General features: G+C 70.6%; 52 protein-coding genes (1 of these 52 cut by a window edge). 23 read left to right on the top strand and 29 right to left on the bottom strand.

Features of this window, described 5'->3' with window-relative positions; translation table 11 throughout:
- The 4 genes from ACGFJ7_RS40825 to ACGFJ7_RS40810 form a co-directional block, all read left to right on the top strand.
- On the top strand, positions 1–1,119 hold the final stretch of the coding sequence (locus ACGFJ7_RS40825; RefSeq protein WP_392647362.1) for a BTAD domain-containing putative transcriptional regulator. It extends 1,644 nt beyond the left edge of the window; 1,119 of the gene's 2,763 nt are visible here — the last part of the coding sequence; its start codon lies beyond the left edge, outside the window; its stop codon occupies positions 1,117–1,119.
- Between the two features lie 162 nt (positions 1,120–1,281).
- The gene (locus ACGFJ7_RS40820) at positions 1,282–2,268 is read left to right on the top strand and encodes a S66 peptidase family protein (RefSeq protein ID WP_360256871.1); all 987 of its coding nucleotides are present in this window, start codon (positions 1,282–1,284) and stop codon (positions 2,266–2,268) included.
- A 75-nt stretch (positions 2,269–2,343) separates the two neighbouring features.
- The gene (locus tag ACGFJ7_RS40815) at positions 2,344–3,954 is read left to right on the top strand and encodes an AAA family ATPase (RefSeq protein ID WP_392647360.1); all 1,611 of its coding nucleotides are present in this window, start codon (positions 2,344–2,346) and stop codon (positions 3,952–3,954) included.
- Entirely contained in the window at positions 3,932–5,257 is a 1,326-nt protein-coding gene (locus ACGFJ7_RS40810; protein ID WP_392647358.1) for an AAA family ATPase, read from the top strand. Before ACGFJ7_RS40815 ends, ACGFJ7_RS40810 begins: the two co-directional genes overlap by 23 nt.
- A gap of 276 nt (positions 5,258–5,533) precedes the next feature.
- Here ACGFJ7_RS40810 and ACGFJ7_RS40805 read toward each other — a convergent pair whose 3' ends face one another.
- Together ACGFJ7_RS40805 and ACGFJ7_RS40800 are read right to left on the bottom strand one after the other, a co-directional pair.
- Positions 5,534–6,022: a sigma-70 family RNA polymerase sigma factor gene (locus ACGFJ7_RS40805; protein ID WP_360256878.1), complete on the bottom strand. Its 489-nt coding sequence runs from the start codon at positions 6,020–6,022 to the stop codon at positions 5,534–5,536.
- A gap of 312 nt (positions 6,023–6,334) precedes the next feature.
- Entirely contained in the window at positions 6,335–7,015 is a 681-nt protein-coding gene (locus tag ACGFJ7_RS40800) for a DUF4232 domain-containing protein (protein ID WP_392647355.1), read from the bottom strand.
- Between the two features lie 328 nt (positions 7,016–7,343).
- Between ACGFJ7_RS40800 and ACGFJ7_RS40795 the strand changes: the two genes are divergently transcribed.
- Entirely contained in the window at positions 7,344–7,754 is a 411-nt protein-coding gene (locus tag ACGFJ7_RS40795; RefSeq protein ID WP_360256883.1) for a hypothetical protein, read from the top strand.
- Between the two features lie 27 nt (positions 7,755–7,781).
- Here ACGFJ7_RS40795 and ACGFJ7_RS40790 read toward each other — a convergent pair whose 3' ends face one another.
- Positions 7,782–8,243, bottom strand: a complete 462-nt coding sequence (locus ACGFJ7_RS40790; RefSeq protein ID WP_360256885.1) for a cupin domain-containing protein — start codon at positions 8,241–8,243, stop codon at positions 7,782–7,784.
- A gap of 169 nt (positions 8,244–8,412) precedes the next feature.
- Between ACGFJ7_RS40790 and ACGFJ7_RS40785 the strand changes: the two genes are divergently transcribed.
- The gene (locus ACGFJ7_RS40785; RefSeq protein WP_360256887.1) at positions 8,413–9,189 is read left to right on the top strand and encodes a GNAT family N-acetyltransferase; all 777 of its coding nucleotides are present in this window, start codon (positions 8,413–8,415) and stop codon (positions 9,187–9,189) included.
- Positions 9,190–9,277: 88 nt separating this feature from the next.
- Here the strand turns inward: ACGFJ7_RS40785 and ACGFJ7_RS40780 are convergent, their stop codons facing one another.
- The 4 genes from ACGFJ7_RS40780 to ACGFJ7_RS40765 form a co-directional block, all read right to left on the bottom strand.
- Positions 9,278–10,123 (bottom strand): glucose 1-dehydrogenase, encoded by an 846-nt coding sequence (locus ACGFJ7_RS40780; RefSeq protein WP_360256889.1) that lies wholly within the window; start codon positions 10,121–10,123, stop codon positions 9,278–9,280.
- 131 nt (positions 10,124–10,254) lie between these two features.
- Positions 10,255–11,073, bottom strand: a complete 819-nt coding sequence (locus ACGFJ7_RS40775) for a cytochrome P450 (RefSeq protein ID WP_392647352.1) — start codon at positions 11,071–11,073, stop codon at positions 10,255–10,257.
- 189 nt (positions 11,074–11,262) lie between these two features.
- The gene (locus tag ACGFJ7_RS40770; protein WP_392647350.1) at positions 11,263–12,591 is read right to left on the bottom strand and encodes an FAD-dependent oxidoreductase; all 1,329 of its coding nucleotides are present in this window, start codon (positions 12,589–12,591) and stop codon (positions 11,263–11,265) included.
- A gap of 96 nt (positions 12,592–12,687) precedes the next feature.
- On the bottom strand, positions 12,688–12,993 hold the full coding sequence (locus ACGFJ7_RS40765) for a hypothetical protein (protein WP_392647349.1): 306 nt from the start codon (positions 12,991–12,993) through the stop codon (positions 12,688–12,690).
- Positions 12,994–13,056: 63 nt separating this feature from the next.
- On the opposite strand from ACGFJ7_RS40765, the gene ACGFJ7_RS40760 reads away from it, so the two are divergent.
- Positions 13,057–13,224: a hypothetical protein gene (locus ACGFJ7_RS40760; RefSeq protein ID WP_392647346.1), complete on the top strand. Its 168-nt coding sequence runs from the start codon at positions 13,057–13,059 to the stop codon at positions 13,222–13,224.
- 350 nt (positions 13,225–13,574) lie between these two features.
- Positions 13,575–14,633, top strand: a complete 1,059-nt coding sequence (locus tag ACGFJ7_RS40755; protein ID WP_392647491.1) for an AraC family transcriptional regulator ligand-binding domain-containing protein — start codon at positions 13,575–13,577, stop codon at positions 14,631–14,633.
- A 3-nt stretch (positions 14,634–14,636) separates the two neighbouring features.
- On the opposite strand, the gene ACGFJ7_RS40750 is transcribed toward ACGFJ7_RS40755, so the two are convergent.
- The 4 genes from ACGFJ7_RS40750 to ACGFJ7_RS40735 all read right to left on the bottom strand — a co-directional run bounded on the left by ACGFJ7_RS40750 (position 14,637) and on the right by ACGFJ7_RS40735 (position 20,273).
- Entirely contained in the window at positions 14,637–16,412 is a 1,776-nt protein-coding gene (locus ACGFJ7_RS40750) for a BTAD domain-containing putative transcriptional regulator (RefSeq protein WP_360256898.1), read from the bottom strand.
- 58 nt (positions 16,413–16,470) lie between these two features.
- On the bottom strand, positions 16,471–17,901 hold the full coding sequence (locus ACGFJ7_RS40745; protein ID WP_392647343.1) for an FAD-binding oxidoreductase: 1,431 nt from the start codon (positions 17,899–17,901) through the stop codon (positions 16,471–16,473).
- Positions 17,902–17,981: 80 nt separating this feature from the next.
- Positions 17,982–18,737, bottom strand: a complete 756-nt coding sequence (locus ACGFJ7_RS40740; RefSeq protein WP_392647341.1) for a GNAT family N-acetyltransferase — start codon at positions 18,735–18,737, stop codon at positions 17,982–17,984.
- A gap of 93 nt (positions 18,738–18,830) precedes the next feature.
- Positions 18,831–20,273 (bottom strand): MFS transporter, encoded by a 1,443-nt coding sequence (locus ACGFJ7_RS40735; protein ID WP_392647340.1) that lies wholly within the window; start codon positions 20,271–20,273, stop codon positions 18,831–18,833.
- A 101-nt stretch (positions 20,274–20,374) separates the two neighbouring features.
- Here ACGFJ7_RS40735 and ACGFJ7_RS40730 point away from each other — a divergent pair, with 101 nt between their 5' ends.
- Positions 20,375–21,220 carry a helix-turn-helix transcriptional regulator gene (locus tag ACGFJ7_RS40730; protein WP_392647339.1) on the top strand — a complete coding sequence of 282 codons (846 nt, stop codon included), beginning with the start codon at positions 20,375–20,377 and terminating at the stop codon, positions 21,218–21,220.
- A gap of 78 nt (positions 21,221–21,298) precedes the next feature.
- Here the strand turns inward: ACGFJ7_RS40730 and ACGFJ7_RS40725 are convergent, their stop codons facing one another.
- Together ACGFJ7_RS40725 and ACGFJ7_RS40720 are read right to left on the bottom strand one after the other, a co-directional pair.
- On the bottom strand, positions 21,299–22,117 hold the full coding sequence (locus ACGFJ7_RS40725; RefSeq protein WP_392647336.1) for an MBL fold metallo-hydrolase: 819 nt from the start codon (positions 22,115–22,117) through the stop codon (positions 21,299–21,301).
- 86 nt (positions 22,118–22,203) lie between these two features.
- Positions 22,204–23,112, bottom strand: coding sequence for a LysR family transcriptional regulator (locus ACGFJ7_RS40720; RefSeq protein WP_392647334.1), 909 nt, complete (start codon positions 23,110–23,112; stop codon positions 22,204–22,206).
- A gap of 108 nt (positions 23,113–23,220) precedes the next feature.
- Between ACGFJ7_RS40720 and ACGFJ7_RS40715 the strand changes: the two genes are divergently transcribed.
- Both ACGFJ7_RS40715 and ACGFJ7_RS40710 read left to right on the top strand, forming a co-directional pair.
- Positions 23,221–24,153: an NAD-dependent epimerase/dehydratase family protein gene (locus tag ACGFJ7_RS40715; protein ID WP_392647332.1), complete on the top strand. Its 933-nt coding sequence runs from the start codon at positions 23,221–23,223 to the stop codon at positions 24,151–24,153.
- A 148-nt stretch (positions 24,154–24,301) separates the two neighbouring features.
- Positions 24,302–24,790, top strand: a complete 489-nt coding sequence (locus ACGFJ7_RS40710; protein ID WP_392647331.1) for a nuclear transport factor 2 family protein — start codon at positions 24,302–24,304, stop codon at positions 24,788–24,790.
- A 115-nt stretch (positions 24,791–24,905) separates the two neighbouring features.
- Here the strand turns inward: ACGFJ7_RS40710 and ACGFJ7_RS40705 are convergent, their stop codons facing one another.
- Both ACGFJ7_RS40705 and ACGFJ7_RS40700 read right to left on the bottom strand, forming a co-directional pair.
- Entirely contained in the window at positions 24,906–25,955 is a 1,050-nt protein-coding gene (locus ACGFJ7_RS40705; RefSeq protein ID WP_392647329.1) for a flavin-containing monooxygenase, read from the bottom strand.
- Between the two features lie 41 nt (positions 25,956–25,996).
- The gene (locus ACGFJ7_RS40700) at positions 25,997–27,187 is read right to left on the bottom strand and encodes an MFS transporter (RefSeq protein WP_392647327.1); all 1,191 of its coding nucleotides are present in this window, start codon (positions 27,185–27,187) and stop codon (positions 25,997–25,999) included.
- Between the two features lie 225 nt (positions 27,188–27,412).
- On the opposite strand from ACGFJ7_RS40700, the gene ACGFJ7_RS40695 reads away from it, so the two are divergent.
- The 3 genes from ACGFJ7_RS40695 (at position 27,413) to ACGFJ7_RS40685 (ending at position 31,866) form a co-directional block, all read left to right on the top strand.
- On the top strand, positions 27,413–28,408 hold the full coding sequence (locus tag ACGFJ7_RS40695) for a hypothetical protein (RefSeq protein ID WP_360256923.1): 996 nt from the start codon (positions 27,413–27,415) through the stop codon (positions 28,406–28,408).
- A gap of 75 nt (positions 28,409–28,483) precedes the next feature.
- Positions 28,484–31,531 (top strand): glycoside hydrolase family 9 protein, encoded by a 3,048-nt coding sequence (locus ACGFJ7_RS40690; RefSeq protein ID WP_392647325.1) that lies wholly within the window; start codon positions 28,484–28,486, stop codon positions 31,529–31,531.
- Positions 31,532–31,662: 131 nt separating this feature from the next.
- Positions 31,663–31,866 (top strand): hypothetical protein, encoded by a 204-nt coding sequence (locus ACGFJ7_RS40685; RefSeq protein WP_392647324.1) that lies wholly within the window; start codon positions 31,663–31,665, stop codon positions 31,864–31,866.
- Positions 31,867–31,918: 52 nt separating this feature from the next.
- On the opposite strand, the gene ACGFJ7_RS40680 is transcribed toward ACGFJ7_RS40685, so the two are convergent.
- Together ACGFJ7_RS40680 and ACGFJ7_RS40675 are read right to left on the bottom strand one after the other, a co-directional pair.
- Positions 31,919–32,530, bottom strand: coding sequence for a dihydrofolate reductase family protein (locus tag ACGFJ7_RS40680; RefSeq protein WP_360256929.1), 612 nt, complete (start codon positions 32,528–32,530; stop codon positions 31,919–31,921).
- 105 nt (positions 32,531–32,635) lie between these two features.
- The gene (locus ACGFJ7_RS40675; protein WP_360256932.1) at positions 32,636–32,938 is read right to left on the bottom strand and encodes a hypothetical protein; all 303 of its coding nucleotides are present in this window, start codon (positions 32,936–32,938) and stop codon (positions 32,636–32,638) included.
- A 95-nt stretch (positions 32,939–33,033) separates the two neighbouring features.
- Here ACGFJ7_RS40675 and ACGFJ7_RS40670 point away from each other — a divergent pair, with 95 nt between their 5' ends.
- Positions 33,034–35,745: a BTAD domain-containing putative transcriptional regulator gene (locus tag ACGFJ7_RS40670; protein ID WP_392647322.1), complete on the top strand. Its 2,712-nt coding sequence runs from the start codon at positions 33,034–33,036 to the stop codon at positions 35,743–35,745.
- A gap of 48 nt (positions 35,746–35,793) precedes the next feature.
- Positions 35,794–36,216: a peptidase inhibitor family I36 protein gene (locus ACGFJ7_RS40665; RefSeq protein WP_392647319.1), complete on the top strand. Its 423-nt coding sequence runs from the start codon at positions 35,794–35,796 to the stop codon at positions 36,214–36,216.
- A 67-nt stretch (positions 36,217–36,283) separates the two neighbouring features.
- Here ACGFJ7_RS40665 and ACGFJ7_RS40660 read toward each other — a convergent pair whose 3' ends face one another.
- The 3 genes from ACGFJ7_RS40660 to ACGFJ7_RS40650 form a co-directional block, all read right to left on the bottom strand.
- Entirely contained in the window at positions 36,284–37,789 is a 1,506-nt protein-coding gene (locus tag ACGFJ7_RS40660; protein WP_392647489.1) for a glycoside hydrolase family 27 protein, read from the bottom strand.
- A 288-nt stretch (positions 37,790–38,077) separates the two neighbouring features.
- Positions 38,078–38,233 carry a hypothetical protein gene (locus ACGFJ7_RS40655; RefSeq protein ID WP_392647317.1) on the bottom strand — a complete coding sequence of 52 codons (156 nt, stop codon included), beginning with the start codon at positions 38,231–38,233 and terminating at the stop codon, positions 38,078–38,080.
- A 398-nt stretch (positions 38,234–38,631) separates the two neighbouring features.
- Positions 38,632–39,798, bottom strand: coding sequence for a macro domain-containing protein (locus ACGFJ7_RS40650; RefSeq protein WP_392647314.1), 1,167 nt, complete (start codon positions 39,796–39,798; stop codon positions 38,632–38,634).
- A gap of 326 nt (positions 39,799–40,124) precedes the next feature.
- On the opposite strand from ACGFJ7_RS40650, the gene ACGFJ7_RS40645 reads away from it, so the two are divergent.
- The 3 genes from ACGFJ7_RS40645 to ACGFJ7_RS40635 are packed head-to-tail and all read left to right on the top strand — an operon-like array spanning position 40,125 to position 43,071.
- Positions 40,125–40,643 (top strand): hypothetical protein, encoded by a 519-nt coding sequence (locus ACGFJ7_RS40645; protein WP_392647311.1) that lies wholly within the window; start codon positions 40,125–40,127, stop codon positions 40,641–40,643.
- Entirely contained in the window at positions 40,640–42,385 is a 1,746-nt protein-coding gene (locus ACGFJ7_RS40640) for a hypothetical protein (RefSeq protein WP_392647309.1), read from the top strand. The genes ACGFJ7_RS40645 and ACGFJ7_RS40640 overlap by 4 nt, the downstream gene beginning before the upstream one ends.
- Positions 42,382–43,071, top strand: coding sequence for a TIR domain-containing protein (locus tag ACGFJ7_RS40635; protein WP_360256949.1), 690 nt, complete (start codon positions 42,382–42,384; stop codon positions 43,069–43,071). The genes ACGFJ7_RS40640 and ACGFJ7_RS40635 overlap by 4 nt, the downstream gene beginning before the upstream one ends.
- Here ACGFJ7_RS40635 and ACGFJ7_RS40630 read toward each other — a convergent pair.
- A complete protein-coding gene (locus tag ACGFJ7_RS40630) occupies positions 43,068–43,457 on the bottom strand; it encodes a hypothetical protein (RefSeq protein WP_360256951.1) in 390 nt (129 codons plus the stop codon). The genes ACGFJ7_RS40635 and ACGFJ7_RS40630 overlap by 4 nt on opposite strands.
- A gap of 14 nt (positions 43,458–43,471) precedes the next feature.
- The gene (locus ACGFJ7_RS40625; protein WP_392647305.1) at positions 43,472–44,428 is read right to left on the bottom strand and encodes a helix-turn-helix domain-containing protein; all 957 of its coding nucleotides are present in this window, start codon (positions 44,426–44,428) and stop codon (positions 43,472–43,474) included.
- A 270-nt stretch (positions 44,429–44,698) separates the two neighbouring features.
- Between ACGFJ7_RS40625 and ACGFJ7_RS40620 the strand changes: the two genes are divergently transcribed.
- Positions 44,699–45,529: a DUF4142 domain-containing protein gene (locus ACGFJ7_RS40620; protein ID WP_392647303.1), complete on the top strand. Its 831-nt coding sequence runs from the start codon at positions 44,699–44,701 to the stop codon at positions 45,527–45,529.
- On the opposite strand, the gene ACGFJ7_RS40615 is transcribed toward ACGFJ7_RS40620, so the two are convergent.
- The 7 genes from ACGFJ7_RS40615 to ACGFJ7_RS40585 are packed head-to-tail and all read right to left on the bottom strand — an operon-like array spanning position 45,471 to position 53,527.
- Positions 45,471–46,745, bottom strand: a complete 1,275-nt coding sequence (locus tag ACGFJ7_RS40615; RefSeq protein WP_392647301.1) for an iron-containing alcohol dehydrogenase — start codon at positions 46,743–46,745, stop codon at positions 45,471–45,473. The genes ACGFJ7_RS40620 and ACGFJ7_RS40615 overlap by 59 nt on opposite strands.
- Before the next feature lie 14 nt (positions 46,746–46,759).
- The gene (locus ACGFJ7_RS40610; protein WP_392647298.1) at positions 46,760–48,196 is read right to left on the bottom strand and encodes an NAD-dependent succinate-semialdehyde dehydrogenase; all 1,437 of its coding nucleotides are present in this window, start codon (positions 48,194–48,196) and stop codon (positions 46,760–46,762) included.
- Between the two features lie 4 nt (positions 48,197–48,200).
- A complete protein-coding gene (locus ACGFJ7_RS40605) occupies positions 48,201–49,277 on the bottom strand; it encodes an ABC transporter ATP-binding protein (RefSeq protein WP_392647295.1) in 1,077 nt (358 codons plus the stop codon).
- The gene (locus ACGFJ7_RS40600) at positions 49,277–50,344 is read right to left on the bottom strand and encodes an ABC transporter ATP-binding protein (protein WP_392647293.1); all 1,068 of its coding nucleotides are present in this window, start codon (positions 50,342–50,344) and stop codon (positions 49,277–49,279) included. Before ACGFJ7_RS40600 ends, ACGFJ7_RS40605 begins: the two co-directional genes overlap by 1 nt.
- Positions 50,344–51,177 carry a carbohydrate ABC transporter permease gene (locus tag ACGFJ7_RS40595; RefSeq protein WP_360256968.1) on the bottom strand — a complete coding sequence of 278 codons (834 nt, stop codon included), beginning with the start codon at positions 51,175–51,177 and terminating at the stop codon, positions 50,344–50,346. The genes ACGFJ7_RS40600 and ACGFJ7_RS40595 overlap by 1 nt, the downstream gene beginning before the upstream one ends.
- Positions 51,177–52,106 (bottom strand): carbohydrate ABC transporter permease, encoded by a 930-nt coding sequence (locus tag ACGFJ7_RS40590; RefSeq protein WP_392647291.1) that lies wholly within the window; start codon positions 52,104–52,106, stop codon positions 51,177–51,179. The genes ACGFJ7_RS40595 and ACGFJ7_RS40590 overlap by 1 nt, the downstream gene beginning before the upstream one ends.
- Positions 52,107–52,123: 17 nt before the next feature.
- Complete coding sequence (locus ACGFJ7_RS40585; protein ID WP_360256972.1) at positions 52,124–53,527, bottom strand: extracellular solute-binding protein; 1,404 nt, start codon at positions 53,525–53,527, stop codon at positions 52,124–52,126.
- 255 nt (positions 53,528–53,782) lie between these two features.
- On the opposite strand from ACGFJ7_RS40585, the gene ACGFJ7_RS40580 reads away from it, so the two are divergent.
- The 3 genes from ACGFJ7_RS40580 to ACGFJ7_RS40570 all read left to right on the top strand — a co-directional run bounded on the left by ACGFJ7_RS40580 (position 53,783) and on the right by ACGFJ7_RS40570 (position 55,965).
- Positions 53,783–54,508, top strand: a complete 726-nt coding sequence (locus tag ACGFJ7_RS40580) for a GntR family transcriptional regulator (RefSeq protein WP_360256974.1) — start codon at positions 53,783–53,785, stop codon at positions 54,506–54,508.
- Positions 54,509–54,595: 87 nt separating this feature from the next.
- Positions 54,596–55,159, top strand: coding sequence for a DJ-1/PfpI family protein (locus tag ACGFJ7_RS40575; RefSeq protein WP_360256977.1), 564 nt, complete (start codon positions 54,596–54,598; stop codon positions 55,157–55,159).
- Positions 55,156–55,965 (top strand): alpha/beta hydrolase, encoded by an 810-nt coding sequence (locus ACGFJ7_RS40570; protein WP_360256980.1) that lies wholly within the window; start codon positions 55,156–55,158, stop codon positions 55,963–55,965. The genes ACGFJ7_RS40575 and ACGFJ7_RS40570 overlap by 4 nt, the downstream gene beginning before the upstream one ends.
- Positions 55,966–56,056 lie beyond the last annotated feature (91 nt).

Genomic DNA, 56,056 nt, shown 5'->3' with positions numbered 1-56,056 from the left:
GCCGCCCTGGCAGATCTCGGCCCGGCCGAGGCCCGCACGTTGCTGGGCGAACTGATTCGAACCCGGTTGGTCATCCAGCATCGGCTCCACCGGTACCGGCTTCATGTGCTGGTCCGCACGTACGCCACCGAGTTGGCGGCGGCGACGGACAGCCGAGCGGAACAGACGACGGCGGCCCACCGTCTGCACGACTTCTACGTCCGCGCCGCCGAGGCGGCGAACCGCACCGCCGAGGGGCCGGGCGGCTCGGACGCCGAAGTCGCCCAAGCCATGGAATGGTTCATCACCGAACACGAGGTGGTGCGCTCCATCGTCGAGGACGCCGCCGGCCGGGGCGATTCCGCCACGGCCGGGCGAATGGTGGTCTCGTCTCAGTTCTTCTATCACCGGTACGGCTGGTGGAACGAGTGGCGCGACGTGGCTCAGCTGGCCGTGGAGGCGGCCGAACGGGCCGGTGATCCGCTCGGTCAGGCCCGGATGGAGCGGTCCCTGGCCGGTGCCCTGTACTTGCAGAATTACTACGAGGAATCGTTGACCCGCTTGCGAGTGGCCCAGCGGCTGTTCGAACAGGCGGGAGAGGATTCCGAGCGTGCACGGGTGCTGACGAACATCACCCGAGTGCTGCTCAGCGAGGGACGATATGCCGAGGCGCTGCGACACCACCGCCAGGCGCTTCTGATTCTGCGCACTCATAGTCTGCCCCAGGCCGAGGCGGCCGCCCTGCAGGTGATGGGTAACCACTTGGCCGCCGAGCGGCCCCGCGTGGCGGAATCCCTGGCCCGGAGGGCGGCCGATCTGTGCGCCGCGATGAACGACACGCAGGGCCTGGCCATCTGCGACGAATTACTCGCGCGATGCGCGTTGGCCCAAGGCCGGCCGGTCGAGGCGCTGGAGTATTCCGACCGTGGCATCAAGCGACTGACGGGCACCCATTTCCGGCTCGTGCGTTCCGAGGCGCTCACCACCCGGGGAGACATCCTCGTCAGCATGGGACGAACCGACGCCGCCCGCGAGGCTTGGCGCGAGGCTCTGACGCACTTCGACGATCGCCGGGTTCGCTACGCGATCGCCCTGCAGGAGCGGTTACGGCAGGTGACGCCGGATCAGGAGCCGGCCTGACGGCGGCGACACAAGATTCACGTCGCGGACATTGAACCCGCACCTGCCGGGGCCGTCCCCTTGGTGCCGTCACTTTCCGCTGCGCCGACTCTTGAGAAATCTGGTTACGACATGTCCGCTCTCCGCTTTCCCGCGTCCCTGCGACCTGGTGACCGTATCGGCGTGACAGCGCCGTCCGGCGGCGTCAACGCGGCCCTACGGCCCCGGATGGACTTCGCCGTGGCGACGCTGGAGAAGCGTGGCTACGACGTCATCGTCGGCGATCGCGTGAACGGCGACGGTCACGTCAGCGCTCCGCGCGCCGAACGAAGCGCGGAGTTGACCCGGATGCTGCTCGAACCGCGGATCCGGGCCGTCGTTCCGCCCAGAGGCGGCAGCGTCGCCATCGACCTCCTCGACACGATCGACTGGGACGCCGTACGGGGCGCGGAGCCCACCTGGCTGTGCGGATACTCCGACATCTCGACGATCCTGCTTCCGCTCACCCTGCTCACCGGCATCGCCACGGTCCACGGCTCGAACCTGCTGGACACCCCGTACGAACCCGCACCCGGTCTCCGGAGCTGGCTGGACGTCGCCGAGCTTCCGGCCGGGGCCACCTTCACCCAAACCTCGCCCGGCCGCTACCACAACGGCGGCGGACCGGCCGAGTGGTCGGCGCGCCCCGAAGCCACGACGATCGGTTACGAATCGGCCGGTTCCTGGCGGCTCCTCAACGGCCACGCCGACGACATCCGCCTGGCCGGCCGGCTCATCGGGGGCTGCGTCGAGACACTGGGCAATCTGGCCGGAACCGCATACGGGGACACCAGCGCCTTCGCCGGCCGCTACGCCCCCGAAGGCCTGCTGATCTACGTCGAGGTGGCCGGCGCCGAGGCCGACGAGGCTTGCCGGACCCTGCACGGCATGCGGCTGGCCGGCTTCTTCGAGCGCGCCACCGGCATCCTCATCGGGCGAACCGCCGCCCCGTCGATCCCCACCTTGACCCAGGACGAGGCCGTGCTGGACGCGCTCGGAGCGTTGGGCGTACCGATCGTCGCGGACGTCGAGTGTGGGCACGTCCCACCCACCATGCCGTTCGTCAACGGGGCGAAGGCCACTGCCGTTGTCGCCGGCGGCGTCGGCCGCATCACCCAGACCCTGTCCTGAGCTTTGATCGCCTCTCTCGCCCCGCCGGACAACCAACCATCCGCCTTGCACGTATGAGCACATCAGTAGGGGGAAATGACGGTGGACCCGAAGGAGATACGCCCTCCCCTGCTGAACCCGGTGGCCGGATCCGGTGGTATCGCCGCGACGGCCCCCGCTCCGGCCGTCTTCGCCACACTCGTCGGCCGCGAGAAGGAGTGCCGGCGGCTGCGCGACGCGGCTGCCGCGCTGGCCGGCCACACCGGTCGCAGCATTCGCGTCCAGGGCACCGCCGGTATGGGCAAATCCGCGTTCCTGAGCGCGGCGCTGCGCGATGTGGTCCCGGCCGGTGGCCGGGTCGGCTGGGCCGCGGGGAGCGAACTCGCCCAGCGAATACCGTTTCGCGTCCTGCTCGAATGCCTCGAGACGGCATTGCCCGACGACAACCGCTGCGAAGCGCTCCGGCGGCTCTCCGACGAAGTGACCGACGGCGCGACTCTGGCCGGGGCCGCCGGCCGGGCGGCCGGCCTGATCCGCGGTGCTGCCGCCGATGGGCCACTGATCCTGGTCGCCGACGACCTGCAATGGGCCGACGCCGGCACCGTGCGGGTATGGGATCTCCTCCGGGACAGCACGCGCGAGATGCCCTTGCTGTTGATCGGGGCGACCCGCCCGGGCGAGGCCCAGCCGCCGGGCGCCGATGAGGTGATCGAACTGACACCGCTGCCGGCAGCCCACGCGAGCCAACTCGTCCGGACCGTGATGGGCCGGGAGCCGGATCGCCGGCTCATCCGCGAGATCGTCGTCGAGGCCGCCGGTAACCCGTGCTATCTGCGACTTCTGGCCGCGAAAGGCTCCGTCCGGATCACTCCGGAACTCACCTTCGCCATCGCCGGGCACCTGGAGCATTACGCCGGCGCCACCCGGCGGGCGCTGAACGCCGTCGCGCACCTGGTGGCCGGGGACGAAAGCGTCGACGTCGCCGGTTGTGAACGCGGCGACCTGGCCGTCGTCACCGGCCGCGGCAGTGAGGACCTGCTTCGCGACCTGGCGCCGGCGGTTCGCGGCGGTGTGCTGACCGTGTCCGGTGAACGCATCGAGTTTCGCTGCCGGATCGTCGCGCGCGTCCTGCACGAGGAGGGCTCCGCCCCGCTGCGTGTGATGGTGCACCGCTCGTTCGCCTCGCGCCTGGCGGACGCGAACCGGCCACCGGAACGCGTCGTCGGGCAACTGCTGGCCGGGCCGGTGCCGATGCGAGGCCCGATTGTGGGCTGGCTGACCGACCACGTCGAGTCGCTGTTCGAGCGCACGCCCCACCTGGCGCTGTCGACCCTCGAACAAGCACGCTCTCAGGACGGCATCGCCTTCGCCGACCGCCTGGTCATCACCGCCTGGCTGGCCCGGCTGCGGCAGCGGCAGAACCGCGATTGCGTGGCCGAGGCCGACTGGGTGGCCGCGCACACGGACGATCCGCTCCTCAGGGGTGAGATGCGCTGGCTGGCCGCGCTCGCCCACGAGCGGAACGGCAACCACCTGCGCGCCGCCGGCATCGCCTGGGCCGAGTTGCGTGACGGCGGCGCTCCCGCGTCGCGGCAGAGCGGCTTCCGGTCCCTGCTCGACCGGATGAGCCCGCACCTGCCGTCCACCGCCCGGCCTTCCCTCCCCCGATCGGTGACCACCGGGCATGACACCGCAGTCAACTGGTGACCGGCGGGCCCGGGCCGCGGCGGCTCCCGGCGACGACGGCCTGGTGACGAGCCTGGCCGGCCGTGAAGCCGAGGCCGACCGGCTACGGGCGCTGCTCACCGAGACCGCCGAGGGCCGGGGCGCGGCCGTGCTCGTCGAGGGCGAGCCCGGCATCGGCAAGTCCGCGCTGCTGAACGCCGCTCTGGCCGGGGCCGGCGAGCTCGGATGCCACGTGGCCTGGGCCGTCGCGGACGAAAGCGATCAGAATGCTCGAACGCCGGTCGTGGCGCGGGCCCTCGGCCTGACCGGCGTCGAGGCGAACCCTTCGGAGGCCTGGCGAATTCTGGCGTACGTCCGCGACGCCTGCGCGAGCGCCCCGCTCGTGCTCGTCGTCGACGGTTTCCAGTGGGTCGGCGAAACCGACGTGCTCATGTGCGAAAGGCTGATCGCCGCTACCCGGCGACTGCCGCTCCTGGTGGTCATAGCCTCCCGCCGGCAACCGCGTGGCCGTGAACTGACCCCGCTGCGCCGCGCTGTGCGGGCCCGCCACGGGCACGTGCTGTCCCTGGGCCCCTTGCCCGCGGAAGCCGTGGCGGACATGATCACGGTCGCGGCCGGGGCGCCTCCCGGCCCGAATGTGGCCGAGGTGGCCCGTTCGGCAGGCGGTAACCCGTACGTCGTCCAGCAGGTCATCAACTCCCTGATCCGCCGAAACGCGATGCGGATCATCGACGGCCGGGCCGACATCGACCCGGCCGCACCCGTACGGATGCCACAGTCGGTCCGCACGGCGGCGCGTGCCGCGGTCGACCACCTCGGCGACAGCACGCGGGAGACGCTGCGGGTGGCGTCGCTGCTGGGCATGAGCTTCGCGGTGGACGACCTGGTCGCCCTGACCGGGCGTACGCCACTCGGCCTCATGGCCGACTTGGCGGAGGCGATGGCCGCCGACGTCGTGGTCGATACCGGGACCGAGCTCGCGTTCCGCGACACCTTCCTCCACCGGGCCGTCTACGAGAGCATTCCGGACGAGATCCGGGCGGCCTCGCACCGGCGCACGGCCGAGGTGCTCGCCCGCCTGGGCCGGGCGGACACCCGGGTCCTGGAACAACTGGTGGCCACCGCGCCCGAGGTCACCGAATGGGTGGTGAGCTGGCTGGCCGGCCACCACGCCGAGGTGTCTCGTCGCCACCCGCGCGAGACAAGCGAGCTGATGCGTCACGTTCTGGCCACCGCGGTGCCGACCGAACAACAGCGCCGGAGTCTGCGGACGGCCCTGAGCCGGCTGGACTTCCGCAACGAGCGATGGTCGACGGATTCCTGATCATGACCCGGGCGGCAACGGCAACATCCGCCAGAGGTCGCCGGAGTGCGCGGCTTCGATGGCGGCCGTGGCGGCATTCCAACTCGCGGGGAAGTCCGCACGGGCGTCGGCCTGGCGTACCCAGTCCCGGGTGCCGCTCGATCGGTGCGGCGAACGCGGCGTCGTCGCCGTCGAGGGCGGCGCGGACCAGTTCGGCACTCATGCCTGCCGGCTGTACGAACCCTGGCCGCACCCGGGTGCCACACGCATACTCATGCGAACCTCCTGTGTGGGCCGTCAGGCCGCTTCGGCGCCGCCGCCGATCGTGGTCTTGAGCGCATGCATCGCGTAGTGGGCGCGCGATTTCACTGTGCCGCGTGGTATGCCCAGCCGCTCGGCGGCCTGCTCGACCGACGCCCCGCGAATGTACAGCTCGGTCAGGACGTTGCGGTGGTCGGCGCTGAGCCCGTGGAAGGCCTCGACCACGCTCTGCAGCGCGAGCGTGCTGTCCGAGGTGTCCTGGATCGCCATCTCGGCGGCTTCCCGGATGCTGACCTCGGCCGGCCGAACCTGGCGCATCCGCGCGGCGTCGATGGCGACTCGGCGGGCCACGGTGAACAACCACCGCCGGGCGTTCTCCTCGCCGCTGGGCAACGACGCCAGATTGCGCCAGGTCCGCAGCATGGTCTCCTGCAGCAGGTCCTCGGCGGCGGGACGCTCGTGGCGGGTCAGGCTGAGCAGGAACCGCATCAGCGGGCGGGAGTAATTGGCCATGATGAATTCCATGCGCGACTCCGCCTCGCGGCGACGCGGACCACTGGCCCATTCCGGCGAACTGATAGAAGCCGCAGTCACGACAACCCCCAAAATCGATCTGATCTCGATCTGGAGCGTAAGAAGCGCCGCGTGCAACTTTTATGAACGGAAGTGCAAGGAAAGTGCCATCGGCCGATGTCGGCCGGCTCACATCATGAAGAACGGCGCCGGCGGGCCCCGGTTCACATCCAGCGCTCAGAAATCCAGGAAACTCCAAGGCGCAAACAGCCCAAACAGCAGAAAGGCCGGCGACCTTTTCGTCGCCGGCCTTCCCGCGCTTCGCTAGGCGCCGGCCCCGATGGGCTCGACGTGGCCGTCGGCCTGGCCTGTCTCGGTGCAGGCGTATTGCGGCTTGCTGACGAACAGCGACGAGTACTGGTCCGGCGGGATGACGCGGTAGCCGCCCGCCTTGGCCGGCGCGCACGCGTTGGGCGCGTAGGTGACCTCGATGATCGCGTGGGCCTGCCCGCCCGGCTTCAGGAGGACGCGTGGGGTCGCTCCGCCGTCTCGGATGAAGCCTCGTCCGAGCTGCTTGCCGCCGCCCGCGGTGACGAACGAGACGCCGGGGTAGCCCTCGAGGAAGCACGTGCGGGTCGCGGTGTTCCGGAACAGGAGCTTTTCGGTGTGTGTGCCGGCGTTCTGGCCGGTACCCGCCTCGTCGGCGACCTGGAGGTCGGAGGTTCGGCACTCGGGCGTGCCGGCCCTACCGCCCGCAGCGCCGGCAGGCCGCGAGGAGGCCCTCCCAGCCCCCGAACCACTGCTGCCCGAATCGGTGTTCGCGGCTCCGGTACCGCTCCCCGCATCGGGTTGACCGGTCGCACCGTCGCCGCTGGGCGCCGAAGCCGCGGTGGAGGGGCCCGGCGTGCTCGGCGCTGACGGCGCCGGACTGGCGCAACCCGCCGCCGACAGGACGAGCCCGGCCAGCCCGGCGACGATCGCCATCGATTGTTTGACGTTGCCCATGCCGCATCTCCTCACCTTGGGACCGCAGTCTGTTCGGCCCTCGTGCGGGGCGACGGTCGTTGGCCGGCGCGGTTCACCGGCACGGGCAACCCACAGGCCCGTCCCAGCCGACCCACAGGAATCGCCCGGGTGTCGATGCCCGAGGATCCCGGGCCTTGCTGTACCGGACATCGATCCCGGTCGAGCGGTGGGCCAGGACCGGCCTGTTTACGCAGTTCAGCGCGAGATCCCGGCTTCGTGCCACGCTCGGCGATCGCCCTTTCCCGGGTCGGGAGCCACGGTGACACTCGGTGACAACACATGATCCACCAGGAAAGGCCACAGAAAAATGAACAAGCGTCGCATCGCCCTCGTCGTGACCACCGCCGCGCTCGGTGTCGCCGGTCTCGCCACCGCCGGTACCGCCCAGGCCGCGCCGGCCGGCCCTGGAGTGGTCGTCGACTACGCCGCGCACACCGTCAAGGTCAGGCCGGCTTCCTTCCAGCCGTACAAGGACGTCAATTACACCAGCGTGAAGTGGACGGCACTCACCTCCACGACCGGCGATGCCACCGCCATCCGCAACATCAACACCTGCGTACCCGCCTGCGCCGCCGGCCACTACCAGCACACCCGCGTCAAGCTCCACTTCACCAACGTGAAGGTGTCGGACGGGCGTCGTGTCTTCACCCGGGCCCAGGTCACCGATCTCGCCACCAAGAAGACGACCACCACCGCCCTGCCGGTGTTCACGAAGTAGACCGGAAGGCGACGGGCGCCGATCCCCTCATCGGTTCTCGGGGATCGCGACGCCCGGGCCCAGCATCTCGATGTGGTGCCGAGCCGCCACGGCCGACAGCGTGGCCGGGTCCGTGGGCCCGTTCGCGGTGGCCTCGCTCAGCTCGCTGACGAAACGGTCGAAGCCGGCGGGCACGTGCAGGGTCAGGTACCGGACCGACGGGCTGATCACCGCGAAGCTGTGCGGTATGCCGCGCGGCAGCACCGCGACGTGACCCGCGGCCGCTTCGCGGCGCTCGTCGCCGACCTCGATGACCATCTCGCCCTCGAGCAGGATGAAGGTCTCGGTGGCGAGCAGGTGACGGTGCCGCGGCGTCGAATGCCCGCGACTGCCGGTGCTCTCGACCACGGTCAGCTCGCCCTGACTCTGATCCGCGGTGAGCAACATGCGGGCGCGGGAATCCAGCAGCCGGTAGACCGGCTGATCGTCCGGGGTGGTGAAGACGGACATGTACGGCCTCCTGCGAAAACTCATGCGCTACCAGTCGGCGGCGTCTGGAACGAGGACGGGAGGCCGGCGTCATCGTTCGACCGACCACAGCTTTGAGGCTCGGCACACAGTGCTCACGGCTACCGCCCGGCCTTCTGAACTTTCGTCGGGTCCGAGCGTCGTCCGCATCATGAACACACCACCTCCCATCGTCGACTCGGTCGACGACCTGGCGCCGCAGCTGGCCAACAACCGTGCTTACTGGCTCGGCTGGGGCAGCTCCTCGGACGTCGACGACGAGTTGCCGATCTACCGCAGCGACCTTCCGCACGCGATGCTGAACGGCGTGCTCCGGGCCCGTGGAGTCGACATCGACGCCGCCGTGGGCCGCGCTCGTCAGGCCCTGAAGGGCACCGGTTGGCTGTGGTGGTATCACCCGGTCGACAGCGACGCCGACGTGGCCGATCTGCTTGTCGCCCGCGGCGCCACCCTCGCCGGCGCCGTACCGCTGATGGCGGCGCGACTGGCTGACGTGCCCGACATCGCGGCACCGGCCGGCGTGCGCATCGAACCGGCGCGCACCGACGGGGAACTCGCCGCGTTCGCCCGGACCTATCTGGTGCCGAACGGCTTGACCATGGACGAGGCGGACGCCGCGGCCGAGGTGGAGCGTGCCCGCGACGACCGCTTCGACGATCAGCACCGTTACCTCGCCTGGATCGGCGACGAGCCGGTCGCCTGCGGCGCCCTGTCGATCAGCCATGGCGTCGCCGGCGTCTACAACATGGCCACCCGCGCCGAGTACGAGAGCCGCGGCATCGCGACCGCGCTGGCCGTACGGCTGCTTCGCGAGGCGCGAGGGCGCGGCCTGAAGGTGGCCACTCTGACCGCCAGCGCCCGGGGCGCCCTGGTGTACCGGCGTCTGGGTTTCACGAACGTCAGCGAATACCAGCTCTTCAGCCTCTGAACGAGTCTCGCCGTTCGGCCCTCTAGGTTCTCTGCCGGCTCGGGGATGTCACGGGTCGCCCCGCGACATCCCCGAGCCGGCTCGGCCCCTACCCGAGGTTGATACGAGCCATGGCGTCGCGAATCGACACCATGGCGTCCCACGGCTGCCCGAGCGACAGTCCTCCGTCGACCACCAGGTCCTGACCCGTCATGTACGAGCTGGTCTCGCCGGCGAGGTAGACGGCCGCACCGGTGACGTCGGTGCCGAGACCTGGACGCGGGAGGGCCTGCATCGACTCGGCCTGCTCACGCGCATAGGCCCCGAGCGCGATCAGGCGGTCCCGGGCCTGTTCCTCGGTCGCGCCGGCCGCCTTGCCGAAACGTGTGGTCGCGATGAACCCGGGAGAGATGCTGTTCACCCGGATGCCGTGCCGGCCGAGCTCGGCGGCCGCCCACTTCGTGAGGTGGATGAGGGCTGCCTTGGAGACGGAGTAGGCCACCCCGGCGTACACGACCCGCTCACCGGCGATGCTGGCGATGTTGATGATGCTGCCGCCCGATTCCTGCCGGCGCAGGTGACCGGCGGCGTGCTTGATGCCGTACAGCGCCCCCATGACGTTGACCTCCATGGTGGACCGGAAGTGTCCGGCATCGACATGCTCGATGCTGCCGAGGTGCGACGGCGACCCGGCGTTGTTGACCAGAACGTCCAGGCGGCCGTGCCGGGCGACCGTGTGATTCAGCAGATCGGCCACTTCGCCCTCGACCGAGACGTCGGCCGCCATGAAGGAGGCGGACGCCCCGAACTCGGCCGCCGCCGCCTCTCCCTCCGGCCGGCGGCGGCCGGCCAGCACCACGTACGCCCCTTCGCGCACGAAAGCGCGCGCCACGTCCAGTCCGATGCCGGTGGCCGCGCCGGTGACGACAGCCACCTTTCCCTTCAGCTCATCCACTTCCGGCTCCCTCCGTCGTTTCCGCTGTCAGGCGGGACGACGCCCGCGGCGCACCCGGGTTCAGCCCCGTCACCGGTGAACTTCGCATCACACCGCCGCGGCCGAGCCGGTCGCCCGGGAGGTCGCGCCTGTCACGAACGCTCCCGCATATGGATCCGCAGGGCGGCGAGCCGGTTGAACATGATCGACGGCAGGCGTTCCAGGTTGTCGTCCTCGAGCTGGACGGCGGGGAGCCACTCGATCAGATGCCGTAGCGCGATGCGCGCCTCCAGCCGGGCCAGGGGTGCACCTATGCAGTAGTGGATGCCATGCCCGAACCCCAGGTGGGGTGCCTCGCGGGTGACGTCGAAACGGTCCGGCTCGGCCCCGGTGGCGAAGCTCGCGGTCAGGGGCGAGACGGCCACCACGTCGCCCTGCTGGACGAGCTGACCGCCGAGAGTGAACGTCTCGGTGGCGACGGCCGGCATGGTGGCCTGCACGACGCCGTCGTACCGCAAGGTCTCCTCGACCGTGGCATCGATGAGGTCGCGACGCTCGTGGACCAGCGCCAGCTGACCCGGATTGCGGAGCAGGGCGAGAACGCTGTTGGTGATCAGGCTGGCCGTGGTCTCGTGCCCGGCTATGAACAGGACGTACATCATGGAGACGAGCTCGTCCTCGGTCAGCCGGTCGTCTCCGTCACGGGCCTGGATCAAGGCGGTGATGAGGTCGTCCCCGGGCTCCCGCCGCTTGGCCCCGATCGTCTCCCGGAGGAAGCTCAGCATGGTGCCGGAGGCCTCGGCGAACACCGCGACCGAGTTCACCGAGCCGGCGGCCAGAACGGTGAACCAGTCACCGAGGCGCTCCTCGGCGTGCCAGGAGACACCGAGCAGCGCGCAGATGACGCGGAACGGCAACGGATACGCGTATTCCGACGCGACATCGACGACACCGCCTCGCTCCAAGGTCACGCGCCCGGGTGTCGGTCAGCGTGCTGCGGGCCTCGGCGTTGCCGGTGACGAGCCAGGCCGGCCGGCCTCCAGGCAGGATCACCCGGTTCACCGGGCCCCGGCTCGCCAGATCCCGCAGCGCCGCCCGGCGGCGACCGTCCGATACGGCGACGAAGATCTCGCTCACTCTCGGCATGCCGGCGGCGTCGTTCACAGCTCCGCACCCACCTGCGGCCGGAGCCGGGCCGCGATCTCCGGAGCGGCCAGAGCGGACCCCGGGTCGACGAGGTGGAACACCCGGATGAACGCTCGCGCGACCTCCACGTCGGTGGCCGTGGCCGCACGAACCTCAGCGAGATAGGCGGCCCGCGCCGGGTCGATCGGCGGGCGAGCGCCCACCGCCTGCGGAAAACGAAGATCGTTCGACGTCGCCGCGGCCCAGGGCCCGTCCAGCACGGCGTCGGCCGCGGCGAAGAACCGGGCGGCGACCAGGTCCGGGCCGGCGCCGAGAACGTCGGCGAGCGCTCGCGCCTGCAGCGCCGCCACGGTCATCCCCTGGCCGTAGACGTAGCTCAGGGAACACAACGCGTCTCCCATCACCAGGTAGCCCTCGGGCATCCCGGCCAGTTCCGTGTAATGGCGTCGCACCGCATGGGGGAACCGGATCAGCGCCGGCTCCCCGATCGGCTCCGCGTCCCGGATGATCTCCGCGATGTCGGGATTGTCGAGAGTCCCGGCGTAGGCCAGCATCCCGGCCAGATCGGTCGGCGGCGTCTCGCCGAACCACCCGTTCATCGAGACGACCCAGGTGTCGTTCTCCTCGGCCAGCACCAGACCGCTGTGCGGTTGCCCGGGGTGAGCCGGTGAGTTTCCGCCGAGGCGGCCGCCCAGATGGCGGCCACGGCTCCGGAAATGGCGCGAGACCGAGCTCAGCCCGAGCTCCACCGTCTCCTCGCGAACAGTGGGCAGGCCCAGCCGCCCGAGCCACACCGGGCTGCGGGAACCACGACCGCCCGCGTCGACCACCAGGTCGGCGTCCACCAGCCGGTCCGGCTGGGCCAGCCACACACCGGTCACCCCCGACCCGTCGGCGGCGGTACGCAGTCCGGTCACCTCGGTCGAACCGATGACCTCGACGTTGGCGATGGCGGCCACCCGCCGCCGCACGACGTGCTCGACCAGAGCGCGACTGCCCATGACCGTCGGCAGACCCGACCGGTGCGCCAGGATCGGATGACCGTCCAGGTACCACTGGATGTCGGCGGCGGCATCCCCCACCACGGCGCCGGCCGAGACCAAGTCCGGCGTGAAGCCGTCGATCAGCGCGCCGATCGCCAGTGCCCCGCCGGCCAGCATCCCGTGCGCCTGACGGCCCTGCGGCACGCCGCGGCGCGGCACGGCAGAGGCCGGAAGTTCGTCCCGGTCGAACACCAGGACTTTCTCGTACGTGTCACTCAGCACCCGGGCGGCCAACAGGCCGGCCAGCGAACCGCCGATGACGACTGCTCGGCCTCGACGTTTCCCGACTACGTGTTCCATGACAGCCCCTTCCGCGGTCAGCGCCGTACTGGCGCCTTCCGCCGGACGACGGCGGCTTGTCATCTCCGTTCGAGCGCATGCCGGGTGATTGGTGTCTCACCGTGCGACGATCCGGACATCGGCGGTCTCCTCCCCCGGCCACCACGCCGCCCACCAGCCGTTGCCGACAGTCGCCTGGACCGACCGGCCGTCCGGCAGGACGACGTCGACGCCGGTCACGCCGGAGCCCACCTGGCCGGACGCCAGCGCATACCGCCCGCGCCCGGAACCCGACCAGTCGACGTCCCGGAGCGAGGCTCGGCCCGCCGCGGGGGGCGGGAGGCGCGGTGTCACGGTCGCCGGACAGCCGGACCGGCCGTTCGCGGAGAAACAGCTGACCAGCGGGCCGTCACGCACCCACATGATCAGGAAGGTCGACCGGCCTCGGCGTTCGGCCAGTACCAGCCGGCCGGCCGTCAGGTCGGTGTGGCGCCGGACGGCGGCGAGCGCGAGCGGTGGCTGACCGGATCGGTGGTCGTCATCGGCGGCGGGTTCGCGGGTGTGGAGACCGCCGCGGCGATCGCCGAGCGGTTCGCGCGAGACGGCCGGGAGCACGGCGCCGAGCGGGTGGGCGCCTCTACGGCGTTCCGGTGACCGGCCGACTCGGCCGGCTGCTCCGAGCGGTTCTGTTCGCCTGGTTCATGCCGGCCCCGCCGGCGGGGCCGGCGTGCGCTTCGAAAGTTGCTGAGAGCGTCATTCGCACCGCCACGACGCGTGTCAAGGAGCCGAAGCGGTCCTTTCACCAGGCCGGTGAACCGATCGGGCAGCGCATGAGGTCGGAGGCGGGCGCCGATCGGTCCGGGGCGGGGCGTCGCCGCTCAGGCACGACCGCGGCGGCGCGATCGTCAGAAGGCGGAGCCGGCGGCGTATCGTTCGAAGCCGGACCGTCGGAGTGCAGCAGCATGCGACAAGCGTGCTGTTCAGGAGCGGCCCCGGCCTTGACCGTGGGCGACAAGAATTTGACCGAGGACGACATGAGCGTGATGGTTCGTGCCGCGGCCCTTCGTGGCCTGCCGGAACTCGTGCGGGAGATCGGCGGTGACGCGAGTGCCATGTTCGGCCGTTTCGACATGGCGCCCGCCGTGCTGAACACGACCGACGAGCTGGTGAGCGCGCGGGTGACCGGCGAGTTGCTGGAAACGTTCGCGGCCGACCTTCATTGCCCGGACCTGGGGCTGCGGCTCGCGGCCCGGCAGGATCTCGCGGTGCTCGGCCGGCTCGCTCCGGTCATTCAGCATTCGCTGACGCTCGGCGACGCCATCGACTCCATCACCCGTTTCCTGTTCATGCACAGCCCGTCCCTCGCGGTGACCGATGAGTCGGTGGCCGAGCGGGCGGAGCTCCGGGCCCTCCGCTTCGACTGCTTGATCGGGCCGTTGCTGCCGCAGGTGGCCGATCTGTCGCTGGGCTTGCTGCACCGCGTTCTGCAGTTGCTGTCGGGAGGCGAGTACGGCCTGGTCGCCGTCCACCTGGCCCATCAGCCGCCGGCCGCACCGAACCGGTACCGCGAGTTCTACGGGGTGGAGACCCATTTCGGCCGTCCGGGCAGCGCCCTGCGCCTCACGCGGACCAGCGGCGGCCTGCCGGTCGCCGGAGCCGATCCGTTCGTCCGGGAGGCGCTGCGCGAGTACCTGGGTCAGCATGTGCCCTTTCCCGAGCCACCCATCGAGGACCAGGTGGTACGCCTGCTGGGAAAGTCGATAGGCGGCGGCCAGGCCACCCTGCTGGACGTCGCCCGCCAGTTGCGAACGCATCCCCGGACCGTGGAGCGGCGGCTGTCCGAGGCGGGAACGACCTTCGGCGAACTCCGGGACGAGGTCCGCAAGGACACCGCCTACCACTTGATCACCGCCACCACCGCACCACTCGGCCGGGTGGCGCCGATGGTCGGGCTGACCGATCAGTCCTCGCTCAGCCGGGCGGTCCGCCGCTGGTACGGCATGAGCCCGCTCGCGCTGCGCCGCAGCCGTACCGGAAAGCTCAGCGCGGCCTTCGCCACCTGACGCTCACGCGACTCGCAGGAGGGGGCGCGCGAGGCCGGCCAGCGCTTCGCGGCAGCGTTCCGAGCCCTCGACCTGCTCGGCGCGGCGGCGGGCAAAGGCCTGGATCAGCACGGGGTAGCGGTAGGTGTCGACATCGACCGCCTCCACCAGATGGGCATCGACCAGGTCTTCCAGGGCGGCCCGGGCCTGGGCCCGGGGCAGCCCCGTCATGGCGCACACCTCGTCGACGCTGCGAACGGGCGGAGCGGCCAGCGCCGCGAGGCGGAAGACGCCGGCTGAGACCCCGTCCAGGCGGGCCTCCGCCCGGCGGATCGGCTCATCGACGATCTTGCAGTCCTCATGCATGACGACCGGCTGCCGCAGGTCGTCCGCCAGTTGGCTCATGATCTGCGCGACCGACCAGGCCGGCCGGTCGAGCAGGCGGGCCGCGGCGACCCGGACCGACAACGGGTGACCGGAGCAGGCCGCCACCAGGTCGCGGGCCACGTCCGGCTCGGCGGCGATCCGTTGATGCCCGGCGATCTCGCCGAGCAGGTGGAGAGATTCGAGTTCGGTGAGGGGTCCCAGCCGCTGCCAGGCGACGGCCGGCAACTCCAGCAACCGGCGGGCCGCCGTGACGATGAGAGCGCATCCCGGGAGCAGGGGCTCGACCTGGGCGCTGTCGCCCGCGTCGTCGAGGATCACCAGCATCTGGCGTCCCGAGGTCACCGTGCGCCACAGTGCCGAGCGCTCCGCGGTGGTCTCGGGCAGCGAGATGCCGGGCTGGATCGTCCGCAGCAACGTCGCGAGGGCGTCGTGGGCGCTGACCGTCCGGCCGAGGCGCGTGCCCAGATCCACGTACATCCGCCCGTCGGGGAAACGGTCGGCCAGCAGATGCGCCAAGTGCACGGCCAGCGTCGACTTGCCGGAGCCGCCGAGACCGGTGATGCCGGCGACCGGGACACTGTCCTCGGTGAGGATGCGGCGCAGCCGGTCCACCTCGGCGCGGCGGCCGGTGAAGTCCCGTACATCCGGAGGAATTTGATCCGGGCGAACAGCCCGCGGCTCCAGTGACACGTTCGGAACGCCGGCGGGCTCCTCACCTCGCAGCAACCGCTGATGCAGCCGCTGCGGGCCGGAACCCGGCTCGATGCCCAACTGCTCGGCGAGATCGGTGCGCAACCGCCGGAAGGCCCCAAGTGCCTCGGCCGTCCGGCCGGAGCGGTACAGCGCCGTCATCCACAATTCCGTCAGGCGCTCGTCCAGCGGCCGATCGGCGACCGCCGCGCCCAGGTCGGTGCAGATCTCCTCATGCCGGCCGAGCGTGAGTTCCGCGTCGAACAACTGCTCGTAGGCGGTACGGCGCGACTCCTCCAGCCGGGTGCGCTGGTCGGCGGCGAACTCCGCCTTCACCCCACCGAGCGCCGGGCCGGACCACAGCGCCACTGCCCGGCGCAGGGCCGCCGCCGTTCCGGCGATGTCACCGGCACGCCGGGCGTCACGCGCCTCGCCGGCGAACCGGTCGAATTCGTCGACGTCGAGGCCGGCGCCGTGCCGCACGAGGTGATACCCGCTCGCCGACCTGAGCAGTTCCACTCCACCGGCGGCGAGCAACTGCCGAAGACGGGCGGCATACGTGCGTACGGTGGCGTGCGCCGACGGCGGCGGGTCGTCACCCCAGAGTGCGTCGACGATGTCGTCGATCGGCACCGGGGTCTTCCGCAGCAGCAGCAGACTCAGCAGCCCGCGCTGCTGCGGAGATCCCAGCGGAACATCGCCGGCGTCCGTGACGAGACCCACGGGCCCCAAGAGGGTAAAGCGCACCATGAGAAGAATATCGGACGCCGACCAGCGAAGTTCACTGCTGTTCGATGTCTCCGGCCGACGGCAGGATGTTGTGGTTGAGACGGAAGACGTTGGACGGGTCGTAGTTCGCCTTGATCCGGGCCAGACGGCGGTAGACCGGGGCCGGGTAGGCCGCCCGTAGGGCCTCGGTGTCGAGACCTTCCTCACCCAGGAAGTTGAGGTGCTTGCCGGCCAGCGCCCAGGGTTCGAGGCCGGCGAACAGCTCGCTCGTCCAGCGCACGGCGGGCTCGGTCTGCTCGGGGCCACCGGCCGTGGCGATCCAGAGGACGAACTCCGCCTCCCGCAGCCCGGCCGCGCCGGCACCGGCCGGGGTGTCCCGCAGCGCACCACCGAGATGACGCAGCTCGACGATGTTCGCCGGCACGTCGGCCTTCGGCCCGATCTCCTCGATGAGCCGGGTCACCAGGTCGGCGGTCAGGGGTGGCAGGCTCAGCGTGCCCTCGGCGAACGGGGCCGAGCTGTCCGGGTCGGAGTAGATGGCGGCGAAGCCGGAATAGGGCATGTCGGCGACGGTGTCGACCATGACCGGCGCGGCGGCCCGCAAGGGCTTCAGCAGCGCCTCGCCGTCGGCCGCCGATCCGAGGAACGAGATTCGCACGTGCACGGTGAAGGTGCCGCGCAGCGGCTCCGGGAAGACCGGCAGGTCGGGCATCCGCATGAAGGCGATGGACGTGGTCAGCTCGTTCGGGGCCTGAGCCGTCAGATCCGCGTAGGCCCGCAGCACAGCCTCGGCGTGCTCCCCCGGGAAGATGATCGCCCCGCCGTGCAGCCGGGTGACGGGAAAGAGGTCGAACTCGATGGCCGTGACGACGCCGAGGTTGCTCTTCGAACCGCGGAACGCCCAGAACAGGTCCGGCTCGTTCTCGGCGTCCACATGCCGCTCCTCTCCGTCGGCGGTGACGACGTCCAGCGCGGTGACGTGATCGGAGGCCCAGCCGTACCTACGCCCCATGGTGGCGCTCAGGCCGCCGCCGAGGGTGTAACCGACGACGCCGACGAGCGGCGAGGAGCCGTTGAGCGGCGCGAGCCCGTACGGCGCCGCCGCCTCGACGACCTGCTGCCAGCGGGCGCCGCCGCCGGCCCGGGCCCGGCGCGCCGCCGGGTCGACGGTGACCTCGTCCATCCGGCGCGTCGTGATCATCAGGACGCGGTCACCGCCGACGGCGCTGCTGTGGCCGGTGTTCATGACCGCCACCGCGAGCTCGTGGGCCTCCGCGAACGCCAGCGCGGCCCGGATGTCGGACGGTCCGGTGGCGCCCACGACCACAGCGGGATTGTTGGGCACGATCACGTTGTACATCGCGCACTCCTCCGCGTAGCCCTCCTGGCCGGGCAGCAGGACCGGGCCCGTGACACGCCGGGCCAGTTCGGCGACGTCGGCGGCGCCGACCGCGGTCGATTCGTTGTCGATTGAATTCACCATGACTCCAGTTGATCGGCGTCGCGCCGACGTGGCGCAGACGAAACGTTGACGGGCCGGCCGGCTTCGGGGCCACGCTCGGCTCAGACGAAGTAGGTCCAGGTCTCCACGGTGCGAAAGCCCATCGCGCGGTAGAGCGACAGGCCCTCGTCCGACGCGTGCAGATACGCCGCGACGGCTCCGTCGGCGAACGCGTCCCGGACGACCCGCTCGGTGAGGGCGCGCCCGTATCCACGGCGCCGGGCGGCGGGCTCCGTGGCGACGTTCATGACGCCGACGAGATCGCCGCCGCGGATGCCGTACGCGGTGGCGACCGGACGGCCCGCGACGTAGCCGACGTACGCCGTCGCTCCCGAAAGATCCAGCAACTGCGGCGGCATGATGTCCGCGGTGACCTCCATCGGCATCTCGAAACCGGCGGCCATCGCGGTCAGGAAGTCGTCATGCCCGGCCGACCCCACCACCCGGACCGTCAGGCCGGCGGCCTCGTCGCCGGCCGAAGTCAGATCCGCCGGACGGCACACCATCGTCGGGGTGCGCTCCTGTTCGGTGCGCCCCCACTTCGCGGCGATCTCACGGGTCGCCCGGCTCGGCTCGACGCGGGTCTGGATCGTCCAGGGAACCTCGGCCCGCGCCGCCGTCGCCGCGAACCGGTCGACCTCGCCCGGGTCCGTCTCGCGGCGGCGGTGGAAGACACCGTTGAGCCTCGACAGGGGAACGCCGCTGAGCAACAGCTCCACGCCACGGTCACCCTGCCGGCTGACGGGCGGCGCAACCGCCTCGGACAAGCGGCGCAACCCGGCGAAATACGCGTCCGCCACCGCATCGGAAAGATCCATCTCTTCTCGTCTCCCCTCGTCTTGTGGGCCATCAGCGCGGACGACGGCACGGCCACGCGGTTGTTCACCGCGCCGGAAAATGAGACGGTCGCCTCAGCCGGCCCGCCGCACCACCCGGCTGAGCGCCACGCCGCCGCCGACGCCGAGGGCGGCGACCAGGGCACACCCGCCCAGCACACCGGCCACCGCGGGACCGGGCAGATGCCCGGCCTGCACCCGGCCGAGGTAGAAGCCACCGAGCACGGTCACGCCGATGACCTGCGCGAGCTGCTGTGTCGTGGCCAGGATCCCGCCGGCGTCCGCGGCGCGGTCGACGGGAACCTGAACGAGGCTCTGTGTCAGCAGCGGACTGAAGCTCACCCCGGTGGCCGCACCGGTCAGCACCATGACGGGCACCAGAGCGAGCGGACTCTGGCCGCCGCCGCGCAGGGCCCACGCGGTCAGCAGGTAGCCGGCTCCGGCGGTCGGCGCACCCACCACCGGAACCCACGCGTGCCAGGTCGGCGGGAACAGCCGCCACGCATAGCCCAGCGCGCCGAACGCGACCGCCATGGGCGCGAAGAACAAGCCGACATGCAGGGCGCTGTCCCCCAGCGCCGACTGCAGGTGCAGCGAGACGGTGAACAGGAAGCCGCCGTACGCGATCATCCCGGCGGCCAGCGCGGCCACGCCGGCCGCCATCCCCGGTGAGCGGAGCACCTGGAGATCGAGCAGCGGGTCACCGCCACCCGCGGCGACGCGGAGCTCGATGACGACGAACCCGCCCAGCACCAGCGCACCGGCCAGGATCGCGGCGAAGCTCCAGGCCGGCCAGCCCTGCTCACGGCCGAGTACGAGCGGCAGCACGATCAACAGGATTCCCGCCGACCCGGTGACCAGACCGGGCACGTCGAGCCGGCGCCCCCGGGAGGTGCCGCCGCCCCGCAGGTGACGCGGGATCAGGGCCAGGACGACCAGGCCCACCGGCACATTGAGCAGGAAAGCGGGCCGCCAGGACAGGCCGCCGATGTCGGCCGTGACGATGAGACCGCCGAGGACCTGCCCGGCGATGATCCCGGACGCCATGGTGGCGCCGTACACGCTGAGCGCCCGCGCCCGGTCGGCGCCGTGGAACCGCTGTTGAACGACGCTGAGAATCTGCGGAACGGTCGCGGCGGCGCCGATGCCCTGCACGAAGCGCCCGATGACGAGCACCAAGGTGGTGGGAGCCAGACCGCAGATGAGCGAGCCGGCCACGAACAGTGCCAGGCCCCCGGCGAACATCCGGGAGGCGCCGAGCAGGTTGCCCAGGCGGGCACCGGTGATCAGCAACACGGCGTACGCGATGGTGTACCCCGAGACGACGAGTTCGAGCACCGCGCCGGAGGCGTGCAGATCCGTCCGGACCGCGCCCAGGGCGACGTTCACGATGGTCACGTCCGCCGAGACCATGAACAGTCCGGTCACCAGGAGCGCCAGAGCCGCCCAGCGCGAGCGCTCCGGAGCCGGGGCCGCGCCCGGGGCCGGTCGTAGGGTTGTCGCATGGTGAATGTCCATGCTTCGACCATCCGGCGGCGCCCGCCCGCGCGACAGGAGCCTGGTTATCCGGGTATCACCGGCACCAGGCACCGGCGGCGGCCCCCTGCGAAGGTTGCGTCATGACGTCGACGACCGCGGATCCGCGAACGGCACGGCGCGCCGAACTGGCCGACTTCCTGCGGGTACGCCGGGAGCGGGTGACTCCGGGCGAGGTCGGTCTCGCCGTCGGCGGCCGCCGCCGTACGCCGGGATTGCGCCGCGAGGAGGTCGCCCAGCTCGCCGGGGTCGGCGTGACCTGGTACACCTGGCTCGAACAGGGCCGCCCGATCAACGCGAGCACCCAGGTGCTCGACGCGGTGGCGCGGGTGCTCCATCTCGACCCGGCCGAACATCAGCACCTCTACCGGCTCGCCGGCGCCCGGGCCGCGCTGCCGCCGGACCGGGCCTCCCACGCCGAGATCCCCGCCCCGGTGCGTGAGGTGGTGGCGGCCATGCATCCGATCCCGGCCACCCTGATCAACGAGCGCTTCGATCTGCTGGTGTGGAATCAGCCCTGGCAGACCCTGATCGAAACGCTGTACGACGTTCCGTGCGGACACCGCAACCTGATGTGGTGCAGCTTCACCGATCCGCAGGTCAGAGCGGGGGTCGAGAATTGGGAATTCGAAGGCCCGCATCTGGTCGCCATGTTCCGCGCCGCGTACGCCGAGCATCTGCACGACCCTCGGTGGCGTGCTTTCGTCAGCGATCTGCGCGCGCACAGCGATGAGTTCGCCATTCTCTGGGACCGGCACGAGGTCGCTGCCCCGGCCACGAGCCACCGTGTCTTCCGGCATCCGTCGGCGGGGCGCCTGGCCTTCACCACGCTGAGTCTCGAGGTGACGGAGATGCCGGGCTGCCGCATCCTCACCTACGTTCCCGCTGATGAGCCGACACGGGCGGCGATGCTCGAGCTGACGGCATAGTGAAAGGGTTGCCTCCGGTCTCGGAGGCAACCCGACCTCGGCGAGCGTCTCGGCCGGCGCGCCGGGGCTCCGCGGGGCTCAGGCCAACAGCCGCGGCGGGGCGGCGAGGACGGTGCTCGGCAGCGGATTCCAGGTGATCGTCCCGTCGGCCGCCCGGGCGACCCGGCCGAAGGGCTGGTCGCCGAAGTGGAAGGCGAAACCAACCGTCCCCGGCACCAGCAACTCGTCGAGCAGGCGCCGCCGGGCGGCCGGCACACTCCCGCCCTGCCAATCCGGGCCGGAGCCCCACTCCACATGGTTCAACTGCAACGGGTGGTGGAAGGCGTCACCGAAGCACAACAGCCGGTCGGCACCGGCCGTGATCAGATAGGACGTGTGACCCGGGCTGTGGCCGGGAGTGACGATCGCGCGTACGCCAGGAATCACCTCGTCGCCGTCCTCCAGCATGGCGGCGCCGGCCAGCACCGCCTTTTCCGGCGCCGCCCGCCACTCCGCCGCGGCGATCGCGTGGCGAGGAAAGGAATCGGCCCAGCCCACGTGATCGGGGTGCAGGTGGGTCAGCGCCAGCAGGTCGATCGCCGACGGGTCGTGGCCGAGATCCTTCAGCGTGTCGAGCAGCGATCCGCCATTGACCACGCCGCCACCCGCCTCGCCCCGCACCGGGCCCAGCCCGGCGTCGATCAGCAGTCGCCGCTCACCGGTTTCGACCAGCAGACCGCCGGCCGACATCGGCACCATGCCCCGTTCGTCCAGCAGATCGGGTGTCCACTCGCCGGGTGGTACGGACGGGAAGAAACCGGCGGCGGGGAAGGCCATGGCCCCGTCGACGACGTACGTGAAACGGACCTTGTCGAGCACCAGCGTGCGGACCGAGGACTGGTTCTGCAAGTTTGTCATGTTCGGGTCGACGGCCCCGGCGCCGAGACGTTCAGTGCTGAGGGGTAAGTGCCTCGAACCAGGCCTCGCTGCCTCACGCGAGGTCGTCAACCGCCCTCGAGTTGGTTCCTCACGTCGCGGGGCACCCGCACACCGCGAGTACGCAGGTCGGCGATGAAGCGGGCGGCGAGCGGGTCGGGTTCGCCCGGCGTCACCGCGACCAGCGGCCGAACCCACCGGGGCGAGAAGGAGCGGACGACGCCGGGGAAGCCCGCGCTGACCGCACTGACCGGGCCTATCGCGATGCCGAGGCCGGCCGCCGCGAGCTGGGGCGCCGCCGAGGTGACCGCCGTTCTCAGCACCGTCGTCAGGCTGACCCCGGCCGCGCCGAGTGACCGGTCGAGCCACGCGCTCAAGCCGTTGTCCGGTGCGAAGTGCACCAGGTCCTCGCCGTCGAGCTCGGGGAGTTCCACCGATGGCCGCTCGGCCAGCCGATGGTCTCTCGGCACCGTCAGCACGATCTCCTCCTCGGCGAGGACCGTGGAGGTGTAACGGCCGTCCACCGGGCCGGGCAGCACCAGAAGGTCGGCCTCCCCACCTTCGAGAAGGCTGAACAGGCCGTCCGGTACGACCGCCTCCTTGAGACCGATGGCCACCCGCGGGTGATGCCGGTGCCACGCGCGAATCACCGGGGCGAGCAGCGGCACGGTCAGGCTCTGAGCGCAGACCAGGCGCAACGTTCCGCCCTTGGCCTCACCCGTGGCCCGGGCCGAGCGCACCGCCGACGCGGCCGCGTCGATCGCCCGCCGAGCGTCCGTGACGGCAGCGCGCCCGGCCGGCGTGAGCGACACCCCACGTGACTCGCGGTGCAGCAGGGGCGTGCGGGTCTCGCGTTCCAGCGCGGCGATCTGCTGGGACACCGCCGGCTGCGACGAGTGCAGCAACCGGGCCGCCTCCGTGATCGATCCGGTGTCCGCCACCGCGACCAGACACTCCAGCGCCCGCAACGAAGCCATTCAGAAATCTTATCGCAGACCGTCGAAGTTCGGATTTTCCGGAGGGAAGCGATTCCGGCCGGCGAGTGCTGAAACCGTACAGAGATCACCACCACCGAGGAGAACGACATGGCACAGACCTTCATCACGGGCGGTTCCGGCTTCATCGGCCGGCGACTGGTCACCCGTCTGCTGGCCGACGGTCACACCGTCAAGGTCCTGGTCCGCAGCAAGGCGTCAGCCGACGTCGTGGCCGCGCTGGGCGCGGAGCCGGTACGCGGCGAGCTGACCGACCCCGAAACCTGGCGAGCCGGCGTCGAGGGCAGCGAGGTGCTGTTCCACCTGGCCGCGGAGACCGACATCACGACGGACCGGGACCAGCAGGAGCTGGTGACGGTGGGCGGCACTCGAGCCGCGCTGCAGGCGGCCCGGCAGGCCGGGGTGACCCGTTTCGTGCACTGCGGCAGCGAGTCCGCGCTTCTGGCCGGCGAGCCGCTCGTCGACGTCGACGAGAACGCGCCACTGCGGCCGGACTCCGAAGCCGCGTACTGCGCGACCAAAGCGGAAGCCGAAACGCTGGTCCTGGCCGCGAACGCGCCGGGATTCGCCACCGTCTCGATCCGGCCCCGGTTCGTGTGGGGGCCCGAGAGCTCCCTCGTCGAAGGTCTGGTGCAGGCGGCCCGCAACGGCGAGTTCGCCTGGATCGAGGGCGGCCGGCACACCACCGACGTCACGTTCGTCGACAACGCGGTCGAGGGTCTCGTCCGCGGATGGCTGCACGGCCGGCCGGGTCACGCGTACTTCATCACCGATCAGCACCGCGTCTCCCTCCGCGAGTTCCTTGAGACGATCTTCGCGATGTACGGAGTCGACGCCACCATCCCGGAGATCGACGCCGGTACCGCCGCCCAGGTGGTTCCCGTTCCCGCGCGCTGGTTCCTGGAGCAGACCTGCACGCTGCGCACCGACAAGGCCGTCGACGAACTCGGCTACCGGGCGATCGTCGCGCACGCGGACGGCCTGAACGCCGTGCGGGACGCGGTCGCCCTCAGCGCCGCCTGAGGTCTCCCACGCGGCGAGGTACCCGTCGCGGACGGTGACGTGGACCGTCCGCGACGACCCTAGCCCTCGTCGGTGCCGACACAGGTGCGGGGCCGGTCGTCAACGTTTCGTAGGCGTCGCGTCTGCGCCCGGCCGGTGGACTGAGACCATGACCGACACCGATCGCACCGCCCTGGCCGCCCTGACCGACCAGGCCGCCATCATCGACACCCTGCACCGCTACACCGCTGGACTCGACCTCAACGACGCCGACCTGCTGGCGTCCTCGCTCACCGAGGACGCCACGGTCGACCTCGGCCCGGCGATGCGCCGCATCGGCTACGACTTCCCTCCGCTCACGCCCCGCGAAACCGTGGTCACCAGCCTGATCGGGGCGGTCGGGCCGCTGGACAGCAGCCACGCCATCAGCAACGTTCGGGCCGCCGTCGACGGGGACACCGCGACGGTGTACGCCTACGCGCAGGCCCAGCACTTCAAGCCCGGCGTCGGCTCGGATCCGGCAGTGACCCGGCACGCGCTGATGATGAACCGCTACACCGCGACCATGCGCCGCGACGGCGCCCAGTGGCGCATCCAGCACCTCGACATCGCCAACGCCTGGTTCGACGGCGACCCGGCCATGCTGCTCGGCGACTGACACCGGCCGACAACACCAGGACACGACAACGCCCGGCGCGGCCGCTGACCTCAGCGGCCGCGCCGGGCTTGACTGGCATGGGCAGCTCGAGCTGTACCAGGGCGGGGCCCGCCGGTCAGCGGCTACGGTGCCGCGCGAGACGGTTCACCACCACGGCGGCGTCGGTGGGTATGCCGGACACGAGGCCCGAAGAGAAGGTGTTCTGGAACGGCAGTCCGACGAACCCCAGGCCGGGGACGGTCGCCGAGATTCCCCGCCGATGCGCGGGCCAGCCGTCCGGACCGAAAGCGCGCGGGGTCAGCCAGCCGAAGCCGGGCCGGTACCCGGTGCACCAGACGACGCTGGCCACATCGAGAACGCGGCCGTCGGCAAGGCGGGGCCGGCCGTCCCGGGTGCCGGCGACTCGGGGTACCCGGTGGACGCCGGCGGCTCGCAGACTCGCCGGCGACTGCCAGACCAAGGGCGCCGCCCGCCGGACCTTGGCCCGCACCAACCCTCCCAGCGCACCCGACGGCACCCGACGGCTGAACACCAGACGCTGCAACACCCGGCTGCGGGAAAGGGCGACGGGCACCGAGCCGGTGCTGGGCCCGGCCATCCACACCTCGTGCTCACGGGCGAGCTCCACGGCTATGTCGCCGGCTGATGTTCCCGCACCCACTATCAGCACCGGCCCGGGCGGCACGTTCGCCGGGTTCCGGTAGTCGGCGGAGTGCATCTGCGGAGGGCCGGGACTCAGATCACCGGCGAAGGCCGGAATCATGGGAACGCCGAACGCCCCGGTGGCCGCTATCACCGAGTCCGCCTCGAAGACGGTCCCATTGTCAGCGGTGATGCGGTGCTGCCCACCGGCGACGGTATGCGAGCGCACCCTGACGCCCGTGTGCAAGGGCATGGCGAAGTGCTCCGCGTACTCGCTCAGATAGTCCGCCATCTCGGTGCCGCTGGGATGGGCCCGCGGATCGAGGGGGAACGGCAGTCCCGGCAGCCGGCAGAACCGCGCCGGAGTGAACAACCGGAGTGAGTCGTAGCGCCGCCGCCAGACGTCGCCGGGACGGTCGTCACGCTCCAGCACCACGAACCGTTTACCGGCCGCACGCAGGTGCCAGGCGGCGGCAAGGCCGGCTGTGCCACCTCCGACCACAACGGTGTCGACCTCTGTCATCGCTGCTTCCTTTCTCGGGAGCCCGGCGCCCGGGCCGCCGTTCAACAGGCGGTCGGCCGTAGGGCGCTGGTGAGAAGGGCCCCACCGGCGATGGCGGCGATGCTGCCGGCGACCAGTGGGGAACCCGCCCCGATGTGGTCCACCAGCAGACCGCCGCCGACCGCGGCCAGGGCGATGGCGACCTGGAACACTGTCACGGTCACCCCGCCCAGTTGCTCGAGATGTGCCGGGTCGGTCCGGGCGGCCCAGGTCTGGGCCGTGGTCGGGACGCCGCCGAAGCCGAAGCCCCACAACGCGGCGGCGACGAACAGGCCGGCCCGGCCGCCTCCAGTGAGGATCATGGTCAGCATGCCCAGGCCGACCATCGCGGGAAACAGCAGCGCGGCGGCACGCAGGACGCGGTCGGCCAGCACGCCGCTGGCTGCCGTGCCCGCCACGTTGGCGATCCCGTAGACGAACAGCAGCACCGCCAGCCCGGCGGCGTCGATACCGGACACGCTCTCCGCGGCCGGGCGGATGTAGGTGAAGCCGGTGAAGTGACCGGCGACAACCACCAGGATCGACCCCAGTCCGAACAGGACCGGCCGTGACCGCAACGTCACGACCAGGACCCGGAGGCTGCCCGCCGCGTCCGGGACGAAGCGCGGCAGGGTCACCGCCTGCACGATCAGCGCGACCAGGGCCACCCCGGCGGCCAGCAGGAACACCCCGCGCCATCCCCAGAGCGCGCCGAGCCAGGTGCCGAGCGGGACGGCCGCGATCGTGGCGACCGAGACGCCGGCGTTGATCACGGTCACGGCGCGGCCCAGGTAGTCACTGGGCACGAGGCGGGCCGACATGGCGATCGCGACGGCCCAGAAGCCGCCGAGACTCACGCCCATCAGCAGGCGCGCGGGCAACAGGACGGCCAGGTTGGGGGCGATGGCCACCAGCACGTCGGAGACGATGGCCGCCGTCGTGAGCCCGACCAGCACCAGCCGCCTGTCCGTGCGGGGCAGCAGAGCCGGCAGGAAGAGGCCCGACAGGCCCGCGCCGATGGCCGTCATGGTGACCGCCTGACCGGCGGTGCCCTCGCTGACGCCCAGGTCGGCGGCGATGGCCGGGAGCAGGCTGGCCGGCAGGAACTCGGCCATCACCAGAGCGAAGACACCCAGACCGAGCGAGACGACGCCGGCCCATGACGCGGTTCGGTTTGCCGCCTGTTTCACGTCCGGCGCTGATGCGTTGTGCATGTGGGAACCCCCGTAGCTTGCCGTCGGTCGGTTGGTTGCAGGGCCCTACGGGAAGACGTCTATGTGGTTCAGCGACGGTGAGCCGGATCACGCAATGCCGCACCCTCGAGGTCCACCGCGATCAGTACGAGACCGCCGAGGGCGGACCGGTCGGGTCGACTTTGGTTTCGGCCGGGACGACTTTGGACGGCTGCGCCGCCGTGACGGGTCGGGCACGTTGACGTCATGACAGTCGACAGGAGCAGGCCCGGGCTGGTGCGGCGAGCGGTCACCAGCCCGGTCCTGCTCGTCCTTTTCACAGCGCCGTTCTTCGGTGAGGGCCTGTCCGGTTCCAGTCCGCCCTTCGAGCTTCTGCTGCCCTGGAACCTCGCTTTCATGGTGGCCCTGTACGGATGCGGCGCGCTCATCTGCCGGGAGGTCGCCCACCGGTTCGGGCTGGGGTTCGCCGGGCTGGTCCTGCTCGGCGCCGCGTACGGCGTGTGGGAGGAGGCGCTCGTCGACCGGTACTGGTTCCTCCCCCAGTTCTGGCAGGACTCCGGCATCGGCGCCTACAGCGTCGTGTGGCACACCAACGTGCTGCTCGCCGGTCACCTCACGGTGTTCCACACGGCGATCAGCATCTGCTCGCCGGTTCTCGTCGTCGAGTGGCTCGTTCCCCGGGCGCGAGACCGGCCGTGGACCGGCCGCCCGGGGCTTGTCGCCGCCGGCCTGGTGCTCGCCGTGACACCGGTGGTCTACGGCGAGTTCGACCAGCGCCCGCCGGCCCTCGTCCTCGCGGCCGCGGCGGCTCTGCTCGTCGCGCTCGTGACAGCGGCCTTCCTCGTGGGCCGCCGGCGACATCCGGCCCTCTCCCCACCGTGCCGACCGCGCCGAGGGCTCGGACTGCTCGCCTTCACCGGCGCCGGCGCCCACTGGGTCCTGACCTACACGGTCCCGTCGACCGGGCTGTCCTGGCCTCTCGGCGTGGCGCTGTCACTGCTCCCCGTGGCCATCGGTCTCTTCCTGATACCGCGCCTGGCCGTCACCGGGCCGTACGGAACCGACGGCATCCGCGTGGTGGCCGGCCTGCTCACGTTCTTCGTCCTCCTTGACCTGCTCGTCGCGCTGCTCGGTCGCTACGACATGATCCTCAGCGCCGTTCTCACGGTCTGGCTCACGCGACGGCTGTCCAGGTCGGGCACCGGCACACTCGATTCACGCGGATCGATTGACGGGCCGTAACAGGCTGGAGACAATGGACGCCTCTGGGAGCGCTCCCACTCCCCCGCCGCTCCGCGAAGCCTGAAGGGAACCTTCGTGACTTCAAACCTGCGTAAGCGGGTCACCGCGCTGACCGCGGCCGCCGTCGTGGCCACCGTGGCGCTGACGGGCCTGTCCGGGCAGCCGGCGTCGGCCGAACCGACGCAGCACATCCCCAACGGCGACTTCAGCGCCGGGACAACCGGCTGGTGGTCCACCGACAACGCCCCGCTGTCCGGCGCCGGTGGACAGCTCTGCGCCGACGTTCCCGGTGGCACCGCCAACCCGTGGGATGTCAGCCTCGGCCACAACGACATCCCGCTGATCGATGGCGCCGCCTATCGGCTGAGCTTCCGCGCGCACGCCAGCGCGCCGGCCACCGTACGGGCGAATGTCCAGCTCAATGAGGCGCCCTACACCGCTGCCCTGTCGCGGGACGTGGCGCTGACGACCGAGGACCAGAGCTTCGAGTACGCGTTCACCTCCACCCTGGACTCCCCCGGCGGCACCCTGACGTTCCAGCTCGGCGGCCGTTCCGAGGGTTTCACCTTCTGCCTCGACGACGTGTCGCTGACCAGTGACGCCGCCGTCCCGCCGGCCGGCCCCGAGCAGCTGGAGAACGGCGACTTCGCCGACGGCACCGCGGGCTGGTACTCCTACGGCACCACGGCCACCGGGGTCGAGGACGGGCAGCTGTGCGCCACCGTGCCGGCCGGGCTGGCCAACCCCTGGGACGCCGGGATCGGGCAGAACAACGTCGCGCTGAAGGCCGGATCGTCGTACACGCTGTCGTTCGACGCCTCGGCCACGCCCGCCGCCGGCGTCCGGGCCACCGTCCAGCTCGGCGCCGACCCGTACACGTCGTACTTCAGCCGTGACGTCGCGCTGACCGCCGAGCGCCAGCACCTGGAATACACGTTCACCGCCACCGAGGACACCGCCGCGGGCCAGGTCGCCTTCCAGGTCGGCGGCGCCGCCGCGGAGTACCGGCTGTGCCTGGACAACGTGTCGTTGATCGGCGGTGAGGAAGAGCCGCCGTACGTGCCGGACACCGGGCCACGGGTGCGGGTCAACCAGGTCGGCTACCTGCCGGCCGGTCCGAAGAACGCCACGCTGGTCACCGAGGCCACCGCGGCGCTGGACTGGCAGCTCAAGACCGCGGCCGGCGCCGTGGCCACGTCGGGCCGCAGCACGCCGCGCGGGGTGGACGCCGCCTCCGGCCAGAACGTCCACACCATCGACTTCTCCGCCTACACCACGGCCGGAACCGGCTACACGCTCGTCGCCGACGGGCAGACCAGCCACCCGTTCGACATCTCCGGCACCGTCTACCAGCGGCTGCGCTCGGACGCCCTGCAGTTCTTCTACATTCAGCGCAGCGGCATCGCGATCGACGGCGGCCTGGTCGGCGAGCAGTACGCCCGGCCGGCCGGTCACCTCGGCGTGGCCCCCAACAAGGGCGACACCAGCGTGCCGTGCCGGGCCGGTTCCTGCGACTACCGGCTCGACGTGCGCGGCGGCTGGTACGACGCCGGAGATCATGGGAAGTACGTGGTGAACGGCGGTATCGCCGTACAGCAGTTGTTGAGCAGTTTCGAACGCACCAAGACCGCCGTCACCGCCGACGGCGGCGCCGGCCTGGCCGACAGCACCCTGCGGGTGCCCGAACGCGGCAACAAGGTTCCCGACATCCTCGACGAGGCCCGCTGGGAGCTGGAATTCCTGATGCGCATGCAGGTGCCGGCCGGCCGGCCGTTCGCCGGCATGGCCCACCACAAGATCCACGACGCCAACTGGACCGGCCTGCCGATGCAGCCCGAGGACGACCCCGAGCAACGGGAGCTGCAGCCGCCGTCGACGGCGGCCACGCTGAACCTGGCGGCCACCGCGGCCCAGGGCGCGCGGCTGTTCGCCCCGTACGACGCGGCGTTCTCGGCCAAGCTGCTGACCTCGGCCCGCACCGCGTACGCGGCGGCGAAGGCGAACCCGGCCAAGCTGGCGCAGGACCTGGGCGGGGGCGGCGGCTCGTACGGCGACGACGACGTCTCCGACGAGTTCTACTGGGCCGCCGCCGAGCTCTATCTGACCACCGGCGAGGCGGCGTTCCTGACCGATGTGACGGCGTCCAGGCACCACACCGGCGACGTCTTCGCCGCGACCGGCTTCGGCTGGGCCAACACCGCGGCGCTGGGCCGGCTCGACCTGGCCACCGTGCCGAGCGCGTTGCCGTCCGCCGACCGGCAGCGGGTGCGCCAGTCGGTGGTCACCGCCGCCGACGGCTATCTGGCCACCCTCGGCGCCCAGGCGTACGGGCTGCCGATGCCGGGCAACGCGGGCAGCTATTTCTGGGGTGGCAACAGCAACGTCCTCAACAACGTCCAGGTGCTGGCGACCGCGTTCGATCTGACCGGCGCCGGGAAGTACCGCGACGGGGCGGTGCAGGGTGTCGACTACATCTTCGGCCGGAACGCGCTGAACCAGTCCTACGTGACCGGCTGGGGCGAGAAGGCGTCCCAGAACCAGCACACCCGGATCTACGCCCACGAGAAGGACGCCGCGCTGCCGCATCCGCCGGCCGGCTCGCTGGCCGGTGGCGCGAACGCGGGGCTGGACGACCCGTACGCGAAGGCTCTGCTCTCCGGCTGCAAGCCGATGTTCTGCTACGTCGACGACATCGAGTCGTACGCCACCAACGAGGTCGCCATCAACTGGAACTCGGCCCTGGCCTGGGTGGCGTCGTTCCTGGCCGATCAGGGCGCCGGCGAACCGGTCCCGGCGGCGTCCTGCCGGGTCTCGTACAGCAACTACGGCGACTGGGCGGACGGACGAGGGTTCACCGCGCAACTGGCGGTCACCAACACCGGCAGCACGGTCGTGGACGGCTGGGCGGTGCGCTTCGCCTTCCTCGGCGGTCAGCGCGTCCGCGAGGCGTGGTCGGCCGAGGCGGCGCAGTCCGGCGCCACGGTGACGGCCCGCAACGTCGCCGCGAACCGGCGCCTCCAACCGGGGGCGACCGTGTACTTCGGTTTCAACGCCACCACGCCGGGCGGCCCCAACCCGGCGCCGGAGCTGATCACCCTCAACGGGGCGGCCTGCGGCCGCTGACGGAGTCTCGGTAGCCATCCGGCGGCCGGTCGGCACAGCCATCCGGCGGCCGGTCGGCACAGCCGACCGGCCGCCGCTGAGCTCATACTCGTCGGTGTGGCCTTCCTGCTCTTGATCGGCCGGCGACGGACGTGAGCTCTCTGGGGCCGGCGAGCCGGCCGTTCGTCGGGCTGGCCGCCGGCGCGGGCGCCGGCTGGCTCTGGGGCTGGTCCGCGAGCGATTACGAAGCGATCGACTCAGCGGTCGGCACCGCGCTGCTGGGCGCCGTGGCCGGCCTTCTGGCCGGTGCAGTCGCCTACTCGCACGCCCGCCGCCGCCACCGCGATGGAGGATGACCGATTCGACATCGGTCCGGTCCCGCCGCGCCGGGGAAGGCTCGGCGGGGCCTCACTCGGCGGCGCTTCCTTCGGCCAGGCGGTCGTAAGTGAGGAAGGCGGCACCGCTGCCCAGCACGACGTGGTCGGTGAGGTGCCACGCGCGCGGGTGGAAGGTGGCACTGGCGGAGAACAGGGGGATGCCGGCGCCGATGGTCAGGGCGCCCACCTTGAGGACCAGCCGGTCGATCTCCTGGTAGAGCGCGCCGGCCAGCTCGGCGCCCCCGACCAGCCAGATGTCCTTGCCGGCACGGCGCTTGAGGTCACGCACCGTCGGGACCGGGCCGGCGGCGACCAGCTCGACGCCCGCGTCGGGGCTCTCGGTGAGGGTGCGGGAGAAGACCAGGTGGCGCAGGTGCGGGAAGGCGTTGGTGACCCCGGCCCGAAGTCCGAGCTCGTAGCTGCGGCGCCCTTCCAGAACGGTGTCGAAGTGGGTGCCCTCGGCGGTGACGGACAGGGCGGCACGGGCCCCGGCCGGCAGCGTCTCCGGGTAGTGGGCCGCGATGTGCTGGATGTAGTCGGCGGGCAGGGGCCAGAAGCCTCCGGGACCGCTGGGATCGGCGCCGTCCGGACCGGCGATGAAGCCGTCGAGAGTGGTGGCGACGTAGTACACCAGCTTGCGCATCGACGGGCTCGCTTTCGTGATGGTCGAGTCCCGCATCATGCCCTACGACAGCGGCACCGGCGCGGCCCGGCAGATCGGGACGCGCCGGTGATCCGGCTGCTCGGATCAGCTCGCGTTGGCGGTCTGCCAGCCGCGCTTGATGATGCGGGTGCTGCACGAGCCCGTCGTGGACCAGTTGTTGATGGTCTTCCAGGAGCCGTACTGCCGGAACTCGGTCTGGCCGCTGGAGGACTCGCAGTCCTGCCAGGCGCGGATGAGTCCGGTGCCGGCGGTGAACCTCACCGATGTGGTGGTGCTGGTGTACCGCGTCTGGATTCTGCTCGGTGCGGCCTGGGCGGCCGTGGGCACGGCCAGCAGGGCCGTGGTCATGGCGGCCGCGGCGGTCACGGCGGCAAGGGATCGTGTCATGAATTTTCCTCTCCCGGGCTTCGGTGTGGCACTGCGTCTACCGTGTTCGATGTCGGTCGATGTTTTGTTGAAGAACTGTTGAGCGCGGGGGCGTCATGCGGTTTCAGCTGCTCGGAGAGCCGCAAATTCACGCTCCGGGGCGGGTCGTGGCGATGGGGCCACCGAAGCAGGCGGTCGTTCTCACCGCCCTGCTTCTGGACGCCAACCGGCCGCTCACCACCGAGGTCCTGGTGGAACGGGTCTGGGGAACCGAGGCGCCCGGCCACGCGGCGCGCACGCTGCACACGTACGTCTCCCGCATCCGGCAGTTGCTGGAGCCGGGGGAAGGCCCGGTCCGGTTGCACCGTCACCGCGGCGGCGGCTACCTGCTCGAGCTGCCCGAGGAGTCGCTAGATCTGTCCGACTTCCGGGAGCTCGTCGCCCGGGCGGCCGACCTGGACCGGGCCGATCCGAAACGCGTGGTCCTGCTGCGCGAGGCCCTGACGCTGTGGCGAGGTCAACCCCTCGCCGGCCTGCCCGGCGACTGGGCCGGCCGGGCGCGCACGCTGCTGGTCGACGAGCGGATCGAGGCGACCGTCCAGTGGGCCGATGCCGAGATCCGGACCGGCCATCCGGCCGCCGCGATCGGGCCTCTCACCGAGCTCGCCGAGCAGCATCCGCTCGTCGAGCCGTTGGCCGCCGCGCTCATCCGTACCCTGGCCGCCGCCGGGCGTACCGCCAAAGCCGTCAATCAATTCCTTTCCGTACGCCGTCGCCTGGTCGACGAGCTGGGCGTCGAGCCCGGCGCCGAGCTGCGGGCGGCCCACCGGGACGTCCTGCGCCAGACGCCGGAACCCGACGAGATCGTTCCGGCCCAGCTGCCCCTCGACGTGCCGGACTTCGTCGGCCGCGAGGCGGAGCTGCAGCGGTTGGACGACCTGGCCCGCACCGCGGTGATCGTCATCTCCGGTACGGCCGGGGCCGGCAAGAGCGCGCTGGTCGTGCACTGGAGCCATCGGGTGCGCCGCCGTTTCCCGGACGGCCAGCTCTACGTCAATCTGCTCGGCTTCGACCCGGCCGGTGTCACGCTGAGCCCGGCCGACGCGTTGCGCAACCTGCTCATCTCCCTGGGCGTGCCCACCGCCCGCATCCCGGCCGAGGTGGACGCGCGCTCCGCGCTCTATCGCAGCGTTCTCGCCGACCGCCGGGTGCTGGTGGTGCTGGACAACGCAGCCCATGAACGCGATGTGCGCCCGCTGCTGCCCGGCGCACCGGACTGCCTGGTCGTCGTCACCAGCCGCAAGCAGCTGCCCGGTCTGGTCGCCGCCGAGTGCGCCCGGCCGGTGGAGCTGGGTCTTCTGCCGCCCGCGCAGGCCCGGGAGCTGCTGAGCCGCCGGCTCGGCGCCCGGCGGGTCGCCGCCGAGCCGGCCGCCGTGGACCGGATCCTCGCCTCCTGCGCCCGGCTTCCGCTGGCGTTGACCGTCACCGCCGCCCGGGCCCTGCAGCAGCCCGAGCTACCGCTGACACGGCTGGCGGAGCAGTTGTACGCCGTACGGGAAAGCCTTGACGCTTTTGCCGGTGACGACGAGGCGACCGACGTACGAGCGGTGTTGTCCTGGTCCTATCGGGCCTTGACCCCCGGGGCGGCCCGGCTGTTCCGGCTGCTCGGCCTGCATCCGGGCCCCGACGTGGCGTTGCCGGCCGTCGCCGCCCTGCTCGGCGAGCCGGTCGAGGCCGCCGAGCGGCACCTGCGCGCGCTGACCCGGGCCAGTCTGATCACCGAGCACCGGCCGGACCGCTACCAGCTGCACGATCTGCTCCGAACGTACGCCGGCGAGCTGCTGCGGCCCGAGGAGTCAGCGGAGCCGTTGAGCCGGCTGCTCGACCACTATGTGCACTCGGCGTACGCCGCCGACCTGATCCTCTATCCGCACCGGGACGTTCCCGAACTCACCACCGACGGCCCCGTGACCAGGCCGGCCGACCGCGCCGAGGCGCTCGCCTGGTTCGCCGAGGAACACCAGATCCTGGTACGCATGGTCGGGCGCGCCCACCAGGCCGGCCTCGACTCCGGCGCGTGGCTGCTGGCGCGGGGGTTGACCACGTACTTCGATTTCCAAGGTCACTGGCAGGACTGGGTGGCGACCCAGCGGATCGCGCTGTCGTCGGCGACCCGCTCGGGTGATCCGGCCCGAGCGGCGTTCGCCCACCTCAACCTCGGTCTCGCCTTCGCCCAGCTCCGCCCGGAAGACGCGATCCGCCACCTGCGGCTCGCCCTCGACGGCTACCGGCGTCTCGGCCAGGCGAAGGGGCAGGCGCACACCCACAACGCGCTCGCCTCGGTCCTCGGCAACCAGGGCGATCCCCGGGAAGCGCTGCGCGAGACCGAGAGGGCGGTCGAGCTGTTCGGCCGGGTGGGCGACCAGGACGGGCAGGCGCGGGCGCTCAACAACCTCGGCTGGTACCACACCCAGCTCGGCGAGAGCGACCGCGCGCTGGCCCGCTGCCGGGAGGCGCTGCGGCTGCACCGGCGGATCGGCGACCGGTACGGCGAGGCGAACACCCTGGACAGCCTGGGGCTGACGTACCACCACCTGGGCGACCACGACCGGGCGGTGCGGGAATACCGGGCGGCGCTGGACGCGTGGCGTGAGGTGGCCGACCGCTACAACGAGGCCGGCACCCTCGGCCGGCTCGGCGACACGTACCAGGCCCTCGGCGAGACCGGCGCGGCCCGGAAGGTGTGGGAGAGGGCGCTGACCATGCTGACCGACCTCGGCCACACCGACGCCGAACAGATCCGCCGCAGCCTCGACGCCCTGCCCTAGACATTTCTTCCACATCGCTTCCACACGGCGGGCGCACCGTTACCGGCCATGACGACTACGAGGAAACGCCGGCTGGCGGCCGGCATCATGAGCGTCGTGGCCATGGCCACGGCGTCGCTGTTCGCCCTGTCCACACCAGCCGAGGCGCAGGCGGTCTGCATCGAGCCCGAGCCGGCCGCGCTGTACCTGTACGCGAACCGCAACGGCAGCGGTGACGTCTTCCAGGCCACCGTGTCCGTCATCGACTTCCGCGTGTTCGGCTTCAACGACAAGGCCAGCCGGGTCTGGAACAAATACGACTGCCGGGCCTGGGTGCTGTACGACGACAACCAGTTCGAGGACCGGCATTACTGCATCCGCCCCAACCAGACGGTCGACCTGCACCTCGAGAAGTGGAACTTCGGCGACAAGATCTCCTCGGTCAAGAAGCTCACCGGCAAGAGCTGCAGCGGCTACCCGACCTTCGGCTGATCGGCGACCGGCGGCGGCCCGCCTCCCGGGTGGGAGACGGGCCGCCGGCCTCGGTGCGGGTGACGGATCAGCGGCGCGTCCAGATCTGGTTGGCGGCGCCGGTGCAGGTCCACAGCAGCACCGCGGTGCCGTTGGCGGTCAGGTTGCCCTCGACGTCGAGGCACAGGCCGGACTGGTTGCCGCGGATGGTGCCGTTGGCCTGCGTCGTCCACTGCTGGTTGGCGCCGCCGTTGCAGTCCCAGATCTGCGCCTTCGCGCCGGCGGTCGCGTTGAGGGGAGCGTCCAGGCACTTGCCGAGGGCCTGCAGCGTTTGACCGGAGGCGGTCCAGCGCTGGTTGGCCCCGGTGCCGCAGTCCCAGATGACCGGCTGGGTGCCGTTGGTGGTGGTGCCGTTCGGGACGTCAAGGCACCGCCCCGACGCCGAACTGACCAGGGTGGTCCCGGTCGGGGTGGTCGTGCCACCGCCGCTGACCCGGAAGACCACCGTCCCGTGGGAGGGCACGGCGGCGCTGATGGTCCCCGTGGTGGTGGTGACCGCGCCGGTCCACGCGTCGGTGAGCGTGAACGAGCTACCGGACTTGCCGATCGCGGCGGCGCTGGTGGTCATGGTCGCGGTGCCGGAGCCGGGGTTGTAGAGCGCCACCGCCACATCACCGTTGGCGAGGGGCTTGGCCAGCACCCGGCGGCCGCTGTCGTTGGCGACCTGGGCGCCTTGGCGGCCGAGGCTGTCCTGGTTGATGGCGATCAGCCGGCTGTTCTTGAGGATCGTGGAGGTCGCGCTGTCCATGGACCGTACGTCGTTGCCGGCGATCAGGGGTGCCGCCATGACCGCCCACATCGCGAAGTGCGTGCGCATCTCGGTGTCGGTCATGCCGCCCCGGCCGACGACCATCATGTCGGGGTCGGTGAAGCCGCCCGGCCCGGCGTACCCGGCCAGCGGCACGGTGACGTCGATGATGTTCTTGACGCCCATCGGGTAGCCGTTGGTGTTGCCGGTGTCCCACCGGTTGGTGATGTCCTCGGTGGTGCGCCACATGTTGGCCACGTCGGTCCAGTTGCGCTGCGGGCCCGTACAGCAATGGAAGCTGTTGGAGTTGATGCTCAGCACGATGGGCCGTCCCGTCGCCCGCAGCGCGTCGCGCATCTTGGCGAAGGTGGCGACCTGGTCGTTGATCGTCCCGCTGCCGTCGCAGTAGTCGTACTTGAGGTAGTCGACGCCCCAGGCCGCGAACTGGTTGGCGTCCTGCACCTCGTGACCCCGGCTGCCGGTCGCGCCGGGGTAGCCGCCGGTGGACTGTGCGCAGGTCTTGGTTCCGGGCACCTGGTAGATGCCGAACTTCAGCCCGCGGGCGTGCAGATAGTCGCCGAGCGCCCGCATGCCCGAGGGGAACCGGGACGGGTTGGCCTGCAGGTTGCCGGCGCCGTCCCGGTTGGGGTCGAACCAGCAGTCGTCCACGACCACGTACTGGTAGCCGAGGTCGCGCATCCCATTGGCGACCAGCGCGTCGGCGGTCTGTTTGATCAGCGTCTCGTTGATGTTGCACCCGAAGGTGTTCCAGGTGTTCCAGCCCATCGGCGGGGTCCGCGCCACCCCGTTCTCCAGCGCCTGCGCGGACCGCGGCCCGACGGCTCCCAACGCCACGGCGATGGCGGTGATCGCGAGGACTGTCAGCAGAACGCCCTGCCATCGGGCACGTCCAGATCGGTGCACCTTCACTCCTTCGCCGTTCGCCACGCATTGAGGTTCAGCAATGTTAACCTTCACAACGCCGCGGCGACGCGAGCTCACTTTTCGGCATGAGCGAAGCGCGACCGCCGGCGGGCGACGAAAAGTGTTACGCGGCGTCACGTCGGACGGTCCTCAGCCGGCATTCGCGTCGGCGACGTCCCAACCCGCGAGCACAACCATGAACGCGAACACTTGCCGAGCCGGTGGCCGCGCGGGCAGGTCGGCGTAGGAGACGTCGCTGTCCAGGCGCTCGCGGCGAATGGAACCGGCGGGCTCGCCGTCGATCATGAGCCGTTCCTCCAATCGCCAGATCGGGGTGCGACGCCGGTGGTGAAGGTGCCGCGAAGAACAGCGCTCGGGTGTCGGTGGCCGGATTGTGCTGCTACCGCCCGGGGCGGCCGAGCCGTCTGAAGAGCCCGGCGATGCCGCCGCGGCCGCCCGCCGGTCGTGGCTTCGCATCTATCAGCTACCGGCCTATGCACCCGAGCTCAACCCGGCCGAGAAGGTCTGATCGACGATGAAACGGAGCCTGGCCAACCACTGCCTCCGCACCGGTGCTGACCTGCTCGCCGCGGTGAAGAACCGCCTCAAACGCCGGCAATACCGCCCTGGCCGGCTCGACGGCTACCTCACCGGAACGGGTCTATCCCCACCAACCCCGGCCCGACCCTGACCCCAAAAGGCGTCTAGCCGGTCACCGTGCGCAGCGCGCGGAAGTCCACCCGCGCCAAATCTTCGGACCGCAGCACGATGCGCAGCTCCGGGCATATCCGGGTTGACCGGCTGCGGCGCTCGAACGACTTGATCACCAATCGCAGCAGGTCATCAGGTGAGCTTTCGTCGATGCGTGACAATCCGCCGCCGATGAGCGGCACGGCGACCGGGCGCAGCTGTCCGTGCAGGCGTATCGCCTCCCAAAGACTGTCCAGGCTGACGGCGAGGTCGGCCGGCGTCGAGCGGGCGACGAGGTCGTTGCCCATGCGGCTGTACGCCACAGCGAACAGGCACCGGTCGTCCGGCCGCAGCACGGCGACCGTGCCGAGCGGATAGCGAACGAGCTTGCCCCGGCGTTTGACCGCCCGCGTTTCCCGCGATGCCGGCCGGACATCCCGCAGTGCCGCCCGCAACTGACGGTCGAGCGCCCCACGATCGCCGGCGAACAGCTCCCGCGCGGCCCGAGCTTGCATCGACGCGCCGTTGATCACGCGGTCGTCGGTGGTGTCGGTGTCGAAAGTGTCGGTGAAGCCGACCACCAGATGCGCGTCCCGCTCGGCGAAGAGGTCGCCGGCCGAGAGGACGACGGTGCTGGTCGCGCGGTCGCCGACCGTGAGCCGCAGCAATCCGCGCCGCTGCCGGCGTAGGGCGGCCCGGATTTCGGTGATCAATCCGAGCAGGACCGCGTCGCCGGGGCGGTCGGCGGCCAACGCCTCCGCCGCCGCCAGCGCCTCGCCCGGTCGGCCCATCTGCCGGTAGATCTCGATGAGCTCGAGAGTCGCGGTCCGGCGCATCGCCCACAAGTCGTCGATCAGGGGCCGGGCGAACGGCAACTGCTCGACGGCGGCGAACGGCCGGCCACGCCAGAGCGACAACGCCTTACGGAGCAGCTCGATGGCGATGACGCCGTCCTCTCGCGCGGCCTGCTCGACCAGGTGGCGGAACTGGACGAAGTCGATCCGGTGGGCTGGTACGAGCAGCCGGTACGCCGTCCGGCCCTCCGAGAGCTGCTCGACCAGTGACCCGGCCGGTCCCGTCCCGGGCGGATCGATCGCACGCCGGATCTCCAGGACGCGCTTTTGAACGGCGGTGCGCTCCTCGCGACGCACCACGTGGCCCGGGGCGTTCCATGCGTCCACGTACAGCTGCTCGACCGGCACGGCTTCGCCGGCCGTGGCCAGCCGGAGGAGAACGACGAGAGCTTTGGGTGGCAGTGAGCGGTCACTGCCGCGGGCCGTCAGCCGTATGGGCCCCAGCGCGTTCAATGACGGAAGCGGGTCGGAAGCAGTCGGGAAGCGGTCGGAGCCTTTCTCGGGAAGCATCGGTCGGCTCTCATGTGAGGTGGACAGAGCGTCGGGCCAGGTGGTGACGATACCGGCGCGGCCCTGTCCGCCGGTATCAGTCGGGAGGGCGGCGATCGAATGACGACAACGACGCGGTTCGATTCCTATCGGATGCGTACACCATGATGACCGGCCTGTCGCAGGTCATCCTCGTACTTCTGCCGGTCCTGGTCGGCGCGGCGGTAGGCGCCGTGCCGGCGATTGCCATCGAGCGCTCACGAGTACGCACCACCTTGGACACGCGATGGGATACGGCCCTTCATCAGACCTGCGCGCAGTTCGCGGTCACCGCCCGTACCTTGATCGACATTGCCGAGGAACTACCTGAGGCGGACGCACGCCGACGCCAGGAGGCCGTCGCCACGATGGCCCGCGAGCGCGGCCGGCTCCACGTCTTGTTGGCCGAGATCCGGCTGCTCGCCGATGCCCGGGTGCAACTGGCCGCCCGGCAGGTGGTTCGGCACACCTGGGCCGTGCAGAAGGTCGCGATCGGCGCCGGCCCGGCCGGCGACGGTGCCGCGCCGCGAGAGCGGGCGCTGGCCGGAATGTTCGAGTTTTATCGCGCGGTCCGGCTGCAGCTCCGAGTTCCGGAGGCCGATGAGCTGGCGCCGCTCAATCCACCGACGGAGAGGCGGCAATGACCATCGGTACGAGCACCCCCGACGAGCCGGAGCACGCGAGTCACGATCCGTCGCCCCCGATGGACACGAATCCGACGCAGTGGCTGTGCGGCGCCGTCTATGTCGACCTGGGCCTGCGCCGGTTCGTCCTGAACAAGTTCCTCGACGCCGGCCTGCGCACCTGGCCACCCAACTACGGGCTCGACACCACGGCCGTCGTGCGACATGCGTGGCGGGCTCAGCGATGGATGCGCCACCGGGACATCCTGCTGGGCCTTGTGGTCTTGAGCGCGCTGGTGGTGCTCGCGACCCGTTGGCTGAACCGCGGGGCCCTGGTGCCGACCTGCGTGGCCGTGGGCCTGATCGGGCTGCTGATGCTGACTCGGCGGACCCTGCGGCGCCGGAAAATCCGCCTCCGCGAAGCCTTCACATGGCTGCGCAAGCGCGGCCGGTTCGGACGCCGAGCGGCGGTGCTGGCGGCGCTGGCTCTGATGATCACCAGTGTCCTGTCAGGACACGGGCTCGTGCGGGCCTTGCGTCCCGGCGACGCCGTCGTGCTGGAGATCGCCGTCGCGGCGGTCGTCCTGATCGGCACCGTCGATGGTTTCGTGGTGCTGGGACGGGCGCGCCGGTTCCTGCCCCATCTCCACGCGACAACGCCGCCGGCGGTTGCGCTGCGGGATGCGGCGCCGCCTCTCCCCGTGCGGCTGGAGCGTCGTCTGAGCGCGCTCGAGGACGGCGCCTCTCCCGCGAAGGGATCCGACGGACCTCTGGCCCGCGTTCTCGTGTACGACCTACCAACCCGGCGCCGGACGTTCGTCAACAACACCTTCGTCGGCAGCGGCGAGTCCCTCGGCCCGTTCGAGATCAACATCGACGTTTCCAAAGGCCGCCGGGACCCGGACGGTAGGCGACGCGAGCCCCTCCCCGTCAACCTGGAGGAACTGCATCACGCCGTGGCCTCCGCCGCGGCGCGTCAAGACGCCACCGGCCTGTGGTGTGGGTTCCGGATGTACGTCGATGGCGCCAGCATCTCCCAGGAGCTACTGCCGACGCGGTCGGGGCGGCCGGTGGCGACACAGGAGCTGAGCGTCGTGCTGGACCGCCTGCGACAGCCCATGGTCGGGGAACGGACCTACCTGTGCGTGCAGCTTCCGCTGGCGAACTGGGCATATCAAATCATGCTGACGCTGTTCGTCCGAGCCGACCTCACCGGCGACCACCTCATCGTGCACAACGACATTCTGATCCTGCCCGGTCCTATGATCATCGGCCGGACATGGCCTCGTATCCCGACCGACGCATGGACCCACGCGAGCGGGGCGCTCCGGCTCGGGATCACGCGGATCTGGGGTGTCGCGGCGGTCAGCCCGGTGCGGGTTCTTTGGGATGTATGCGGTCTTCTCCGCCGGCTCTGGGGCCGCTTGTCCATCCAGAATCATGGGTGGCATCGCCGGCCACTCGAGCACGGCGCGGTCTACTCGATCCGCGAGAAGCTCGCCGAAGGCGCGGTCGTCGTCCATCCCGATGCCGTACAGGACATCAACACAGCCATCGCGTTTCTGATGCAACTGCTGCAGAACGGTCTCCGGGACTATCTGGAGAGCCGGGACATCGACGCCACGAGGCTCGACGACGACATCAAGACCGTCGTCAACAACCAGCAGACCAAGATCGAGGAATTGCACGCCAAGAATGTCACCTTCGGTGACCACAGCCAGGCCGGCGACACCAATCAGCGGGCCGGGGACGGGAACTCATGAGCGAGAGCAGCCGAACCAGCATCGGCAGCGTCCAGACCCACAACATGACGACCGGTGACTACAGCCGCGCCGGTGACGACAACTACGTAACCGGCCCCAGCGGCTCGGATCGGAAGACCGACCCCGACGACGTTTCCCGCAACGTCTTCGTCATCTACGGACGGGACGACGAGGCGCGTAAGGTCGTCTTCGACTACCTCCTGGCGCTGCGGCTCAACCCGCTCGAATGGGAGGAACTGGTCGCCGCGACGAGGTCGACCGCACCCTCGCTCGCCGACGTGGTCCGGAATGCTCCCCGCCGCGCCCGAGCGGTGGTGGCGCTGCTGACCCCGGACGACGTCGTCCACCTCCACCCCGCGCTCGTCGGCGATGGCGACACCGCGGCCGAACGCCGCACCGGCTGCCAGGCCCGGCCCAATGTGTTCTTGGAGTTGGGCATCGCCCTGGCAACGCACCCGTCAAGCACAATCGTCCTGCAAGCGGGCCTCATGCGAGAGACCGCCGATCTGGCCGGCCTGAATTACGTACGCCTCGACGACACTCCCCGGTGGCGCCACAAGGTCGCGGAACGACTGCAGAGTGCCGGCTGCCCGGTCAACTGGAGCGGCTTCTCGGCAGATCCGGAGCGCTCGGCCCAACTGGCGGCGTTCCGCCGGACGGCCCAGGGCGCCCCGCGCCCGTCTTAGCGCCACTGTGGTTCAGCTGAGGCGGCGCATAGTGTGCATGCGTGACTCGGGCGAGGGAAGATGTCGCCCGAGCCGCACACCGCGCAGGTGACGACGACGTGGACGCCGCACGAGCAGTTGCGCCATTCCCGCTGGGGAGGGGTGTCGGTGAAGGCCTCGTCGCACCATCGGCACGCGGTGGGCGCGGCGCCCGTGTCGAGGACGGCGTATCGGTGGTAGCTGTAGGCCACGATCCGGGGGTCCATGCTGCTGTGCAGTACGAGATCGCAGAGCTCGTCGGGAGTGTTGACGGTGCGGTGGGTCTCGTAGGTGCTGCGGGAGTCCAGGCGCAGGGTGAAGGTGACCCTCCAGCGGAACACCCAGGCGTCAGCGGGCGAGACGGTCATGGGCCGGCCCCGGTTCAGGGCTTGCCGAGCCTGGCCAGGGCGTCGTCGAGCTCGGCCATGGTGTCCGCCGGCTTGCCCGCCTCGAGTGCGAGTTCTTCCATCGCTTGACGGTAGGGATCCGATGCGGCTGTCGTGTCGAGGAACAGCGGATCTCCGATGTGTTCGATGTAGACGACGTCCGACAAGTTGGTGATCGTCTGACGGAGGATGGAGAAGGAGTTGCCGATGCCCCGCCGGCCACCCGCGCCGGACGGCAGCACCTGCAGACTGACGCTGGGCAGCCAGCTGACCTGGCGAAGGAACTCGATCTGTTCACGCATGACCTTCTCTCCGGGGAATGCCTCGGACAGGGCGGCTTTGTCGACCAGAGCCCACAAGCGGGGTGTTCGGCCGCGCAGGATCTCCTTCTGTCGCTGCATGCGGACCCGTACGCGCCGGTCGATCTCGGTCGTGTCGGTGTACCGGAGGCGGATGACGGCCTCGGCGTAGGCGGGCGTCTGCAGCAGGCCGGGCACGAACCTGACCTCGTACGTCCTGATGTGTTGCGCCAGGGACTCGAGGATGAGGTACGAGCAGAGGGAGCCGCCCAGGACGGTGCGGTCGTCGTGCCACCATTGCGGCTGGCTGAGCTCGCGAACGAACCGGAGCAGGGCTTCCCGCTGGTGAGGCTCGGTCACGGCATACATCTCGAGCATGCGGTGCAGGTCGGTTTCGGCCACTCCGATCTGGCCGCACTCGATCCGGCTGATCTTCGACTTCGACGCCGCGATGCCCAGTCCCGCTCCGGCGGCGGACATGCCGCGGGACTCTCTCAGCAGACGGAGTTGGCGCCCCAGGATCTGGTGAGCCTGGTTCGGGCGACCGTCCAGCCGGCTGGGCGAGGGCTGCCTGGGAGGGAGCACTTGGCTGCGCACGCGGCGTATGGTGCCGGATGGACAAGCGGAAGGGCAATCGCATCTGCAAAGTTGCATGCACGTGCAGATGCGATCGCAGGCAGCGTTGCGATGAGGAGTGCTCTTTACGGACCTTGTCCCGTTTGTGACCGCGCCCCGACACGGAAAGCCACTCCATCCTCGAACGGGTGACTCCGGTCGGCGTGGAGAACAGCTTGTCACGGCGCATGACATCTAGTCAAGAAGCAACCTGCTTGATGCCCAGTGTATCCGGCAGCCGGCTCGAATGGGCGACGCGGGTGATCCGCGGGGCCCTCTCGCACGTACTGCCTGCCAAGGTGTCGATGTGTGGGGAGGGTTCTCGTGCGGTGGCGTCACTTGTGGGGTCCGGTGCTCATGGCTCTGGCGATGGTTCTGCTCGATCCGCTGCGCTCACCCGCCCACGCGGAGCCCGGCGTGCCCGTACCGCCGGGGGAACTCATCACCGACACCAACGACGGTGAGATCACCGCGGCCGACAAGGATCTGGTGGTCAAGGTTCGGCTGGCCGGGCTGTGGGAGATCCCGGCCGGCCAGATGGCGCAGGAGAAGTCGCGCAATCCCCGGATCCGGCAGATCGGCAAGAGCATCGCCGACCAGCATGTCGTCCTCGACCGGCTGGACCGGGTCGCCGCCCGCAAGCTCGGCATCAAGGTGCCGGACAAGCCGAACGCCGACCAGCAGGGCTGGCTCGGTGAGATGCGGGACGCCGAGGGTGAGGAGTTCGACCGGATCTACATCGACCGGCTGCGGGCCGCTCACGGCAAGATCTTCCCGGCGATCGCGACGATTCGCAGCAGCACCCGCAACGACACCGTTCGCAAGCTGGCGCAGCAGGCGAACCAGTTCGTCGCCACCCACATGACGCTGCTGGAGTCCAGCGGCATCGTCGACTTCCAGGCGCTGCCCACGGCGCCGCCGCCGGCGCCGGCCACCTCGGCCGCGGTCGAGCCGGCCGCCCTGTCCCAGGCCAGTGGGAACCAGGCCGGCGGGACCCAGGCCGGCGCGGCCCCGGCCGGCGGCACGAATCAGGGTCTCGTGATCGGCGTCTTCGCGGCGGCGCTGGCGGCCGGAGCGTTCTTCACCTGGCGGACCACGTCGGCGCGTCGGCGGCCCCGTCGCCGGCGATACCACTACTGACGACGGGCCGGGCCCGGTCTCCGCTCCAGGCCGCTTCGAGGATCGCGGTCAGGCTGGCGGTGTCGGTGGGGCCCGGATGGTTCTGGATCAGGCGGGTCACGCCGCCGGCCATCTCCGCGAAACGGGGAAGGTCGGCGCGGGCCACGCCGATGTCGGCCAAGGTGGGCGGGAGGCCGATGTCGGCCAGGAGCTCGTCGAGCCAGGTGAGGAACGCACCCGCGGCCTCGGCGTCCGAGGCGCCGGCGACGTCGAGTCCGCACGCCTTGGCCAGGACGGCCAACCGGTCGCTGATGACCTCTCGGGCCGCGTCCAGCGCGTACGGCAGCAACAGCCCGACGCCGAGGCCGTGCGGCGTGTGGGTGGCGGCCCCGATCGGGTATTGGAGGGCGTGCGGGGCCGCGTTGCCCGCGTGGGAGAACGCGAGCCCGGCCAGCATGGACCCGTACGACATGTCCGCCCGCGCTTCCTTGTCGCCTCCGTCCCGCACGGCTCGGCGCAGGCTGCGCGCGATGCGTTCCACGGCCCGGAGCGCGTAATGGTCGGTGACCGCGTTGCGGCCGAGGAAGACCTGCTCCACCGGGTCGCGCGGCCCGTGCGGCCGGGGCCGCGCGGTGTAACTCTCCACCGCGTGGCAGAACGCGTCGATGCCGGAGTGGGCGGTGACGGTCGGCGGGCACGTGTAGGTGAGTTCGGGGTCGATGACGGCGAAGTGGGGCACGATGTGGACGCTGGACACCCCCACCTTCAGCTCGCGGTCTGGGTCGGTCAGCACCGAGACGGGGGTGAGTTCGGAGCCGGTGCCCGAGGTCGTCGGCACCGCGACGAGGGGGATCGTCGGCCCCGGCACTTTCGACTCGCCGTAGAAGTCGCGCGGCGTACCCCCGTGGCGGCGGAGGACGCCGACGATCTTGGCAAGGTCGATCACCGTGCCACCGCCGACGGCGAGGATCACGTCGGCGTCCACCTCGGCGGCGGCGGAGACGGCCAGGGCGACATCGGCCAGGGGCACGTCGGACGTCGCGTCGGAGAAGATCTCGACGGCCTCGACCTTCTCCCGTACGGCGGCGACGATCCCGGTCACGCCGGGCTGCCCCAGAAGCACCCGGTCGGTCACGATGAGGACGCGCGAGCCGCACTCGGCCACCATGCGCGGGATGTTCTGCGCGACCCCCTCACCCACTATCAGCTGGCGGGGTCCGCGGACGGTCTCAAGCATGTCTGTCCCTCCGGTCACGGTAGGTCGATGGCCGCGTAGGTGAGCTCGAGGTACTCGAGGATGCCCTCGTGCGACCCCTCCTTGCCGATCCCGGACTGCTTCACGCCGCCGAACGGGGCCGACGGGTCCGATATGAGACCACGGTTGACGCCGAGCATCCCCGTGTCGAGTCCTTCGGTGAACCGCAGCGCCCGCTGGAGGTCACGCGTGAAGACGTATCCGACCAGGCCGTACTCGGTGTCGTTGGCCTTGGCCAGCACCTCGTCGTCGGAGGTGAACGAGATGATCGGCGCCACCGGGCCGAAGATCTCCTCCCGCAGGATCCGCGCGTCCTCGGGTACGTCGGCCAGGACCGTGGGCGGGTAGAAGTGACCCGGCCCGGCCGGCCGCTCGCCACCCACCAGGACCCGGGCCCCACGATCGGCCGCTTCGGCGACGAGCGCGTCGATCCGGGTGACCGCGTCCTCGTCGATCAGCGCACCCACCTGTACGCCTTCGTCGAGTCCGTGGCCCAGACGGAGCGCGCCCATCCGCGCGGCGAAGCGCGCCGTGAACTCCTCCCGTACCGGCTCCTCGACGTAGATCCGATTGGCCGCGATGCAGGACTCCCCGATGTTGCGCATCTTGGCCACCATGGCGCCCTCGACCGCGACGTCCAGGTCGGCGTCGGCACACACGATCAGGGCCGCGTTGCCACCGAGTTCCATGGAACTGCGCAGCACGTTGTCCGCGGCCTGCCGGAGCAGCACGCGCCCGACCTCGGTGGATCCGGTGAAGGAGAGCTTGCGGGTACGGCTGTCGGCCAGCAACGCCGAGACCACCGCGCCGGATCGTCTGGTGGTCACCACGTTGACCACGCCCGGGGGCACGCCCACTTCCGCCATGATGCGGGCCAGCAGCAGCATGGTGAGCGGCGTCAGGGCGGCCGGCTTGGTGATCGTCGTGCAGCCCGCCGCGAGCGCGGGAGCGATCTTGCGGGCGCCCATGGCCAAGGGGAAGTTCCAGGGCGTCACGAAGACGCACGGCCCGACCGGCTTGGGCACGGTGAGGATGCGATATCCGCCGTGCGGAGCGGTGCTGTAACGCCCCTCGACGCGTACCGCCTCCTCGGCGAACCAGCGGAAGAACTCGGCGCCGTACGCCACCTCGGCCCGCGCCTCGGCGAGCGGCTTGCCCATCTCGAGCGTGATCAGCCGGGCGACCTCCTCGGTCCGTTCGGTCAGGGCCCGGTACGTGGCGGTCAGCAGCTCCGACCGCCGGCGGGGCGGGGTCGCCGCCCATCGCGGCTGGGCCTGGCTCGCCGCGTCCAGAGCGGCGAGTCCGTCGGCGACCCCGGCGTCGGCCACCTCGGCGATGGTCTTGCCGGTCGCCGGATCCTCGACGGCGAAGGTGGCGCCGCCGGTGGCCGCGCGCCAGGTGCCGCCGATGCGGAGCAGTCGGTGTTCGGTCACGCGATCACCGCCCGGCCGAGGACAGCGACAGCCCGGTGCCGGCGTCGAACAGGTGCGCCCGGTCCAGGTCGACCGTGACGTCCAGCGGCTCACCCGGCGTACCGCTGACTGTCGGTCTTGCCTTGACCTTGAGGATGTCGGTGCCCACCCGGACGTCGACCACCGTCCGGTCGCCGAGCGGCTCGAGTCCGTAGAGCCGGCCCGGCAGCGCCGCGTCTCCGCGCCGCTCGACCGACAGGTCCTCCGCGCGCAGGCCCAGCAGCAGCGGACGGCCTTCCTCGGCCGTGGTCCAGCGGGGCCGGGGCAACGTCCAGCCTTCGGCACCGACCAGGCGATCTCCCTGGGCCTGGCAGGCGAGCAGGCTGATCGGCGGGCTCCCGACGAACCCGGCGACCCACTGGTTGGCGGGACGCTCGTACACCTCGGCCGGCGTTCCCACCTGTTGCACCTTGCCCTCCTTGAGGACCGCTACCTGGTCGGCCATGGACAGGGCCTCGACCTGGTCGTTCGTCACGTAGACGAAGGTGGCGCCGAGGCTGCGGTGGATGCGGGTCAGCTCGGTGCGCATCTCGACCCGGAGCTTGAGGTCGAGGTTGGTCAGCGGCTCGTCCATGAGGAACGCGCGCGGGCTGCGGACCAGCGCCCGGGCCAGGGCGACACGCTGCATCTCGCCGCCCGACAACTGCGCCGGACGGCGTTGCAGCAGACGTTCGATGTGCAGCAGGCTCGCGACCCGGTCGACGGCGGCCGCGATCTCGCCCGAGGACCAGCGGCGCGCCCGCAGCGGCGAGGCGATGTTCTCGTACGCCGTGCGCCGCGGGTAGAGGGCGTAGCTCTGGAAGACCATGGCCAGGTCGCGGGCGGCCGGGGCGTCACCGGTCGCGTCCCGGCCGTCGAGGTGCACCGACCCGGCGTCCAGCTGTTCCAGACCGGCGATCGCTCGCAGAGTCGTCGTCTTGCCCGCCCCGGAGGGACCCAGGACGACGAAGAAGGAGCCGTCCGGAACGTCCAGCGTCACCCCGTCCAGGGCCTGGACCTTGCCGAAGGATTTGCGCAGCCCGTGCGCTGCCACGGTTCCCATCAGGCCACCAGCTCTTCCGTGCGCACGTCGTAGACCGCCGGGGCCCCGCCGGTGTGCCGCAACCCGACCTTGTCGTCGGCGGCGAAGCGGATGGTGGACGGCATCCGGACCCGGACGTCGTGCCGGCCGCCGTGGTCGACCACGTAGATGATCTCGTCGCCCAGCCACTCCGCGGAGACCACGCGGGCCGGCACCGACTGTTGCGCCCCCGGCTCCGTGACCTCCAGCGCCTCCGGCCGGACGCCCGCGACCAGGTCGCGGTCGCGCGGCACACCGGGCGGCGGCGTGAGGCCCAGACCGCCCTGGCCGCGCAGCTTCCCGTCGGCCACCTCCACCTCGATCAGGTTCATCGGCGGGGAGCCGATGAAGGCCGCGCAGAACAGACTCGCCGGACGGTCGTAGACCTCCAGCGGCGTGCCGATCTGCTCGACGCGGCCCTTGTTGAGGATGGCGATCCGGTGCCCGAGCGACATCGCCTCGACCTGGTCGTGGGTGACGTAGACCATCGTCGTTCCCAGTTCCCCCTGCAGGTGCTTGATCTCCGTACGCATCTCCGCCCTCAGCTCCGCGTCCAGGTTGGTGAGAGGCTCGTCCATGAGGAAGGCCCGCGGTCGCCGCACCAGGGCACGAGCGAGCGCGACGCGCTGCTGTTCCCCGCCGGACAACTGACGTGGCCGCCGGTCCAGCAGCGGGCCGAGCCGCATCAGCCGGGCGGCCTCCGCCACCCGGTCGCGCACCTCCGCCTTGGGCAGTCCCTCGGCCCGCAGGGGGAACGCCAGGTTGTCGCGAGTGCGCAGGTGCGGGTAGAGGGCGTAGAACTGGAACACCATGGCGATGTCGCGCTCGGCCGGTGGCAGGTCGTTCACCAGCGCGTCGCCGATACGGATGTCGCCAGTCGTCTGCCTCTCCAGGCCGGCTATAGCCCGCAACGTGGTCGTCTTGCCGCACCCCGACGGGCCGAGCATCACGAACAGCTCGCCGTCGCGGATGGACAGGTCCACGTGCTCGACCGCCACCGTCCCGTCCGGGTAGCGCTTGTGCAGGGCGGTCACCTCGATGCCGGCCATCAGCGCCGCACCGCCCCGAGCGTGACGCCGGCGACGAGATGCTTACGCACCAGGTAGGCGAAGATGAGCACCGGCAGGGCGAACACGACGGACGAGGCGGCCACCAGCCCCCAGTCCACGGTGGTGCCGCCGATGAGGCCGGCGATGGCCGGTGGAGCCGTTCGCACCTCGTCGCTGGAGGTGAGGAAGATGGCGAACACGAACTCGTTCCACGAGAAGATGAGCGCGAAGACGGCCGTCGCGGCGATGCCGGGCACGAGCAGGGGAAGGGTGAATTTCCGGAACGCCTGCAAGCGGGTGTACCCGTCGAGCATGGCGGCGTCCTCGTACTCCGCCGGCACCTCGTCGACGAACCCCTTCATCATCCAGATCGTGAACGGGACGTTGAACGCGGTGTAGATGAGGATCAGGCCGAGCGCGCTGTCGATGAGACCGATGTAGCGGTACATCAGGAAGATCGGGATCACGACCACCACGGGCGGCATGAAGCGGGTGGACAGGATGAAGAACAGCTGGTCCTTCTTGGCTTTGAGGGTGAATCGTGAATAGGCCCAGGCCGCCGGGACCCCCAGCACGGTGGCCAGCACCGTGGAGGCCCCGGCGACGATGACCGAGTTGAGGAACGCGGTGGACAATCCGGAGGCGACGAACACGTCCCGGTAATGGTCCAGCGTGACGTCGAAATTGAGGAACTTCGCCGGTACGGCGTAGACGTCCCGGTTCTCCTTGACGGACGTCTCGATCATCCACAGGACCGGGAACAACATCACGACGGCCAGCACGGTGAGCAGCACGCCCTCGAGCACCGAGCGGCCCCGGACGGAGAAGGTCATCAGTCCTCCTTGAGCTTGTTCAGGTACCGCAGGTAGAGCTGCGTGAGGACGATGACGACCAGGACCATGAGGATGCCGTACGCCGAGGCGGTTCCGGTGTTGAAGCCCAGGAACGCGACCTTGTAGACGTGGAACGACAACGTCTCGGTGGAGACACCCGGGCCTCCGCTGGTGAGGATGTAGACGAGGTCGAACAGCCGGAACGCCTCGATGGCCCGGAACAGCACGGCGATCAACAGCAGCGGCCACACCAGTGGAAGCGTGATGGTGCGGAAGCGGAACCACTCCGAGGCCCGGTCGATCGAGGCGGCCTCGTACAGGTACTTGGGCACCGCGGTGAGCCCGGCCAGGGCGATGAGCATGATGAACGGCGTCCACTGCCAGGTGTCGACCACGATCAGCGAGAGCAACGCCGTCCGCTGCCGGGTCAGCCATTCCACCGGCTCCAGGCCGAGCGAGCCGAGCATGCTGTTGACCACGCCGAACTGGGCGTCGAGCATGAACCGCCAGAACAGCCCGACCACGACCGGCGACAACATCATCGGAACCAGGAAGAGCGTGGTCAGCAGTCCCCGCCCGCGTGTGCGCCGGGAGATCAGGTAGGCGATGGTGAAACCGAGCACGGTCTGCAGGCCGACCGCGCCGATCACGTAGACCAACGTCGTCAGGGCCCTCAGGTGGACCTGGGCCGAGGTGAGGATGGCGGTGTAGTTGCCGAACCCGACGAAATTGGCGGGACCCCCACGGGTGGCCGAGTAGTCGGTGAAGGACAGGTACAGCGCCCACAGCAACGGGAACACCGACATGGCGAGCAACAGCAGCAGCGCGGGGGCGATGAAGGCCACGGCGAGCCGCCGGTCGGTCAGCCGGCGGGACCGGCCCGGGGCAGGCGGCTTCGGCGTTGCCGCCTGCCCCGGACGGTCGGTCATCAGCGAGACGCGGTCGCTCACAGTCCGCCGCCGCCCTTGCGGCCGCTGGAGTCGAGCACGTCCTGCTGCTGCTTAGCGATGTCGTCGAGCGCGGTCTTCGGGTTCTTCGCGCCGTTGAGGGCCGCGTTCACGTTGGTGTTCTCGATGTCGACCAGACGCGCGTACTCGGGCACGTTCCACATGTCCCGCATCCGCGGCACGGAGTCGGCGTACACCTTGTTGAAGGGCCCGGCGTTGAGGAACTCGGGCGAGCTCAGGGCGTCCGTACGCGAGGGCACGCCACCGGCCGCGGCCCACTTCTTCTGAACGTCGGCCTGCTCGAACCACTTCATGAAGTTCAGGGCCTCGGCCTGGTTGGCCGGGGAGGAGTACGCCGACACGTGCATGCCCATGCCGCCGAGAGGTACCAGGTTGGTCTTCTGGCTCGGCAGGGTCGCGAAGCCCAGCTTGCCGAGGATCTGCTCCCGCGTGGTGCCGAGCGTCGACTGCTTCGGGTCGAGCAGGCCGCCGCTCGCGGCGATCCAGTTGAAGGCGATGCAGGCCTTGCCCTGCGCGACCGCCGCGTTCACCTCGTCGATGAACCAGTTGCCGGAGCCCTTGGCGGTCAGCGGCTTCATCTTGGTGACCAGGACGTCCATCGCCTCCTGGCCGGCGGCGTCGTTGAGGACACCGTCGATCTTGCGGTTCGGGGCGTCCCACAGATTGCCGCCGTAGACGCCGTTCACCGTGTTGTAGGTGACGGCCGCGGCGTCGGAGCCGTTGGCCTGGTGGAAGGCCAGCCCGCTGACGCCGGGGTTGTCGGCCTGGCACTTCGCGGCGACCGAGATCATCTCGTCCCAGGTCTGCGGTGGCTTGTCGCCGATCAGGTCCTTGCGGTAGATCATCGTCCAGGTGTCGCCGAGCAGCGGCAGCCCGTACAGGCTGGCGTTCTCGTCACGCTTGCCGGTCTCGGCCTGGGGGAACTGGCCGTAGGCGGCCAGCAGGTACGGGTCGTACGCCTGAACGTCGATGTTGCCTTTGACGAAGTCGGTGAGATCGAGGATGTTGCCGTTGGTGACGGCCTCGCCGATGTGTTGCGAGTCCAGGATCGCGACGTCGAAGTCGGTCTTGCGCGCGGCGAACTGGGTGAACATCGCGTCGTGCCAGTTCGCGTTCGGCACGGTGTTGACCTTGATGGTCGTGTTCGGCCGCTCTTTCTTGTATTCCTTGTTGGCGAAGGCTTCCAGCGCTTGGGCGGGGGGCCACTCGAACCAGATGAAGCTGAGGGTCAGCGGGTCCTTGGTGAGCTCCGGGATGGTCGCCGGCGCCTTCGGGGCGCTCGCCTTCGCGTCGTCGTCCTTGCTGCCGCCGCAAGCGGCCACCGTCGTGGCCATCAGCAGCAGGGCCGCGGACAGTCGTCCTATTCGCTGGGAATGCCGCATATTCCTGCCTGCTTTCTGAATGAAGACTTGGAGAACCTCGCTACGTGCTTCGCATCGCTGAGTGATTGGTGCCGAGCTGTCACGGGTACGCCGCATGACGTCGTTCAGGCATGCTTCGCGGAAGGTTTCGCGGCGGAGTCGGATGGCGATCGTCAGCCGCTTTTCCTATACGATCCGATGTGGGCGTCAGCATGTCGCAGCGTTGTGACTGATGTCAACAGGTTCGTCAAGGCGCAAGAAAGGACCTCTCGTCACATGGACGACGAAGCGACGATCGTGCGGGGACGCCGGCCCATGACGGACGCGATGCCGCCCGGGCGATCGGGCGGCCGGCTGGCCGACGAGGTGTACGACACGCTGCTCGGGCAGCTGATGTCGCTACGGATCGAGCCCGGCTCCCGGGTCACGATCGACGTCCTGGCGCGCGAGCTGGGGGTCTCGCAGACGCCGATCCGCGACGCCCTCAACCGCATGGAGGCCGAGGGCCTGGTCGTCCGGGTCCCCCACGCCGGATATCGGATCCCGCCCCAGATCACCCGTCACCGGTTCGAGGACATGCTCGAGGTACGCCTTCTGCTCGAACCGGCCGCGGCGCGCCGATCCGCCGAGCGGGCCTCGCCGGAGCAGGTGGCCGTCCTGCGGCGGATGCTGGCCGAGATGGCGGAACTGGAGGGGAGCAGCGGGCCCATGGCCTACGGCGCCTTCGGCCTGCGGGACGCCGCTTTTCACGACCTCGTCGCGCTGAGCGCGGAGAACGAGGTCATCCGGGAAACGCTCGCCCGCCTGCACAGTCACGTGCACCTCTTCCGGCTCCACCACGACACCCAGGTCACCCACCTGGCCATGGACGAGCACGAGCAGGTGGTGGCCGCGATCGCCGCGCGGGACCCCGACGCCGCCGCCTACGCGATGCGCCGGCACATCCTGCGGTCCGGCGAGCGTTTCCGGCGGCTGTTCGACGCGACCGCGGTAGAGGCTTGACGGGCGGGCCGGGCCGGGGAATATTGCTTCCATCGGATCGGATCGGATTGGATTTACCTCACCGTAACCGGATGCGAGGAGAAGCAGGTGCCCAGAGCACTGCTCCTGACCGGCGATGCCGCCGAGGAGCTCGACACCATGTATCCCTACTACCGCGTGCAGGAGGGCGGCTGGGACGTCGACGTCTCGTCCCGGACGATGCGCGACATCCAGCTGGTCATCCACGAGTTCGACCCCAACTCCGACGCGTACGTGGAGAAGAACGGCCGGAAGCTGCCGGTCGACGTGCCCTGGGCCGAGGTCGACGTCGAGCGCTATGACGCCCTGATCATCCCCGGCGGACGTGCCCCCGAGTGGATCCGGGTCGACGCCGACGTCAGGCGCATCACCGAGCACTTCTTCGCGCGCAACCTGCCCATCGCGCTGGTGTGCCACGGCGCCCAGGTGCCGGCGGTGTACGGGCTGTTGAAGGGCCGCAAGACGGCGTGCTTCCCGCCCATCACCGGCGACATGGAGAACGCGGGCGCGACGGTCATCGACGCCCCCGACGTGGTGGACGGCAACCTCGTCTCCTGCCGGGGATGGCCCGACATGCCGCAGTTCGGCCGGGCCATGATGGAGCTGTTCGCGAAGTCCGCCGACTCCCGGTGACGGCACTTCGGACCGTCACCGTCGACGGATCCGCCGTCCACGTCATGGAAAGCGGCACCGGGCCCACGGTGCTGATGCTGCACGGCTCCGGGCCCGGCACGACAGGATCCGGCGCCTGGGCGACGACGGCTCAGGCGCTCGGCCCGTCCCGGCACCTGGTGGCTCCCGATCAGGCGGGCTTCGGCCGGACGCCTCTGCCGGCGGGCTCCAGGGGAGGGCTCCGCACGTGGACGGCACAGGCCGCGGGCCTGATGGACGCCCTCGGCGCCGAGAGGTACGCCGTGGTGGGTCACTCCATGGGCGGCGCGGTCGCGCTGGCGCTGGCGGCCGCGCGCCCGCGGCAGGTCACCCGTGTCGTGGCGGTCTCGACCATGGGCGCCCCCGGGGCGCCCCTCTCGGCCGACCTCGACGCGGTCTGGGCCGCCCCGCCCGGCGAGGAGGGAGCGCGAGACATGCTGAGCCGCCTCTTCCACGACCAGGCTCTCGTCACCGACGCGGCTGTCGACGCCCGTGCCACCGCCATGCGAGCGGGCGCGGCGGCGTTCGCCTCGCTGTTCCCTCCACCTCGGACACAATGGGCCGACGACCTGACCCTCCCGGCGCGGACGCTGACCGAAATCCGCGCACCCGTACTGCTCATCCACGGCGCCGAGGACCGGCTCACCCCCCTCGGGACGGCCGCCCTGCCCCTGCTCGGCCACCTGGCCGACGTCCGGCTGCACGTCCTCGGCCGATGCGGCCACGTCCCGGCGATCGAGCACCCCGACGAGTTCAGACGACTCCTGTCGTGCTTCCTCGACGGCTAGGCCGTGTCCTGCCGATCAGTTGATCAGTTCTGGTTGATGTGTCAGGTGTGGGGCGTGGTGAGCTGACGGATAAGGCGTGGGCGGTGATCGC

This window comes from Actinoplanes sp. NPDC048988 (assembly GCF_043197815.1).
GTDB lineage: Bacteria > Actinomycetota > Actinomycetes > Mycobacteriales > Micromonosporaceae > Actinoplanes.
The sequence above is the reverse complement of the archived record's forward strand: the minus strand, read 5'-3'. Positions and strand labels throughout refer to the sequence as shown.

Excerpts from the sequence above, each read along its gene's own strand:
- ACGFJ7_RS40655 (WP_392647317.1), bottom strand. The coding sequence starts at position 38,233 with ATGATCGACGGCGAGCCCGCCGGTTCCATTCGCCGCGAGCGCCTGGAC.
- ACGFJ7_RS40790 (WP_360256885.1), bottom strand. The coding sequence starts at position 8,243 with ATGTCCGTCTTCACCACCCCGGACGATCAGCCGGTCTACCGGCTGCTG.
- ACGFJ7_RS40770 (WP_392647350.1), bottom strand. The coding sequence starts at position 12,591 with ATGGAACACGTAGTCGGGAAACGTCGAGGCCGAGCAGTCGTCATCGGC.
- ACGFJ7_RS40710 (WP_392647331.1), top strand. The coding sequence starts at position 24,302 with ATGACCGACACCGATCGCACCGCCCTGGCCGCCCTGACCGACCAGGCC.
- ACGFJ7_RS40645 (WP_392647311.1), top strand. The coding sequence starts at position 40,125 with ATGATGACCGGCCTGTCGCAGGTCATCCTCGTACTTCTGCCGGTCCTG.
- ACGFJ7_RS40640 (WP_392647309.1), top strand. The coding sequence starts at position 40,640 with ATGACCATCGGTACGAGCACCCCCGACGAGCCGGAGCACGCGAGTCAC.
- ACGFJ7_RS40785 (WP_360256887.1), top strand. The coding sequence starts at position 8,413 with ATGAACACACCACCTCCCATCGTCGACTCGGTCGACGACCTGGCGCCG.
- ACGFJ7_RS40805 (WP_360256878.1), bottom strand. The coding sequence starts at position 6,022 with ATGGAATTCATCATGGCCAATTACTCCCGCCCGCTGATGCGGTTCCTG.
- ACGFJ7_RS40800 (WP_392647355.1), bottom strand. The coding sequence starts at position 7,015 with ATGGGCAACGTCAAACAATCGATGGCGATCGTCGCCGGGCTGGCCGGG.
- ACGFJ7_RS40615 (WP_392647301.1), bottom strand. The coding sequence starts at position 46,745 with ATGCTTGAGACCGTCCGCGGACCCCGCCAGCTGATAGTGGGTGAGGGG.
- ACGFJ7_RS40705 (WP_392647329.1), bottom strand. The coding sequence starts at position 25,955 with ATGACAGAGGTCGACACCGTTGTGGTCGGAGGTGGCACAGCCGGCCTT.
- ACGFJ7_RS40715 (WP_392647332.1), top strand. The coding sequence starts at position 23,221 with ATGGCACAGACCTTCATCACGGGCGGTTCCGGCTTCATCGGCCGGCGA.
- ACGFJ7_RS40720 (WP_392647334.1), bottom strand. The coding sequence starts at position 23,112 with ATGGCTTCGTTGCGGGCGCTGGAGTGTCTGGTCGCGGTGGCGGACACC.
- ACGFJ7_RS40595 (WP_360256968.1), bottom strand. The coding sequence starts at position 51,177 with ATGACCTTCTCCGTCCGGGGCCGCTCGGTGCTCGAGGGCGTGCTGCTC.
- ACGFJ7_RS40735 (WP_392647340.1), bottom strand. The coding sequence starts at position 20,273 with ATGGACATTCACCATGCGACAACCCTACGACCGGCCCCGGGCGCGGCC.
- ACGFJ7_RS40590 (WP_392647291.1), bottom strand. The coding sequence starts at position 52,106 with ATGACCGACCGTCCGGGGCAGGCGGCAACGCCGAAGCCGCCTGCCCCG.
- ACGFJ7_RS40815 (WP_392647360.1), top strand. The coding sequence starts at position 2,344 with ATGACGGTGGACCCGAAGGAGATACGCCCTCCCCTGCTGAACCCGGTG.
- ACGFJ7_RS40680 (WP_360256929.1), bottom strand. The coding sequence starts at position 32,530 with ATGCGCAAGCTGGTGTACTACGTCGCCACCACTCTCGACGGCTTCATC.
- ACGFJ7_RS40795 (WP_360256883.1), top strand. The coding sequence starts at position 7,344 with ATGAACAAGCGTCGCATCGCCCTCGTCGTGACCACCGCCGCGCTCGGT.
- ACGFJ7_RS40630 (WP_360256951.1), bottom strand. The coding sequence starts at position 43,457 with ATGACCGTCTCGCCCGCTGACGCCTGGGTGTTCCGCTGGAGGGTCACC.
- ACGFJ7_RS40625 (WP_392647305.1), bottom strand. The coding sequence starts at position 44,428 with ATGCAACTTTGCAGATGCGATTGCCCTTCCGCTTGTCCATCCGGCACC.
- ACGFJ7_RS40600 (WP_392647293.1), bottom strand. The coding sequence starts at position 50,344 with ATGGCCGGCATCGAGGTGACCGCCCTGCACAAGCGCTACCCGGACGGG.
- ACGFJ7_RS40740 (WP_392647341.1), bottom strand. The coding sequence starts at position 18,737 with ATGGATCTTTCCGATGCGGTGGCGGACGCGTATTTCGCCGGGTTGCGC.
- ACGFJ7_RS40660 (WP_392647489.1), bottom strand. The coding sequence starts at position 37,789 with ATGGGCTGGAACACCTGGAACACCTTCGGGTGCAACATCAACGAGACG.
- ACGFJ7_RS40665 (WP_392647319.1), top strand. The coding sequence starts at position 35,794 with ATGACGACTACGAGGAAACGCCGGCTGGCGGCCGGCATCATGAGCGTC.
- ACGFJ7_RS40725 (WP_392647336.1), bottom strand. The coding sequence starts at position 22,117 with ATGACAAACTTGCAGAACCAGTCCTCGGTCCGCACGCTGGTGCTCGAC.
- ACGFJ7_RS40580 (WP_360256974.1), top strand. The coding sequence starts at position 53,783 with ATGGACGACGAAGCGACGATCGTGCGGGGACGCCGGCCCATGACGGAC.
- ACGFJ7_RS40730 (WP_392647339.1), top strand. The coding sequence starts at position 20,375 with ATGACGTCGACGACCGCGGATCCGCGAACGGCACGGCGCGCCGAACTG.
- ACGFJ7_RS40745 (WP_392647343.1), bottom strand. The coding sequence starts at position 17,901 with ATGGTGAATTCAATCGACAACGAATCGACCGCGGTCGGCGCCGCCGAC.
- ACGFJ7_RS40670 (WP_392647322.1), top strand. The coding sequence starts at position 33,034 with ATGCGGTTTCAGCTGCTCGGAGAGCCGCAAATTCACGCTCCGGGGCGG.
- ACGFJ7_RS40675 (WP_360256932.1), bottom strand. The coding sequence starts at position 32,938 with ATGACACGATCCCTTGCCGCCGTGACCGCCGCGGCCGCCATGACCACG.
- ACGFJ7_RS40700 (WP_392647327.1), bottom strand. The coding sequence starts at position 27,187 with ATGCACAACGCATCAGCGCCGGACGTGAAACAGGCGGCAAACCGAACC.
- ACGFJ7_RS40695 (WP_360256923.1), top strand. The coding sequence starts at position 27,413 with ATGACAGTCGACAGGAGCAGGCCCGGGCTGGTGCGGCGAGCGGTCACC.
- ACGFJ7_RS40810 (WP_392647358.1), top strand. The coding sequence starts at position 3,932 with ATGACACCGCAGTCAACTGGTGACCGGCGGGCCCGGGCCGCGGCGGCT.
- ACGFJ7_RS40635 (WP_360256949.1), top strand. The coding sequence starts at position 42,382 with ATGAGCGAGAGCAGCCGAACCAGCATCGGCAGCGTCCAGACCCACAAC.
- ACGFJ7_RS40585 (WP_360256972.1), bottom strand. The coding sequence starts at position 53,527 with ATGCGGCATTCCCAGCGAATAGGACGACTGTCCGCGGCCCTGCTGCTG.
- ACGFJ7_RS40765 (WP_392647349.1), bottom strand. The coding sequence starts at position 12,993 with ATGTGGGTGCGTGACGGCCCGCTGGTCAGCTGTTTCTCCGCGAACGGC.
- ACGFJ7_RS40605 (WP_392647295.1), bottom strand. The coding sequence starts at position 49,277 with ATGGGAACCGTGGCAGCGCACGGGCTGCGCAAATCCTTCGGCAAGGTC.